General features: G+C 65.2%; 54 protein-coding genes and 1 tRNA gene (2 of these 55 cut by a window edge). 30 read left to right on the forward strand and 25 right to left on the reverse strand.

Features of this window, described 5'->3' with window-relative positions:
• The 4 genes from CIT37_RS05950 to CIT37_RS05965 all read right to left on the reverse strand — a co-directional run.
• Positions 1–2,372, reverse strand: the 5' portion of a protein-coding gene (locus tag CIT37_RS05950) for a T6SS phospholipase effector Tle1-like catalytic domain-containing protein (RefSeq protein ID WP_095425132.1). It extends 391 nt beyond the left edge of the window; only the first 2,372 of its 2,763 coding nucleotides appear in the window; the start codon lies at positions 2,370–2,372; its stop codon lies off the left edge, out of view.
• Between the two features lie 255 nt (positions 2,373–2,627).
• Positions 2,628–2,855: a hypothetical protein gene (locus tag CIT37_RS05955; RefSeq protein ID WP_038948568.1), complete on the reverse strand. Its 228-nt coding sequence runs from the start codon at positions 2,853–2,855 to the stop codon at positions 2,628–2,630.
• Between the two features lie 929 nt (positions 2,856–3,784).
• A complete protein-coding gene (locus CIT37_RS05960) occupies positions 3,785–4,087 on the reverse strand; it encodes a hypothetical protein (RefSeq protein WP_095425133.1) in 303 nt (100 codons plus the stop codon).
• 196 nt (positions 4,088–4,283) lie between these two features.
• Positions 4,284–4,368 (reverse strand) — tRNA-Leu (locus CIT37_RS05965).
• A gap of 157 nt (positions 4,369–4,525) precedes the next feature.
• Between CIT37_RS05965 and CIT37_RS05970 the strand changes: the two genes are divergently transcribed.
• Positions 4,526–5,065, forward strand: a complete 540-nt coding sequence (locus tag CIT37_RS05970) for a disulfide bond formation protein B (RefSeq protein ID WP_095425134.1) — start codon at positions 4,526–4,528, stop codon at positions 5,063–5,065.
• Between the two features lie 142 nt (positions 5,066–5,207).
• Here the strand turns inward: CIT37_RS05970 and CIT37_RS05975 are convergent, their stop codons facing one another.
• Positions 5,208–6,293, reverse strand: coding sequence for an AbrB family protein (locus CIT37_RS05975; RefSeq protein ID WP_038971901.1), 1,086 nt, complete (start codon positions 6,291–6,293; stop codon positions 5,208–5,210).
• A 102-nt stretch (positions 6,294–6,395) separates the two neighbouring features.
• Positions 6,396–6,680: a PsiF family protein gene (locus tag CIT37_RS05980; RefSeq protein WP_038948552.1), complete on the reverse strand. Its 285-nt coding sequence runs from the start codon at positions 6,678–6,680 to the stop codon at positions 6,396–6,398.
• Between the two features lie 205 nt (positions 6,681–6,885).
• Here CIT37_RS05980 and CIT37_RS05985 point away from each other — a divergent pair, with 205 nt between their 5' ends.
• Positions 6,886–7,386, forward strand: coding sequence for a hypothetical protein (locus CIT37_RS05985; RefSeq protein WP_028139892.1), 501 nt, complete (start codon positions 6,886–6,888; stop codon positions 7,384–7,386).
• 108 nt (positions 7,387–7,494) lie between these two features.
• Here the strand turns inward: CIT37_RS05985 and CIT37_RS05990 are convergent, their stop codons facing one another.
• On the reverse strand, positions 7,495–8,043 hold the full coding sequence (locus tag CIT37_RS05990) for a TetR/AcrR family transcriptional regulator (protein ID WP_038971902.1): 549 nt from the start codon (positions 8,041–8,043) through the stop codon (positions 7,495–7,497).
• A gap of 104 nt (positions 8,044–8,147) precedes the next feature.
• Here CIT37_RS05990 and CIT37_RS05995 point away from each other — a divergent pair, with 104 nt between their 5' ends.
• From CIT37_RS05995 to CIT37_RS06015, 5 genes are all read left to right on the forward strand, one after another.
• Positions 8,148–8,576 (forward strand): acyl-CoA thioesterase, encoded by a 429-nt coding sequence (locus tag CIT37_RS05995; RefSeq protein ID WP_038948549.1) that lies wholly within the window; start codon positions 8,148–8,150, stop codon positions 8,574–8,576.
• 3 nt (positions 8,577–8,579) lie between these two features.
• Complete coding sequence (locus CIT37_RS06000) at positions 8,580–9,056, forward strand: PaaI family thioesterase (protein ID WP_028139895.1); 477 nt, start codon at positions 8,580–8,582, stop codon at positions 9,054–9,056.
• Between the two features lie 44 nt (positions 9,057–9,100).
• On the forward strand, positions 9,101–9,484 hold the full coding sequence (locus tag CIT37_RS06005) for a CidA/LrgA family protein (protein WP_028139896.1): 384 nt from the start codon (positions 9,101–9,103) through the stop codon (positions 9,482–9,484).
• On the forward strand, positions 9,481–10,203 hold the full coding sequence (locus CIT37_RS06010; RefSeq protein WP_095425135.1) for an LrgB family protein: 723 nt from the start codon (positions 9,481–9,483) through the stop codon (positions 10,201–10,203). The genes CIT37_RS06005 and CIT37_RS06010 overlap by 4 nt, the downstream gene beginning before the upstream one ends.
• 87 nt (positions 10,204–10,290) lie before the next feature.
• Entirely contained in the window at positions 10,291–10,947 is a 657-nt protein-coding gene (locus CIT37_RS06015; protein WP_038948547.1) for a DsbA family protein, read from the forward strand.
• A gap of 81 nt (positions 10,948–11,028) precedes the next feature.
• On the opposite strand, the gene CIT37_RS06020 is transcribed toward CIT37_RS06015, so the two are convergent.
• From CIT37_RS06020 to CIT37_RS06030, 3 genes are all read right to left on the reverse strand, one after another.
• Positions 11,029–11,235, reverse strand: coding sequence for a hypothetical protein (locus CIT37_RS06020; protein WP_008142940.1), 207 nt, complete (start codon positions 11,233–11,235; stop codon positions 11,029–11,031).
• Positions 11,236–11,317: 82 nt separating this feature from the next.
• Complete coding sequence (locus CIT37_RS06025) at positions 11,318–12,388, reverse strand: alpha/beta hydrolase family protein (RefSeq protein ID WP_095425136.1); 1,071 nt, start codon at positions 12,386–12,388, stop codon at positions 11,318–11,320.
• 22 nt (positions 12,389–12,410) lie between these two features.
• Positions 12,411–13,382, reverse strand: coding sequence for a S1C family serine protease (locus CIT37_RS06030; RefSeq protein ID WP_038948544.1), 972 nt, complete (start codon positions 13,380–13,382; stop codon positions 12,411–12,413).
• 238 nt (positions 13,383–13,620) lie between these two features.
• Between CIT37_RS06030 and CIT37_RS06035 the strand changes: the two genes are divergently transcribed.
• The 8 genes from CIT37_RS06035 (at position 13,621) to CIT37_RS06070 (ending at position 22,080) form a co-directional block, all read left to right on the forward strand.
• Entirely contained in the window at positions 13,621–14,235 is a 615-nt protein-coding gene (locus CIT37_RS06035) for a hypothetical protein (RefSeq protein ID WP_095425137.1), read from the forward strand.
• Positions 14,232–14,621 carry a hypothetical protein gene (locus CIT37_RS06040; RefSeq protein WP_095425138.1) on the forward strand — a complete coding sequence of 130 codons (390 nt, stop codon included), beginning with the start codon at positions 14,232–14,234 and terminating at the stop codon, positions 14,619–14,621. Before CIT37_RS06035 ends, CIT37_RS06040 begins: the two co-directional genes overlap by 4 nt.
• Before the next feature lie 156 nt (positions 14,622–14,777).
• Positions 14,778–16,196, forward strand: coding sequence for a M20 family metallopeptidase (locus CIT37_RS06045; RefSeq protein WP_095425139.1), 1,419 nt, complete (start codon positions 14,778–14,780; stop codon positions 16,194–16,196).
• A 261-nt stretch (positions 16,197–16,457) separates the two neighbouring features.
• Entirely contained in the window at positions 16,458–18,248 is a 1,791-nt protein-coding gene (locus tag CIT37_RS06050; protein ID WP_028139903.1) for a peptide ABC transporter substrate-binding protein, read from the forward strand.
• A gap of 29 nt (positions 18,249–18,277) precedes the next feature.
• Positions 18,278–19,237, forward strand: a complete 960-nt coding sequence (locus CIT37_RS06055) for an ABC transporter permease (RefSeq protein ID WP_095425140.1) — start codon at positions 18,278–18,280, stop codon at positions 19,235–19,237.
• Positions 19,203–20,120 carry an ABC transporter permease gene (locus CIT37_RS06060; protein ID WP_028139904.1) on the forward strand — a complete coding sequence of 306 codons (918 nt, stop codon included), beginning with the start codon at positions 19,203–19,205 and terminating at the stop codon, positions 20,118–20,120. Before CIT37_RS06055 ends, CIT37_RS06060 begins: the two co-directional genes overlap by 35 nt.
• The gene (locus CIT37_RS06065; protein WP_028139905.1) at positions 20,120–21,115 is read left to right on the forward strand and encodes an ABC transporter ATP-binding protein; all 996 of its coding nucleotides are present in this window, start codon (positions 20,120–20,122) and stop codon (positions 21,113–21,115) included. Before CIT37_RS06060 ends, CIT37_RS06065 begins: the two co-directional genes overlap by 1 nt.
• Entirely contained in the window at positions 21,112–22,080 is a 969-nt protein-coding gene (locus CIT37_RS06070) for an ABC transporter ATP-binding protein (RefSeq protein WP_018316287.1), read from the forward strand. Before CIT37_RS06065 ends, CIT37_RS06070 begins: the two co-directional genes overlap by 4 nt.
• Before the next feature lie 146 nt (positions 22,081–22,226).
• On the opposite strand, the gene CIT37_RS06075 is transcribed toward CIT37_RS06070, so the two are convergent.
• Together CIT37_RS06075 and CIT37_RS06080 are read right to left on the reverse strand one after the other, a co-directional pair.
• Complete coding sequence (locus tag CIT37_RS06075; RefSeq protein WP_095425141.1) at positions 22,227–22,874, reverse strand: HAD family hydrolase; 648 nt, start codon at positions 22,872–22,874, stop codon at positions 22,227–22,229.
• A 56-nt stretch (positions 22,875–22,930) separates the two neighbouring features.
• A complete protein-coding gene (locus CIT37_RS06080; protein WP_095425142.1) occupies positions 22,931–23,974 on the reverse strand; it encodes a helix-turn-helix domain-containing protein in 1,044 nt (347 codons plus the stop codon).
• 363 nt (positions 23,975–24,337) lie between these two features.
• On the opposite strand from CIT37_RS06080, the gene CIT37_RS06085 reads away from it, so the two are divergent.
• Positions 24,338–27,526, forward strand: a complete 3,189-nt coding sequence (locus CIT37_RS06085; RefSeq protein WP_161966336.1) for an autotransporter domain-containing protein — start codon at positions 24,338–24,340, stop codon at positions 27,524–27,526.
• A gap of 13 nt (positions 27,527–27,539) precedes the next feature.
• Here CIT37_RS06085 and CIT37_RS06090 read toward each other — a convergent pair whose 3' ends face one another.
• Together CIT37_RS06090 and CIT37_RS06095 are read right to left on the reverse strand one after the other, a co-directional pair.
• Positions 27,540–29,444: a sensor domain-containing diguanylate cyclase gene (locus CIT37_RS06090; protein ID WP_028139908.1), complete on the reverse strand. Its 1,905-nt coding sequence runs from the start codon at positions 29,442–29,444 to the stop codon at positions 27,540–27,542.
• 166 nt (positions 29,445–29,610) lie between these two features.
• A complete protein-coding gene (locus CIT37_RS06095) occupies positions 29,611–29,832 on the reverse strand; it encodes a dodecin (protein WP_018316283.1) in 222 nt (73 codons plus the stop codon).
• A 238-nt stretch (positions 29,833–30,070) separates the two neighbouring features.
• Between CIT37_RS06095 and CIT37_RS06100 the strand changes: the two genes are divergently transcribed.
• Together CIT37_RS06100 and CIT37_RS06105 are read left to right on the forward strand one after the other, a co-directional pair.
• On the forward strand, positions 30,071–31,072 hold the full coding sequence (locus CIT37_RS06100) for a glycoside hydrolase family 16 protein (RefSeq protein ID WP_095425144.1): 1,002 nt from the start codon (positions 30,071–30,073) through the stop codon (positions 31,070–31,072).
• Positions 31,073–31,074: 2 nt separating this feature from the next.
• On the forward strand, positions 31,075–32,544 hold the full coding sequence (locus CIT37_RS06105; RefSeq protein WP_095425145.1) for a GH1 family beta-glucosidase: 1,470 nt from the start codon (positions 31,075–31,077) through the stop codon (positions 32,542–32,544).
• 9 nt (positions 32,545–32,553) lie between these two features.
• Here CIT37_RS06105 and CIT37_RS06110 read toward each other — a convergent pair whose 3' ends face one another.
• The 6 genes from CIT37_RS06110 to CIT37_RS06135 all read right to left on the reverse strand — a co-directional run bounded on the left by CIT37_RS06110 (position 32,554) and on the right by CIT37_RS06135 (position 40,033).
• A complete protein-coding gene (locus CIT37_RS06110; RefSeq protein ID WP_018316280.1) occupies positions 32,554–33,111 on the reverse strand; it encodes an HNH endonuclease in 558 nt (185 codons plus the stop codon).
• Between the two features lie 213 nt (positions 33,112–33,324).
• The gene (locus CIT37_RS06115) at positions 33,325–34,302 is read right to left on the reverse strand and encodes a peptidyl-alpha-hydroxyglycine alpha-amidating lyase family protein (RefSeq protein WP_095425146.1); all 978 of its coding nucleotides are present in this window, start codon (positions 34,300–34,302) and stop codon (positions 33,325–33,327) included.
• A gap of 57 nt (positions 34,303–34,359) precedes the next feature.
• On the reverse strand, positions 34,360–36,123 hold the full coding sequence (locus CIT37_RS06120) for a flavin-containing monooxygenase (protein WP_099421838.1): 1,764 nt from the start codon (positions 36,121–36,123) through the stop codon (positions 34,360–34,362).
• A gap of 164 nt (positions 36,124–36,287) precedes the next feature.
• Complete coding sequence (locus tag CIT37_RS06125) at positions 36,288–37,814, reverse strand: acyl-CoA synthetase (RefSeq protein WP_095425147.1); 1,527 nt, start codon at positions 37,812–37,814, stop codon at positions 36,288–36,290.
• A 24-nt stretch (positions 37,815–37,838) separates the two neighbouring features.
• Positions 37,839–39,023 carry an ABC transporter substrate-binding protein gene (locus CIT37_RS06130; protein WP_095425148.1) on the reverse strand — a complete coding sequence of 395 codons (1,185 nt, stop codon included), beginning with the start codon at positions 39,021–39,023 and terminating at the stop codon, positions 37,839–37,841.
• A gap of 35 nt (positions 39,024–39,058) precedes the next feature.
• Positions 39,059–40,033, reverse strand: coding sequence for an NAD(P)H-dependent flavin oxidoreductase (locus CIT37_RS06135; RefSeq protein WP_028139915.1), 975 nt, complete (start codon positions 40,031–40,033; stop codon positions 39,059–39,061).
• Between the two features lie 181 nt (positions 40,034–40,214).
• Between CIT37_RS06135 and CIT37_RS06140 the strand changes: the two genes are divergently transcribed.
• Positions 40,215–41,102 (forward strand): LysR family transcriptional regulator, encoded by an 888-nt coding sequence (locus tag CIT37_RS06140; RefSeq protein ID WP_028139916.1) that lies wholly within the window; start codon positions 40,215–40,217, stop codon positions 41,100–41,102.
• A 72-nt stretch (positions 41,103–41,174) separates the two neighbouring features.
• On the opposite strand, the gene CIT37_RS06145 is transcribed toward CIT37_RS06140, so the two are convergent.
• Positions 41,175–41,828 carry a DNA-3-methyladenine glycosylase family protein gene (locus CIT37_RS06145; RefSeq protein ID WP_095425149.1) on the reverse strand — a complete coding sequence of 218 codons (654 nt, stop codon included), beginning with the start codon at positions 41,826–41,828 and terminating at the stop codon, positions 41,175–41,177.
• Positions 41,829–42,014: 186 nt separating this feature from the next.
• Here CIT37_RS06145 and gluQRS point away from each other — a divergent pair, with 186 nt between their 5' ends.
• Positions 42,015–42,887 (forward strand): tRNA glutamyl-Q(34) synthetase GluQRS, encoded by an 873-nt coding sequence (gene gluQRS / locus CIT37_RS06150; protein WP_095425201.1) that lies wholly within the window; start codon positions 42,015–42,017, stop codon positions 42,885–42,887.
• Between the two features lie 104 nt (positions 42,888–42,991).
• On the forward strand, positions 42,992–44,272 hold the full coding sequence (locus tag CIT37_RS06155; RefSeq protein ID WP_095425150.1) for an ATP-binding protein: 1,281 nt from the start codon (positions 42,992–42,994) through the stop codon (positions 44,270–44,272).
• Here the strand turns inward: CIT37_RS06155 and CIT37_RS06160 are convergent.
• The gene (locus CIT37_RS06160) at positions 44,199–45,092 is read right to left on the reverse strand and encodes a YihY/virulence factor BrkB family protein (protein WP_028139920.1); all 894 of its coding nucleotides are present in this window, start codon (positions 45,090–45,092) and stop codon (positions 44,199–44,201) included. The two genes, CIT37_RS06155 and CIT37_RS06160, sit on opposite strands and share 74 nt — an antisense overlap.
• A gap of 316 nt (positions 45,093–45,408) precedes the next feature.
• Here CIT37_RS06160 and CIT37_RS06165 point away from each other — a divergent pair, with 316 nt between their 5' ends.
• The 6 genes from CIT37_RS06165 (at position 45,409) to CIT37_RS06190 (ending at position 49,592) form a co-directional block, all read left to right on the forward strand.
• A complete protein-coding gene (locus CIT37_RS06165) occupies positions 45,409–45,603 on the forward strand; it encodes a twin transmembrane helix small protein (RefSeq protein WP_028139921.1) in 195 nt (64 codons plus the stop codon).
• 86 nt (positions 45,604–45,689) lie between these two features.
• A complete protein-coding gene (locus tag CIT37_RS06170) occupies positions 45,690–46,262 on the forward strand; it encodes a cob(I)yrinic acid a,c-diamide adenosyltransferase (protein ID WP_028139922.1) in 573 nt (190 codons plus the stop codon).
• Positions 46,263–46,388: 126 nt separating this feature from the next.
• Positions 46,389–47,138, forward strand: coding sequence for an electron transfer flavoprotein subunit beta/FixA family protein (locus CIT37_RS06175; protein WP_095425151.1), 750 nt, complete (start codon positions 46,389–46,391; stop codon positions 47,136–47,138).
• Complete coding sequence (locus CIT37_RS06180) at positions 47,138–48,082, forward strand: electron transfer flavoprotein subunit alpha/FixB family protein (protein ID WP_028139923.1); 945 nt, start codon at positions 47,138–47,140, stop codon at positions 48,080–48,082. The genes CIT37_RS06175 and CIT37_RS06180 overlap by 1 nt, the downstream gene beginning before the upstream one ends.
• A gap of 209 nt (positions 48,083–48,291) precedes the next feature.
• Complete coding sequence (locus tag CIT37_RS06185) at positions 48,292–49,173, forward strand: 3-hydroxybutyryl-CoA dehydrogenase (protein ID WP_028139924.1); 882 nt, start codon at positions 48,292–48,294, stop codon at positions 49,171–49,173.
• A 224-nt stretch (positions 49,174–49,397) separates the two neighbouring features.
• Positions 49,398–49,592, forward strand: coding sequence for a hypothetical protein (locus tag CIT37_RS06190; RefSeq protein ID WP_091960250.1), 195 nt, complete (start codon positions 49,398–49,400; stop codon positions 49,590–49,592).
• A gap of 6 nt (positions 49,593–49,598) precedes the next feature.
• Here the strand turns inward: CIT37_RS06190 and tlpA are convergent, their stop codons facing one another.
• Positions 49,599–50,264, reverse strand: a complete 666-nt coding sequence (gene tlpA / locus CIT37_RS06195) for a thiol:disulfide interchange protein TlpA (RefSeq protein WP_095425202.1) — start codon at positions 50,262–50,264, stop codon at positions 49,599–49,601.
• A 101-nt stretch (positions 50,265–50,365) separates the two neighbouring features.
• On the opposite strand from tlpA, the gene argH reads away from it, so the two are divergent.
• The 3 genes from argH (at position 50,366) to lysA (ending at position 53,437) form a co-directional block, all read left to right on the forward strand.
• Complete coding sequence (gene argH, locus CIT37_RS06200; RefSeq protein ID WP_028139927.1) at positions 50,366–51,763, forward strand: argininosuccinate lyase; 1,398 nt, start codon at positions 50,366–50,368, stop codon at positions 51,761–51,763.
• Between the two features lie 94 nt (positions 51,764–51,857).
• A complete protein-coding gene (lptM, locus tag CIT37_RS06205; protein WP_038948523.1) occupies positions 51,858–52,148 on the forward strand; it encodes an LPS translocon maturation chaperone LptM in 291 nt (96 codons plus the stop codon).
• 23 nt (positions 52,149–52,171) lie between these two features.
• The gene (gene lysA, locus CIT37_RS06210; protein WP_028139929.1) at positions 52,172–53,437 is read left to right on the forward strand and encodes a diaminopimelate decarboxylase; all 1,266 of its coding nucleotides are present in this window, start codon (positions 52,172–52,174) and stop codon (positions 53,435–53,437) included.
• Between the two features lie 177 nt (positions 53,438–53,614).
• On the opposite strand, the gene CIT37_RS06215 is transcribed toward lysA, so the two are convergent.
• Entirely contained in the window at positions 53,615–54,523 is a 909-nt protein-coding gene (locus tag CIT37_RS06215; protein ID WP_028139930.1) for an NAD(P)-dependent oxidoreductase, read from the reverse strand.
• Positions 54,524–54,756: 233 nt separating this feature from the next.
• Positions 54,757–55,130, reverse strand: the 3' portion of a protein-coding gene (locus CIT37_RS06220; RefSeq protein WP_018316258.1) for a carboxymuconolactone decarboxylase family protein. It continues 10 nt past the right edge of the window; the window shows 374 of its 384 coding nt (coding positions 11–384); its start codon lies off the right edge, out of view; the stop codon is at positions 54,757–54,759.

Consider the following 55,130-nt stretch of genomic DNA (forward strand, 5'->3'; position numbering starts at 1 on the left):
ATGTCTTCCTCCGCGGGCAGGGTGGGCTTCATGCGGCGGGGAAATTCGTCGGCCGGCATCACATTGACCGCCTTGAGCGGCAGGTCGTTGATGCCTTTGCTGCCGACGCGCACCACGGGCTGGAACCAGTCCGCCGCGAACAGACGACGCTCCGGCAGCGCCACGTAGTGGTGCGGCTCGTAGGTCGCAAATCCGTTCGCTCCGCTCATGATGGTGCGGTCGAACCATGGTTCTTTGATCTCGAGAAAGACGCGGTATTTGCGGCCCTTCTCGACGGCGAGCCCGCTCCACCAGCAAAAGTCCCTGGTGTCGAACAGCGCGCGCGCGTCGACCGGCTCGTCCGTCACCGGCGTGCCGGTCTGGAACGCGGCAGAGCCCTTGACCGTAGGCGGCGAGCAGACCGAGCCGAGGGCGAGACGACCGGTGAACAGGCTGCTCGACACGATCAGCGCGGCCGAGCCGAAGATCGCGATCAGGAAGACCGCCGGCACCAGTCCCCTGGTGATGACGCGTTGCGCCGGGCTGGCATTCAGGCGCATCCAGTGTCCGAACCGCATCAACGGCCCCGGCTTGTCGATGTGCTTCATGCTCGCCCTGCGGCGCGACGTGTTCCAGGCAAGACGCGCCCGCTCCTCGATGTCGTCACGCAACGTTCCGTTCTTGTGCCAGATCCACCAGGTGACGATCACCACGATCGACGTCAGGAAGGGATAGTAGGTCGCGATGTTGAGCCAGGGGGCCGCATAGGACGGCAGCACGTCTCGCAGCAGATTGGTCAGCGGCGCCACCACTGCGCCCATCACCCAGTCGATATTGGTGATGAAGGACAGTGCGCCGGTGCCCTCCAGGGCGCGGTCTTCGGACCACTGCACCAGCGCGTGCGCGATCCACGGCCAGGCGGCGATGACGCCGGCCATGAACAAAAGCGAGAAATAGGCGACGCGCCGCCACCACACGGTGTCGCGCGTGAGGCTCGACATGGTGGCGTCGGGCGTGCTCATCGCGGTAAAGGCTTTCGCCTCCTGCTCGCGTCGAGGGCCCGTCGCCTTTGCCAGATAGGCCGCTTTCAGAGCCTCGCGCGCATGCTGCTCGTCGATATCCTTGGTCTCTCCCTCGGATCGCAGCGGCAACCTCGTTCCGTCCGGCAGCAGCACCAGGCAGTTCGCCGGAAGCATGATGGGCGCGTAATCGTCGCAGCCGAGCAGCATGCGCTCGATGACGGCGAAGTGCACCACCGGCAGCCCGCCATTCACGTCGCCGCCGAGGATCGGACGCGGCCCGTAGCGGTACAGCACTGCTGCGCCGCTGCGGGAATCATGCCGCGGTCCGAGCGCCGATTGATATTCCCTGAAATGCTCGATCTCGCCGTCCTGGAAGCGCAACCGGTCGCCGAGCTGCTCGACCATCCAGACCAGCGGCACGAAGGACAGCGTGGATTCCGGATAGCCGCCGCCGATATCGGAATGGACGCCCGTGAACCACACTTCCTTGACGATCTGCCCCTGCGCCAGATGGCTCTGGTCGATCCGCAGGGGATGGAAGGTGGTGCGTTCGTCGTCGAGCGCGAGCGCGTGACAGGCGTGCCTGACCTTGTGCGACAGCCGGTGATTGCGGAACGAGATCGGCCAGATCGCCCAGTCGACGGCGAGGCGGAGCTCCTCGACCGGAACGCCGAAGGCCTCGACGGTGTCGAACAGGCCGAGGAATGCGATCTCGACCTCGCTGCGCCCGTTCATCTTGCCCCGCACCTCGGCGTAGCTGCGGTGCCGGCAAAGCCAGTGATAGACGAACAGCAGGAAGTCGCGGATCCAGCGCGTCACCCAGATCGTCGGCAGGCTCTTGGTCCAGGGCACGGTCTCGCGCCGGTACTCGCGCCAGGCGGCTTTGACGTTGCGCCCCATCTCCGCATGCGACACCGGCGTGTCGTCGATCTCCGCCGGCACCAGGCCCTGGCTCGAGATCAGCGCCGCCAGCGTGCGCGCGGTGAAGGCGCCGCGGCTGAAGCCGAAGATGTAGATGTCGTCGCCGGGTCGCCAGTTCCAGCACAGGAAGCGATAGAGTTTGCGGACGTTGCCGGGGACGCCGATGCCGGTGGCGCCGTCGAGCGCGGCAAGCGGTGCCCAGCCGGCGGTGCCGACACCCTTGATGTAATGCGCGATCTGATCGGGCTGGGTATGGTCCAGGGCTTCATAGAGACGCCAGACGCTGGATTCCTGCGTGGTGAACGCATTGCCGGTGCCGTCGGCGAACAGCACCAGCTTGCGTCTTGGCAGGGCCGCGCTCGCGCTCCCGCCGGCATTCCCATCCCTGTCGCTGGGCGCGCGTTCCGGCCTCGGAGAATCGGCGTTCCCCCCGACATCATGATGCGTCATGGGCCCCTCCGGCAATTCGACAAGGAAAGCGTCAGGCCAAACCGGGCATCATTTCCCGGAAGCAATCAGTGGTTGAAATCTCTGACTCATGAAAATACAGGTGCATTCTGCGCACAGTCCCGTTGAGGTAGCAAGCGGGATCATGCCGCGTCGCCGTGTCGGGTCGTCGCTGGATGGCAGCGGCGATCCGGCGGGGCTGTTTCCAGCGGTCGCTGTCTCCGTGGCGACAGACTGTTGCTGGATTTGCTGATGCCGTTACGAGAGATCCACCCGCGGCGGCGGGTAGCGCCGCGCCAACAGCGATAGCGACAGATCCCGCTCGTCCGCCGGCAGCTCCAGATAGGCCAGCACCAGCGGCCGCTTCCAGTCGCCGACGCCGAAATCCATCGCCATCCATTTTTGCGGCTCGGGGCCTTCGAGGCCCCGGACCCAGACGAAATAGCGGGGGAGGTCGTCGGCGTCCGTCCTGCGTGTCCTGGCCATCAAACTGTCCGCTGCATCGGATCGGTTGCCACAGGATATAGGGATTGGTGCGGCGAAGTGGAACGGCCTCCAGACGCATAATCTCTCCTCCTCGTCATTGCGAGGAGCTCTTGCGACGAAGCAATCCAGACTGTTTCCGCGGATGCAGTCCTGGATTGCTTCGCTTCCGCCTTCGCTCTTCGAGCTTCGGCGGACGAGGCGCTCGCAATGACGGGAGAAAGCGTGCCTCCCTCTCTCTCGTGCCCCGGACGCAGCGCAGCGCTACTTCAGCGGTGCGCTGCAGAGCCAGGGCCCATGTCGCGGCGTTGGAATGTGTCACCTCTGGGTCCCGGACCGCGATCCAAAAATTCTGCTTGACCGAAATTCGGAAATATCGTATGTGTTCCTCATCCCGGCCCAAGGATAAGGGGCGTTTCGCGATCGTCACGATGCGCGGGCCGGGTGGCGGTGGACGTGGAGCGCATCGGCGCGCCAGAAATCGCAGGGCGGGTTTGGCCCGTGAGCGGTTGAGCAGCGCGCACACGACCGGTGCGGTCCGCGTACGGCAAAAGCGTGTCGTCCTGACGCCCGGGGTCTGTGCGTCAAGGCTTGCGGTGATGTGGCTGCCCGACCGGGCGTGCGCATCAGCCATCCGCAAGGCGACGGGGGCAATAGTGCATCGCTCCCCGGGGAGAGCGCGCCATAAGCCGTCAAACCACTGCGCAGGGAAAGGCCGGGATGTCCTGGGCTGCCCTGTATGCCGCTGTGCATTTGTCTTCGCAATTTGCGCGCAGCGGACCGCGGGTGCCAGCCGGCGCCCGGCCTTCCCTGCGCCCTTTCCTCAGGAAGGGGCGTCGAGAGAAGCACAGGACTCGGGCGTCATGCGTCGCGAGGGCGAAGCGGCGTGTCCTGCTATTTGAAAATTGAGGTGGGTCCGCTCGTCCTGCCGATCACCGCCACAACTCGCAGGTCGCCACGCGGTTGATGTCGGCGAGCCGGCGGGCGGCATTTCCGTGCAGATCGAGGCTTTCGACCAGCGTCAGCAGGCGCCGATAGGCGACCTCGGCAGTGTCGACCGGCAGCGGGGCCTCGTCAAAGGCCTCGACATAGCTGCCGACGACACCGCTGAGCAGGCGGCACAGGCCGCGCTGGGCGGGATCGTGCTGGCCGAGCGTTTCGAGCTTCTGCTGAAAGGTCTGGAAGGTCCGCAAACCGTGGTGTTGCTGCGAAAGCCACGCGTGCAGGTCGTTCATATGAGCTCCTTCGAGTGACGGAAGAAGCTACCGGTTTATACAGTGGAGATGCGGGGATGGCTAGGGTGGGGGGAGCGGAGCTTGGACTCGTTGACCCAGTCCGCCTTCGCCAGGCTTCGGCGGGACAGCCTTCACTGCTTCGCTTCGATGGTTCGGAGGTCGGCTCGCCCAGCCGTAGCTGCGAAGCAGCGAAGGCTGGTGCCCCTGGCCGGAATCGAACCAGCACTCCTTGCGGAACTCGATTTTGAGTCGAGCGCGTCTACCAGTTCCGCCACAGGGGCCCTCGGTCGGCCCTTGAAGGGAGCGTCGCGAAGCCGGCGGACTATAGCCATGGACAAAGCGGGGTCAACCCGCGCCAAAGTGATGTCAGCCGTTCTCGACAGCCGCATGGACCGGGGCTAGAGGCTTAAGGGCGCGACCTATCGGAAAGAGGCTGCCGTGACGACCCAGAGTGCCGCCATACCTGCGTTCAAGCCGGCTGCCAGCGGCTCTGCGCTGACGGCTTCGCTGCTCATCACGCTGATTGCCGCGGCGACCATCGCGGGTGCCTGGTTCTTCCAGCTCGTGCTGGAGATCCTGCCCTGTCCGCTCTGCCTGGAGCAGCGCTACGCCTATTACCTCGCGATTCCGCTCGGTGCCCTCACGGCGCTGGCCGCGCGGAGCGGCGCGCCGCGACCGCTGCTGCTGGCGGGGCTCGCGATCCTCGCGCTGGCGACGCTCGCCAATGCCGGTCTCGGCACCTACCATTCCGGCGTCGAATGGGGTTTTTGGAAAGGGCCGACCGATTGCTCCGGTCCCGTCGTCAATCTCGGCAATGCCGGCGATCTCTTTTCAAAGCTCGACACCGTGAAGGTGGTGCGCTGCGACGAGGTGCAGTGGCGCTTCCTCGGCCTCTCGCTCGCCGGCTACAACGTGCTGATCTCGCTCGTGATGGCCGCGATTGCCGCATGGGGATTTGCGCGGACGGCGAAAGGCTAGGCAAGCTGCCGTAGGGTGGGCAAAGGCGCGCACTTCGCGCGCCGTGCCCACGCCTTTCAATAACGGGCAAATGGTGGGCACGGCGCTCACGCGCCTTTGCCCACCCTACGAGAGCGGAGCCCGTTACGCGCACCGCGCTCCGTCAATCATCCACATCGTCCTGCGTGCGCCCGAACAGATGCACGATGCCCGGCGTTGCGATCGTCACGAACACGAAACGCGACAGGTGGTGGGCCCCGACGAAGATCGGGTCGATGTGCAAGGTCAGCGCCAGCGCCAGCATGGCGTCCATCGCGCCCGGCGCGAAGGCGACCACGACATCGGAGAACTTGACCTGCGTGGTCAGCGCGACGATGCCGACGAAAACGGCGGAGACAGCGATCGCGACCGTGAACGAGCCCAGTGCCGCGTTGATGTGACCGGCGAGCGTCTTGATGCGCATCCGCGCGAAACGGCTGCCGATCAGCGCGCCGATGCCAACCAGCGCCACACCGCGCACCCAGTCCGGCAGGCCGCCCTCGACCCAGCCGGCGCCATGCAGCACGCTGGAGGCGATCATGGCGCCGAACATCCAGCTCGCCGGAAACCTGATCAGGCGCAGGACCAGCGCCATGGCCAGCGAGGCCGCGACCAGCTCCACGAGATCGAGCGGCGAGGCGATCGTCGTCGCCAGCGACGGCGCGGCGGAGGGGGCGACGCCCGCAAATGCAAGCACCATCGGCAAGGCCGCGGTGAGGATGATGACGCGCATGGTCTGCACCACCGCGATGCCCGGCAGGTCGGCGCCGCGCTCGACCGCCAGGATCGTGATCTGCGACAGCGCGCCGGGGCTGCCGGCCAGGAAGGCCGAGGTGCGGTCCCAGCCATGGATGCGCTGGAGGTAATAGCTCGAGCCGAACGTCGAGCAGAACGTCGCCAGTGCAAGCAGCCCGATGGTGAGGGGGTATGCGCCGACCTGCTGAAGCAGATGGCGCGAGACCACCGAGCCCAGCGAAATCCCGAGCAGCACCAGCACGGTCTGGGTCAGGAGCGGCGGCAGCGCGAGCTGGCGCCCGGCGATCGCGGCAATCCCGACCGCGATCATCGAGCCGGAGATCAGCCCGCCGGGAAGGCCGGCGAGGAGAAACACAAGGCCGCCGGCGGTGCCGATGACGAGCGTCTCCGCCGTGCTCAAGATCTTGGCACGGCTCGGCCATTCAAACGACAGGGAGGCGGCGATTTGCTTCACGCCACCTTATCGCAAATCAGCGAGAGGCGCACAATTGCAGGCTCGTCATGCCGCAATGCGCGCGCCTCTCGCGAGAAGCTCGCGGAAGATCGTGTCGGAGGCCTACTTCTTGTCGGCAGCCGGCGCGGCGGTGCCCGCCTTGGCGGTCTTGATGCATTCGGAGCGGAATTTCTTGCGCTCCTTGCCGTGCAGGCCCTTGGCGTCGGCCTGCTTGGAGCATTCGAGCGACTCGGCCGAGCGCTCCTTCGGGGCTTTCTTGTCGGCCGCGGCGGCGGCATCGATCTTGGTATCGGTCTTGGCCGCCGGCGCGGCGGTCTGCGCGAAGGCGGTGCCGCCGGCGAGCAGGGAGGCGAGGGCGACAGCGGCGAGGCGAGAGGCGAGGGTCATGGTGTTGCACTCTTCTGGCGAGAATTGCGAAGGGTTGCGAACGTCGGCTCGCATTGCTGAACGCGACATGAATAATCTGAACGGCGCCGCTACTATATTTTGGCGGCCGGAAGCCATCGCTTCCTTGTCGCGAATGGCCGGCACGCTAGGATAGCAAGTCTTGTTTCACTTCCCCTCGGGGGAAGACCAAGGAGGAGACCTGAGGATGACCATTCAATCAAAAATGCTGTGCGCGATTGCGTTGTCGGGATTTGCTGCGTTGGCGGTATCGGCGCCAGCGCAGGCGCTGACGTCGCAGGAGTGCAGCGCCAAATACCAGGCGGCCAAGAAGGACGGCTCGCTCGGCACCATGAAGTGGAATGACTTCCGCAAGGCCCAGTGCGGCGCGGATGCAACGCCGGCTGCTGCAGCACCGGCTGCTCCCGCACCGACCGCGGCTGCGCCCGCCGCTCCCGCCGAGCCGAAGCAGGCCAAGAAGGAGGCGGCCCCCGCCGCCGCGCCGACCCTGCCGGCGGGACCCGCGATCTATCCGAACGCGATCGATCCGAAATATGCCAAGGAGACCCCGGGCAAGGGGCGCCTGCACACCTGCGTCGACCAGTACAACGCCAACAAGACCACCAACGGGAACGGCGGCATGAAGTGGATCCAGAAGGGCGGCGGCTACTACAGCGAATGCAACAAGAAGCTGAAGGGCGCCGCCTGAGCTTCGAGCTGATGCGAAAGGCCGGAGCAACGCTCCGGCCTTTCTGCTTAAATTTTAGTTTGAGCATGATCTTTCGGAAAACCGCTGCACACTTTTCCGGATCATGCTCTAGTTGAGCAGCTTCTCGGCCGATTTCGCCACCAGTTGCGACCGCTTGCGCGGGCCGCGCTCGACGAACAACAGGCTCTGGCCGAAGATGAAGCAGTAGAACAGGAAGGCCTGCGCCTCGGCCTCCTCGGGCGCAAGCCCGGTCGCGCGATAGAGCTCGGCCACGTGCTTGAGCCGCGCTGCGTCCACGCTCGCCACGGCGGCCGCCGCGCTCTCGTCGGAGCGGGCCCATTGCCGGATCGCGAGCTCGATCGCCATGGCTTCCGGATTGAGCCGCTCGGAGTAGAGCTGGATCACCGCCTTCAGCCGTTCGCGGGGGTGTTGGCCATCGAGGCGCGTCTGCTGCGCGATCGACGCGGCCCGCCCCTCGCGCCAGCGCTGCAGCATGGCTTCGAGCAGCGCGGCGCGGTCGGCGAAGCGGCGATAGAAGCCGCCCTTGGTGACGCCGAGATTCTTGGCGAGCACCTCGACCCTGACACCCTCGACCCCCGAGCGGGCGAGCTCGGCAAACCCCGCCTCGACCCAGACATCGCCCTTGCCGTCGCTCATGAAAGAAGCCTCTCGAACTCTTGATACGGTGCCGTATTGCTAACGCGTCTCGTGCCTGATACGCTACCGTATCAAGATCAATAAACAACGAGGGCGGAATGGCGATGGAGCAGGAGGCGACCTATCGCGGCACGGTCTATCCGTGGCAATGCGACCATGTCGGCCATATGAACATCATGTGGTATGTCGGCAAATTCGACGAAGCCAACTGGAATCTGTTCGCCCGCCTCGGCTTGACGCCGAGCTATTTGCGCTCCTCCGGCCGCGGCATGGCCGCCGTGCAGCAGAACATCGCCTACAGGCGCGAGCTGCTCGCCGGCGACATCGTCGAGGTCCGCAGCCATCTGCTCGAGGTCCGCGACAAGTCGATCCGCTTCCGGCACGACATGACGAATGCCGAGACCGGCGAGATCGCCGCAACTTGCGAGATTACCGGCGTGCACATGGATCGGAGCCAGCGCAAATCGGCGCCGTTCGCGGATGCCATCCGGGAGATCGCTCTGCGCCGTCTCGCCGATCCGGCCGAGGCCTGAACCATGGCCGCGTTCGAGCCGAAGAACCCGGGCTATCGCGCGGCGGCGATCGCAATGTTCGACGGCCAGCCGGCGATGCACACGCTCGGCATCGTGATCGTCCGCCTTGCACCGGGCGAGGCCGAGCTGGCGATGCTGCATTCGCCTGATCTCACGCAGCAGAACGGTTTTGTCCATGCCGGCATCATCACGGCAGGGCTCGACAACGCCTGCGGCGTGGCCGCCTTTACCCTGATGCCAAGGGAGGCTGACATCCTCACCGTCGAGTTCAAGACGACCCTGCTGGCACCCGCTCGCGGCGAACGGTTCGTGTTCAGGGCGGAGGTGGTCAAGCCCGGCCGCACGCTCACGTTCTGCGAGGCCAGGGCGTTTGCCGAGCACGAGGGCAACACCACGCTGATCGCCACGATGACCGGGACGTTGATGGCGATGCTGCCGCGCATTGCTGCTTCGCACGAGCCGCGCACGTCTCATGCATAGCTGCGATTGACAAGCCTGTCGGCGCATCTCTTGATGCGACGGTCATGCTTGCGAGTCTCGGCCTCATCCTGCTGTGCCAATTGATCGGCGAAGCCGTCGTGCGCGGCCTCGGGCTACCCTTGCCGGGACCTGTGCTCGGCCTGCTGCTGCTCCTGATCCTGCTGCTCGCCCGCGATCGCTTCGCAGCGCTTGCATACGGGCCGCTGCGCAACGACGGCGTGGAAACGGCAAGCAAGGGCCTGCTGGCACATCTGTCGCTGTTGTTCGTGCCGGCCGGCGTCGGCGTCGTGCAGAAGCTCGACCTGCTCGCCTCCCATGGCATCGCCATCGTCCTCGTGCTTGCGCTCTCCGTGGTCGTCACGCTGCTCGCGACGGTGCTGACCTTCCGCCTCGTCAGCCGCCTGTTGAAGCAGCAGGACGCGCGATGAGCGACAATCCGTTCTCGCTCTGGGTCTATCTCTCGCAGTCGCCGCTGCTGTGGCTGACCGTGACGCTGCTGGTCTATGCCGCGACGGATGCGGTGTCGCTGGCGACGCGGCGCCATCCGCTCGCCAATCCCGTGCTGCACGCGATGTGGATCATCGGCGCGTTCCTGCTCGCAACCGGCACGTCCTATACGAGCTATTTCGCCGGCGCGCAGTTCGTGCACTTCCTGCTGGGGCCCGCCATCGTCGCGCTCGCGGTGCCGCTCTATGAGAACCGCAGGCGCGTCGTGTCATCCATCGTGCCGATGCTGGTGGCGCTGCTCGCGGGATCGGTCACGGCGGTGGTGTCGGTGGTGCTGCTGGCCGAGCTTGCCGGCCTGCCGCGCGACGTGGTGCTGTCGCTGGCGCCGAAATCGGTCACCGCCGGGGTCGCCATGGGTATCGCCGAATCCCTGCACGCCGATCCCTCGCTGGCGGCGGTGGCGGTGATCCTCACCGGCATCATGGGCGCGATCATCGTGACGCCGCTGATGAACCGCACCGGCGTCACCGATTACCGGGCGCGCGGCTTCGCCGCCGGCCTTGCCGCGCATGGCATCGGCACCGCGCGCGCGTTCCAGGTCGACGAGATTGCCGGCGTCTTCTCCGGCATCGCCATGAGTCTCAACGCCTTGGTGACCTCGTTCCTGGTCCCCCTGGCGGTCACGCTGCTGGTGCGATGACATCGTCGCCGCGACACTCTATATGATCGGTAACAATTCCCGGTCCCGAACCGTATTCAGGGAGATGGGACCGAAACGGGACGAGATATGGCTGGATCTGGGACTAAGGGCCTTGTGCCGACGCGGCGCGCGGCGCTGACGCTGATCGGGGCGGGCGCCCTCGCACTGACGGGCGCCTCGGCGCGTGCGGCGACCGACGACAACGAGGTGCTGACCGAAGCCAAGGTGCTGCGCGATCCCGACACGCCCGTCGCCGGCAATCCCAACGGCAACGTCACCATCGTCGAATGGTCTGACTACAATTGCCCCTATTGCCGCAAGCTCGAGCCCGAGCTGCGCCAGGTCGTCCAGGACGACGGCAAGGTGCGGCTGGTGATGAAGGATTGGCCGATCCTCGGGCCGGTCTCGGTGACGGCGGCGCGGACCGCTCTCGCGGCAAAATTCCAGGACAAATACCATCAGGCCCATGACGCCTTGATGGGCGTCAGCTCGCGCCTGACCGAGCCGCGCATCAACGAGCTGCTGGCGGCCGCCGGCGTCGACATGGACCGCCTGAAGCGCGATCTCGCCGGCCATGGCAGCGACATCGACGCGCTGCTCAAGCGCAACAACGAGCAGGCCGAAGCCTTCGGTTTCAGTGGCACCCCGTCCTTCATCGTCGGCAAGTACCGCGTCCCCGGCGTGCTTAGCATGACCGAGTTCGAGCAGGTCATCGCCGATGCCCGCAAGGCCAAGATGAACTGAGGCGCGCAGCGTCGGTCGCGGCCAACACAAAGGCGCCGCCGCGGAGTTCGCGACGGCGCCTCGTGCATGATACGGCGTCGGTTACTTCGACGAGATCCGGACCCAGTCCTTGTGCGCGCGGTCGCGCAGCGCGTCCCAGTCGGCCTTCGCGACATCCCAGTTCACGATGGTGCGATTGCTCGTCGCGACCTCGCCATTGGCGACGGATGAGGTCTGCATGGAGTCGTAGACGTAGACGCCGCCGGCAAGCAGAAGGGCGCCCAAAATCATTCCAAAAAACGTCCTCATAGCGAACCTCCGGTGACGCGCCGATAACGTCGGCACGGCGCGATGGTTCCGCGGCCATGCGGCGCATCTAAGGACAGGTTGTTCATTTTCCATTCAGCCACTGCACCAGCTCCGCGTTGATCTCGCGCGGATAGGTGTGGCTGAGGTCGTCGATCTCGCGATAGGTGACATCAGCGCCAGCCGCGGCGAGCGCTGCCTGGGTCTGGCGCGCGGTCTGCACCGGAAACATCCAGTCGAGCTTGCCGTGGGTGATGAAGATGGGCAGACCTTGCAAGCGCGCGGCGTCCGCCATCTCCGCCATCAGCGGATGGAAGGTTGCGGAGACCGGCGCCAGATGGGTGAAGGGCGAGGCGCCCTCGAGGCCGCTGACGTAGCTGAAGGTGCCGCCGTCGCTCATGCCGGTCAGCAGCATGCGCGAGGTGTTGATGCTCCAGCGGCTGCGCACGGTTTCGAGGATACGCATGAGATTGGGCGTATCGGCATCGTCGCCCATCAGCGCCCAGGTCGGACCGGTCGCGGTGGGCGCCACCAGGATCGCGCCAAGGCTGCGGGCGTCGCGCAGCCAGCTCCACAGGAAACCGCGTCCGTTGCCGCTGCCGCCATGCAGCGCCATCACCAGCGGCATGGCGCGTTCGGGCGTATAGTACTCAGGCACATAGACCGAGAAGCCGCCGCGGCTGCCGGGTTCGTTGTGATCGTGGAAGATGCCAGTATTTTCGCTCGCGCCGACTTCGAGCCGCGACAACAGATCCGCATTTTCGCGATTGGCGGTGTTGAGGAAGAAGCTGCTTACGGGAGGAAACTGCATCGCCAGGGGATAAAGCGCCTCCTGCGCGCGCGGCACGTGGCGCAGCGCGCGGAAGACAGCGACGAGATCGCCATTGCCGCGCTCCACCTCGCGGATCCCGGCAAAGGCGGCGAGCGTCTCGCCGCAGGCGCGATCGAGCCGCTCGCGGAGGCCCGCGAACTGCTCTGGCCACTCTCCATTAGCCGCGTGTGCCGCTTGCAGCGCCTCATCCGGTGCGCCGATCGCGTTCATCACGGTAGCGAACGCCGGCGGATGCAGATGGCGTTGGAAGAAGCCGAGCGCTTCCAGCGCATTGAGCAGCGGCGGCAGCACGGCCACGATGTCGTCGATCACGGCCTCGCTCATCGCGGCTTCCTTCAGCGTGGGATCAATGCAGCTTCGGCGCCTTCAAGAGCTTGAAGCGATCGGTGGAGGTCACCGTGACGTCGAAGGTGACGCCTTGGTGGTGCACGGTCAGCGGCACGTCGACGCCGGCGGCGCCGAGTGCCCACATCTTCTTGTAGAAGGCGGTCTGGCTCGTGACCTTGTCCCCGTTCACGGCGAGGATGATATCGTCGGTCTTGAGCTCGGCGCGCGCGGCAGGACCGTTGGGGGAGATCCCGATCACGACCACGCGGTTGTCGATCTCGGTCGAGTAGAGCCCGAGCCAGGGCCGCGCCGGCTTGTTGACCCGACCGAACTTGCGCAGATCGTCCAGGATCGGCTTCAAGAGGTCGATCGGCACGACCATGTTGACGTGCTCGGCCTTGCCGTCGCGCTCGCGTTCCAGCTGAAGCGAGCCGATGCCGATCAGCTCGCCGCGCTCGTTGAGCAGCGCCGTGCCGCCCCAGTTCGGATGCGCAGGATAGGTGAAGACGGCTTCGTCCAGCAGATATTCCCAATAGCCGGCGAATTCCTGCTTGGCCACGATCTGGCTCGCGACCGAGCGCGTGCGACCGCCGGCGCCCCCGACCACGACGCGGTCGCCGATCCGGGTTTCCGCCGAGCTGCCGAGCGGCAACGGTTCGACGTCGAGCTCACCGAGGGCTTGCACCAGGCCGAAGCCGGTTTCGGAATCGAAACCGAGCGCGTGGCCTTCGACCACCCGCCCATCGCTGAGGTGCAGCCACACCGATTCCGCTTCGGTGATGAGATAGCCGATGGTGAGCACCAGTCCGTGATCGATCACGACGCCGTTGCCGGCGCGTTCGGTGCCCAGCGTCTCGGCGCTGAAGGCGTCCGGCGGGACGATAGCGTGCAGGCCGACGACGGACGCGAGCGCGCGGTCGAGATCGAAACCGTAGTCGCTCGCACGCGGCTGATTGGCCGGCGGCACTCTCCATTCGGTCAAAGCGGGCATGGAGTTCTCCTGGTCTTTCCTTGGCGCTTTGACACACCTCTCGCGCACGAGAAGCGCCGCGCTAAATCAAAGACAATCTATGCCGCAAACGCCCGCCTTTAAAGACCGCCATGCCTCAGTCGGTCGGGAAATGCAGAAATTCTGGACCGATCGTGCCCTGTAGGTCCTGGTGTCCGTGCGAAAAGACGTTGTCGACCCAGAGTGGCAAGCGTATCGTTCGCCGTCTGTGGAACAAGCCATGAGCGATGACAAGAATTTCGATCGGCTAACTTTGGAAAATGCACTGGCCGAGCTGGGCCGCAGGGCCTTCGCCGCAGGCCGCACCGTCGAAATCGTCGTCTACGGCGGATCGGCCCTCCTGCTGACCTTGAATCGTCAGATCAACACCGGAGACGTCGATGCGGTGTTTGAAGGAAACAAGGATTTCATCAAGCGACTTGCGACCGAGATGGCGGAGGAGTTCGGCTGGGACGAAAACTGGTTGAACGACGGTGTGAAGGGGTGGTTGAGCAAGAGAGACGCGGATCCTGACGTGAAGGCTCTATTCAAGACCTACCCCACCGAGGATCAGCCGGGCCTGCGCGTCTATACCGCCAGACCGGAATACTTGTTTGCCATGAAGTGCCGCGCGATGCGTGTCGGCGGTGTCGAAACGAACTCGGACATTGACGACATTAAGCTCCTCGCCCACGCGATAGGTATCAAGACTAGCCAGGATGCACTCACGTTGGTCGAAAAATTCTATCCGCAGAATGCGCTTCAGCCCAAGACCCGATTGGGTCTCGAGGAGATTTTCTCAAATCTCGAGACTGGGCCCGAAGGTGATCGCATGCCTCCGTCGAGCCAACCATGAACCTGTTCGGCAAGAAGCCCGCAACGCTGAGTGACGTCGTTCGCCGCGTACAGGCTGGCGAGCAGAAGTTCGATCCGTCGCTCCGCGAATTTCTCGATTGGTTCTACATGAACCCGAACGCACGACAGCAGGCCATCGAAGAACGACCCGCTTCCATCGACGCTGTGCACGACGCCTATACGGCGGCCGTGGCGGAGCACCTTGCGCGCGTTTACGGATTACAGATACCGGAATGGACCGAGGTTCACGGTAATGGGCTTCGCGAGCCCTTCTTCGCGGGCGGTCTACAATCTCTGAAGGGGGTGCTGGTTGCCGAGAGTCCGACGGCCTTCCGGCGACGCCTCCTGTTCGTAAGCAAAGATGCGCTCTCGAGGCCGAGAAGGTAGCGCCGAAGGGGCGGCCGCCTTGGGCCGCACTGTCTTGGGCCGCACTGTGAGACCCTGCCGGGCCGCATGGCTGGTGTCCCTGCCGCTGCTAGGCGGCCCCTGCCTAAGCTGCTAACCATTGCCGCTTCGTTTGACCAAGGGATCACGGATCGAAGCATGGACAACCGCAGCGACATCTGGCGTGGCATCGACACGATCAAGGCGCGTTTCATCGACCTCAGCGACAAGGTCTGGGGCATGCCCGAGGTGTGCTACACCGAGGCGCGGTCCGCCGCCGAGCATCTCGCCGAGCTGCGTCATCAGGGCTTCCGCATCACCGAGAACGTCGCCGGCATTCCGACCGCGGTGATGGGCGAGTGGGGCGAGGGCGGTCCGATCATCGCCTTCATGGGCGAATATGACGCGCTGCCCGGTCTCAGCCAGGAAGCGGGTGTCGCCGAGCATCGTCCGATCGAAGCCGGCGGGCACGGCCATGGCTGTGGTCACAATCTGCTCGGTTCCGCCGCGCTGCTCGCCGCGACCGCGGTGAAGGACTGGCTTGCCGAAAACAAGATGCCCGGCCGCGTGCGCTATTATGGCTGCCCGGCCGAAGAAGGCGGCGCGGCAAAGGCCTTCATGGTGCGCTCCGGCGCGTTCGAGGACGCCGACATCGCCATCACCTGGCATCCGCACAGCTTCTGGGAGGTCGCGGTGACGCCGTCGCTCGCCAACACGCGCGCGGACTTCATCTTCACCGGCCGCACTTCGCATGCCGCGGCCTCGCCGCATCTCGGCCGTTCCGCGCTCGATGCGGTGGAATTGATGAATGTCGGCGTGAACTACATGCGTGAGCACATGCCGAGCGATGCGCGGGTGCATTACGCGCTGCTCGACACCGGCGGCATTGCGCCCAACGTGGTCCAGGCCCATGCGCGGGTGCGCTATTCGATCCGCGCCCGTGACCTTCCCGGCATGAATGAGCTGGTCGGACGTGTGAGCAAGATCGCCGAGGGCGCGGCGCTGATGACCGAGACCAAGGTCGAGATGAAGATCATCTCCGCGGTCTCCAACATCCTGCCGAACACCCCGCTGGACCAGGCGCTGCACCGGGTCATGGAAGAGCTCGGACCGCCGCATTTCGACGATGCGGACAAGGGTTTTGCCAGCCAGATCCGCGCGACGTTGAGCGACAAGGATATCGCGTCGGTCTATTACGCGATCGGCATGGAGCAGACCGATCGGCCGCTGGCCGACTTCCTGGTGCCGCTCGATGCCAAGCGCAATCCGCTGGTCGGCTCGACCGACGTCGGCGACGTCAGCTGGGTGGTGCCGACCGTGCAGGTTCACGCCCCCACGGTTGCAATCGGCACGCCGTTCCACACCTGGCAGGTGGTGGCGCAAGGCAAGAGCCCGCATGCCCACAAGGCCATGGTGCAAGCCGCCAAGGCGATGGCCGGTCTCGGCATCAAGGCGCTGACAGATCCGGAACTGATCAAGGCGGCCAAGGCCGACCTGAAGAAGCGGACGGCCAAGACGCCGTATGTCTGCCCGCTGCCGGATCACGTCGAGCCACCGCTCGACATGTCCGTCGCATAGAATTTCGCCTCCACACTTCGTCTGATGCTGCGAACAAATTTTCCGCAGTGCAGCGTGCAATCCAGCATGTTTTGATGCTGGATTGCCGAACGGATGGGCTGCAGAACGCAGTTTTGCCCAACAGACAGCCAGAAGACCGTTTGCATACACACGGTCCCAGTTGACGCGCCCCCCATTCGGTGTGCCATCTACTGCCAGCCAATTGGGCGGCCAGCTTTCACGGCCGTCCTCATCACTATGGGAACCAGACGGGGGACAACCATGCTGGATAAAGAACTGCGTTCGATGATCGGCGAGGTGAAGGATGGGCGGATGGATCGCCGCGCTTTCATCACGCGCATGGCCGCGGTCGGTCTCACCGCCCCGCTGGCCAACCAGATCCTCGCGCTCGGCGGCGTCGCCATGGCCGAGGGTGCCTCGACCTACAAGCCGACCAAGCGTGGCGGCGGTGGTGCGCTGAAGCTGCTGTGGTGGCAGGGCCCGACCTTGCTCAATCCGCATTTCGCCACCGGCACCAAGGATCAGGACGGCTCGCGCCTGTTCTACGAACCGCTCGCCTGCTGGGATCCGGACGGCAACATGAAGCTGGTGCTGGCGACCGAAATTCCCTCGATCCAGAACGGCCTGCTCGCCGCCGACGGCAAGTCGGTGACGTGGAAGCTGAAGCCCGGCGTGAAGTGGCATGACGGCAAGCCGTTCACGGCCGACGACATTGTCTTCACTTGGCAGTATATCAAGGATCCCGCGACGGCGGCCGTGACCATCGCAAGCTATCGCGACATCACTGTCGAGAAGATCGACGATCTCACGGTCAAGATCACTTTCCCGAAGCCGACACCGTTCTGGGCGGACGCCTTTGTCGGAGCCCCGAACACCATTCTCCCCAAGCACCTGTTTGCCGACTACACGGGCAGCAAGTCACGGGAAGCGCCGACCAACCTCTCTCCAGTCGGGACCGGTCCCTACAAATTCGTCGAGTTCAAGCCGGGCGATCTCATCCGCGGCGTGATCAATCCCGACTATCACATGGCCAACCGGCCCTACTTCGATACGATCGAGATGAAGGGCGGCGGTGACGCCGTCTCGGCCGCGCGTGCGGTGATCCAGACCGGCGAATATGATTTCGGCTGGAACATCCAGGTCGAGGATGACGTGCTGCTGCGTCTGGAGAAAGGCGGCAAGGGCAAGACAGTGTATGCCGTGGGCGGCGACACCGAATTCATCGCGCTCAATTTCACCGACCCGAACGTCGAGGTCGACGGCGAGCGTTCGTCGATGAAGACCAAGCATCCGCTGTTCTCGGACCCTGTCGTGCGCAAGGCGCTGTCCCTGCTGGTCGACCGCGAGTCCGTCAAGAAGGCGATCTACGGCCGCGCCGGCCGCACCACCTCCAACTTCCTCAACGGCCCGGAGAAGTTTGTTTCCAAGAACACATCCTGGGAATTCAACATCGAGAAGGCCGCCAAGATGCTCGACGACGCCGGCTGGAAGCCCGGTGCCGACGGCATCCGCGAGAAGGACGGCAAGAAGCTGAAGATCCTGTACCAGACCTCGATCAATGGTCCGCGCCAGAAGACCCAGGCCATCGTCAAGCAGGCCTGTCAGAAGGCCGGCATCGAGGTCGAACTGAAGTCGGTGGTGGCATCGGTGTTCTTCTCCTCCGACGTCGCCAACCCCGACACCTATCCGAAGTTCTACGCCGACATCGAGATGTTCCAGATCCCGCTCAGCCAGCCGGATCCGTCGCAGCACATGCGCCGCTACCTCTCCACCAGCGCCGCGACCAAGGAGAACAAGTGGCAGGGCACGAACTTCCCGCGCTGGGTCAACAAGGACTATGACGCCGCGATCAACGCGGCCGACATGGAAATGGACCCGGTCAAGCGCGCGGCGCTCTACATCAAGGCCAACGATCTGATGTGGGAAGACACGGTGTTCATTCCGGTGCAGCATCGTCTGAAGGTCGAGGCGGCGGCCAACAATCTGCGCCCGGTCGTTTCCGGCTGGGCCAACGAAACCGACAATCTGTTCGACTGGTACCGCGAGGAATGATCCCCCAACTCTAGACGGGGCCTTCCCTCATGAGCCAATACGTCCTGCGTCGCCTGCTGATCGCGATTCCGAGCCTGCTCGGAATCTCGGTCGTGCTGTTTGTCGTGCTCGCGCTTGCGCCCGGCGATCCGTTCTCCGAACTGGCGACCAATCCGAACGTGCCGCCGGAAGTGCAGGCGGCGCTCCGGGCCAAGTTCGGCCTCGACGACCCGATCCACCTTCGCTACCTGCACTGGCTCAACGCCATGCTGCACGGCGACTGGGGCTTCTCCTTCGTCAGCCGGATGAACGTCGACACGCTCATCCTCCAGCGCCTGCCGGCCACGCTCTACGTGATCGGCTCGGCGCAGATCCTGGCGCTGCTGATCGCGATTCCCGTCGGCGTCTATGCGGCGACGAAGCCCTATTCGCTGTTCGACCAGATCGCCAACACGCTCGCCTTCGTCGGCTTCTCGCTGCCGACGTTCTTCACAGGCATCCTGTTCATCCTGATCTTCTCGGTCACGCTGGACTGGCTGCCGTTCGTCTACACCACCGACATCAAGGGCACCGGCATCCACTGGGTGCTGGAGATGATCCGACAGGCGATCATGCCGGTGGCGGTGCTCGGCCTGTTCCAGGCGGCGTCGATGACGCGTTTCGTGCGCTCGGCGATGCTGGATGTGATCCGGCTCGACTACGTCACGACCGCCCGCGCCAAGGGGCTCGGGCAGGCCAAGGTCATCATCAAGCATGTCATGCGCAACGCCATGATTCCGGTCGTGACCTTGATCGCGCTGCAGATGCCCGCGGTGTTCGGCGGAGCCATCGTCACCGAGCAGATCTTCCGCATTCCCGGCATCGGCTCGCTGCTGATCTCCTCCATCCTTTCCAACGACACGCCGGTGGTGATGGCCGTCACCTTCGTCTTTGCGTGTCTCGTCGTGCTGTTCAATCTCATCGCGGACGTGCTTTATGGCTGGCTTGACCCTCGCATCTCCCTCCGCTGAGCGGCGCGTCTACTCGCCCTGGCGCGAGACGTGGCGGCGCTACAGCCGCCACAAGCTTGCCGTGGTCAGCGCGTTCCTGCTGCTCGTTCTGATCCTGGCAGTGGTGCTCGGCCCCTTCGTCTGGCGGGTCAAGATCGACGACATCGACATCGTCGCGGGCATGCAGGGGCCCTCGCCGGCCCATCCCTTCGGCACCGACGATCTCGGGCAGGACATCCTCGCCCGCATGATCTATGGCGGGCGCATCTCGCTCGCGGTCGGCCTCGCCGCGATGCTGGTCTCGGTCTTCGTCGGTGTGCTGATCGGCGCGCTCGCCGGCATGTCGCGCGGTGCGCTCGGTCACGGGCTGATGTGGCTGACCGATCTGTTCCTGTCGCTGCCGCAATTGCCGCTGCTGCTGCTGCTGATCTACCTCTTCCGAGACGGTCTGAAGGCCGCGTTCGGTCCGGAGGGCGGCATCTTCATCCTGATCGTGCTCGTGATCGGGGGGCTGCGCTGGATGCCGGTGGCGCGGCTCGTGCGCGCCCAGTTCCTGTCGATCCGCGAGAAGGAATTCGTCGAGGCCGCGCGGGCGCTCGGGGCCAGCCCGGTGCGGCAGGTGGTGAAGCACATCCTGCCCAATGCGCTCGGTCCGGTGATCATCGCCGGCACCATCGACGTCGCCGCCGCCATCATCGCGGAATCGACGCTGTCCTTCCTCGGCCTCGGCTTCCCACCCGACACGCCGACCTGGGGCCGGCTGCTGTATGACGCCAAGGACTTTCTCGACATCGGCCCGCACTGGGCGCTGTTTCCGGGCGGCGCGATCTTCATCGCGGTGGTCGCCATCAACTTCATCGGCGACGGTCTGCGCGACGCGCTCGATGCGCGACGGGTGATCTGATGGCGCCGCTGCTCGAAATCAAAGGGCTGAAAACCCACTTCTCCACGGACGACGGCATCCTCCAGGCCGTCGACGGCGTCGACATCTCCATCAACCGGGGCGAGACGCTCTGCGTCGTCGGCGAATCCGGCTGCGGCAAGACCGTCACCGCGATGTCGATCCTGAAGCTGATCGCGATGCCGCCGGGCCGCATCGCGGCGGGTCAGATCATCTTCGAGGGTCGCGATCTCGTGCCGCTGACCAGCAACGAGCTCGACGAGATCAGGGCCAAGGAGATCGGCTTCATCTTCCAGGAGCCGATGACCTCGCTCAACCCGGTGCTCACCGTCGGCGAGCAGATCGCCGAAAGCCTGCGCCGCCACGAGGCCGTGACCAGGAAGCAGGCGCTCGATCGCACCATCGAGATGCTGAAGCTGGTGCAGATCCCCAACGCCGAAGGTCGCGTGCACAATTATCCGCACCAGTTCTCCGGCGGCATGCGCCAGCGCGTGATGATCGCGATGGCGCTCGCCTGCAAGCCGAAGCTGATCATCGCCGACGAGCCGACTACCGCGCTCGACGTCACCATCCAGGCCCAGATCCTGGATCTGCTCCAGGACATGAAGGAGCGCTTCGGCATGGCGGTGATGCTGATCACCCATGCCATGGGCGTCGTCGCCGAAACCGCGCAGCGCGTCGTCGTGATGTATGCCGGCAAGGTGGTCGAGGAAGCGCTCGTCGACGATCTGTTCGGCAATCCCGGTCACCCCTATACGCAAGGGCTGATCCGCTCGATCCCGCGCATCGATCTCGACAGCGAGCACAAGACGCGGCTCGAGGCGATCGGCGGTTCGGTGCCGATCCTGATCAATCCGCCGGTCGGCTGCCGCTTTGCGCCGCGCTGCAAGTTCGCCATGAACGTCTGCACCGAGAAGGAGCCGTTGCTGCGCGAGATCGCACCCGGCCATCGCATGGCCTGTCATCTCGGCGATACAAATCTGGGAGGCGCGGCATGAGCGAACCCTTGCTGCAAGTCTCCAACCTGAAGAAGCACTTCCCCGTGCTCGGCGGCCTACTGTCGCGCCAGGTCGGCACCGTCTATGCGGTCGATGGCGTGTCGTTCTCGGTCAATCGCGGCGAGACGCTTGGTCTCGTCGGCGAATCCGGCTGCGGCAAGTCGACGACGGGGCGCTGCGTGCTGCGCCTGATAGAGCCGACCGACGGCGAGGTCACTTTCGACGGCCAGGACGTGCGCAGCCTCGGCGGCAACGATCTGCGCGCGATGCGGCGCAACATGCAGCTGGTGTTCCAGGATCCGTTCGCCTCGCTCAATCCGCGCATGACGGTCGGCGCGATCCTCGGCGAAGCCTTCACCATCCATAATCTGGCGACCTCCGCCAAGGAGCGCGAGGAGCGCGTGGCGGGCCTGCTGGTCAAGGTCGGGCTCAAGGCCGAGCATATGCGGCGCTATCCGCACGAGTTCTCCGGCGGCCAGCGCCAGCGCATCGTGATCGCGCGCGCGCTGGCGGTCGAGCCAAAGCTGATCGTCTGCGACGAGCCGGTCTCGGCACTCGACGTGTCGATCCAGGCCCAGGTCATCAATCTGCTGGAAGACCTCCAGGCCGAGCTGAACCTCACTTATCTCTTCGTCGCGCACGACCTCTCGGTGGTCGAGCACATTTCCGACCGCGTCGCGGTGATGTATCTCGGCCGCATCGTCGAGCTGGCGAAAGCGAGCGATCTCTACCGCAACCCGCAGCATCCCTACACCAGGGCGCTGCTGTCGGCGGTGCCGGTGCCCGATCCAAAACTCAAGCGTGAGCGCATCCGCCTCAAGGGCGACGTGCCGAGCCCGATGAAGCCGCCGTCGGGTTGCCACTTCCACACCCGCTGTCCGATCGCCCAGCCGCGCTGCGCGGAAAGCGCGCCCGTGCTGAAGGAAGGGGCGGGCGGGCATTTCGTGGCGTGTCATCTGGCCTGAGGCTCCGAAAGCGAGTTCAGAATCCGTAGGGTGGGCAAAGCGACTTGTCCGCCGTAGCTCGAAGAGCGAAGGCGGAAGCGTGCCCACGATTCTGAAGACGTGGGCACGGCGCTGTCGCGCCTTTGCCCACCCTACGCACTTCCATCTTAGTCGAGAGGCACGCCATATTCCGACAGGGCCTGCCTGAAGGTCGCCACGGACGTGTGCTGATGCGCGAACAGGCCCGCCTCTCGCGCGCCGGCGACGTTGGCTGCGAGATCGTCGACGAACAGGACGGTTTGCGGCCTCACGCCGAGCTCGGAGAGGCAGAGGCGATAGCAGTGCGGGTCCGGCTTGGCCGTCTTGAATTGCGCCGAGGTGTAGATCCGGGAGCCGAACAGCGGTCGCAATTCCGGCAGCAGCGTGTCGATGTGGTCGGCGACCAGCGTGGTATTGTTGGTCAGGACGGCGATATCGACGGTGTTTCGCAAGCTGCTGGCAATGTCCAGCATCGCGCGATCCGCCTGCATTGAACGGCGCCGGGCCTCCACCCACTCGTCGAGTGAGAGCGGATAGCCGATGCGTTCGCCAAAACCTCGCAGATAGTCGGCAGCCTCGAGCGCGCCGGAATCGCCGAGCAGCTCGAATCCGCTGTCCCAGATCGCGTTGTGGACGGCTTCGCTGCTGGTCCCCGCAAGCTGCGCCAGATAGGCGACGCGGGTCGCCCTGTCGTAGTCGCAGAGGACATTGTCCATGTCGAAGAGGACGAGCTTGATGGCATCAGTCACGGCGACGCTCGCGCATTGGCCGAACATCCGGCCCTGGCGTGAGTCATATCCCGCCGGAACGCGGGCGACAAATCGGGTGCTGGCTAGGGCTGCGATGCGCGTCGCCGCGCCAGTTGATGCAGCACTGTGTCGACGGCAGGCACCGCTCCGGTCTCGCGCAGCCAGGCATCGGCCAATTCCCTCAATTCGCCCGGCGTCAGGCCGAACTTGCGGCGGAATGCGCGAATGAAGGTGGAATCGCTGCTGAAGCGCATGTCGACGGCGAGCTCGATCAGCCGGCCGTCCTGCGCGGATGGCGATATCAAGCGCCGAAACGCGAGATTGAGCCGCTGCTCCCGCACATAATGCGCAAGCCCGCCCTCGGCCTCGAACAGCCGGTAGAGTGTCGCGCGCGAGATCTGGAAGTGGCGGCAGAGCTCTTCGCTGGTGAGCGCATCGGTTTCGAGATTGTTCGCGATGCGACGCTTGATCATCGTGAGATAAAGATGTCGCTCGGCGCGCTCGAGGCCCGCGACGATCTCGGCCGTCCCGCCCGCGGCGGCCGCCACGAGATCGGCGATCGCCTCGACCGTGGCCTCGGCATTGCCAGTCGCCATCTCTGCTTCGGGCTGTGACGACAGGGCAAGCGCGCCATAGTGGCTGGCGAGCAGGCGTGCATGGGGGTGGTCCGACGGCAGCAAGGTTGCCGTCGCCGCATCCGGATGGGCGAGCCGCGGCGCCAGCATCGCGCGTTGCAGCACGATCGTCATCAGATGGGTGCGGCCGCCCGCGGCGCGCAACGCGGTCCGGTTCGGTTGCGCCATGTCGATGAGAACGATGTCGCCGGGCCGCAGCGTAACCTCGCGGCGGCCTGAGCTGAACTGCATCTCGCCCTCGACGCAGAGGGTGATCTGAAAATGATCCATGATGCCACGGGCGACGTGCGCGGGCGTGCGGTCATAGTCCTGGTCGGTGGCACGCGTGTCGATCAGCAAAGCGTTGCGGGTCATCCTCGTCACCGTGGTGACATGGAAATCGTCCTCCGCGGTGCGCGGAATGACCTCACAAATGTCGACCGTCATGGCCCGCAAGTGCGCGAGCGCCTCCGGACCGCGCCCGGGATTGTCCGCCGCCGTGCTTTCGTTCAAGGCAGTCCCGTCCACGTCCCCTCGCGATGCGGAAAGACCGCATGCAACTAAGCAAGCCAATGTCGGGTCTGGATGTAGCCATTCGGAAATCGGGGCGCAAGCGAGGCCGAGGTAGAATGTGCGTTCGTGTATTTGCAACCATCGAGAGATTCAGTCGGATTTTGTCGCGCTGAGACGCCGGGCACATCGTCCGTCCTGCCGTCCTGTTAGAGATTCTCCAGTCTCTGGAATGCGAGCGCGCCATGCGGGGCCGCGCCGTCGAAATGGGGTTGCCGCGTGGGGTCAATGGGAATTGGGGGTGCTGGCCGTCGGCAACGACGTCCGCGCAGCTGCCGTCGTCGCCGGACAATGAAAAGCTGCGGGATGCTCGTCATCCTGGTCCTGCCGTATCTCGCCTCGACCTCCGCCAGCAGGGCGCAGATCGACAATTACGGCATCTGGACCGCACTCAACAGCACGCCGGGGCAGGTGATCGAGTTCGGCACGCTGAGCAACGCTCCGATCGGCTCCCCGATCGGAACGAGCACATATCCTCACAGCGCGGTGTTTTCGGCCGATGGCCGCTTCGCCTATGTCGTAGCCATGTCCGGCGCGGTGGAGGTCATCGACGTCGTCGGCCGGACGGTTGTCGCGACCATACCCGTCGCCGGACAGACGGCGGGATTGGCGCTCAGCCCGGATGGCTCGAGCCTCTACGTGACCTCCTCCTCGGCCCATTCGGTCACGGTGATTTCCACCGCGACCAATGTCGTGGTCGGCTCCCCCATCGCGGTGGGGGCAGCCCCTTACGGCGTCGTCGTTTCGCCGGACGGGACCCGGGCCTATGTCGCCAACCAGGGCTCCGCGAACATTTCGATCATCGACGCCGCGTCGAAAACCGTCATCGGCACGGTCGCGGCGGGAAGCTCCCCCTCCGGCATCACAACGTCTCCGGACGGAAGCCGGATCTACGTGACCAATCAAAGCGATGGCAGCGTCACGGTGATCGATGCAGCGTCGCAATCGGTGGTGACGACGGTTTCGGTCTCCGGACTGCCCCTGAGCGTCGCGGCCAGCCCGGACGGGTCGCGGATCTATGTGACGACGCAGTCCAACCAACTCGTGGTGATCAATGCCCTGACGAACACCATCACGGCAAGCGTGACCCTGTCCGGCGGCCCGTCCAGCAACGGCATCGGAGTGACCGTGACGCCCGACGGCAGCCGGGCCTACATCACGACTGGCTTCGGGTTTTACGTGGTGGATACGGCCACCAACACGATCCTGTCCTTCGTCACCATGCCGATCGTTGACAACGGCAATGCCGGGACCGCCTTCATCGGGCCGAACGTCATCGTTGCGGCGGGCGGGGCGGTCGCGGCGGGCAGCGATGCCGCGCTCACGGCGCTGGGCTTCGGGCAATATGTCAATTTCAACGGCGGCGCGCTGCGATTTTCCAGTGCTTTCAGCACCGCGCGGACGATCTCGCTGCTGGCCGGCGGCGGCACGATCGACACCAACGGCTTCAATGCGACGTTGTCAGGGCAGATCATCAACACGGGATCCCTGACCAAGACGGGGCTGGGCACGCTGACGCTGACCGGCGCCAACACCTACAGCGGCGGGACCTTCGTCAATGGCGGCACGCTGGCCTTGAGCGGCGCCGGCACGCTGGGCGACGTCGGCGGGACGACCACGGTCAACAGCGGTGCCACGCTCGATCTGGGCGGCACGACGCAGACCCAGGGCGCGGTCGGCCTTAACGGCGGCACGATCCGCAACGGCAATCTGAACGCGCCCATTACCTCCATCGGAGGTGTCCTCAATGGCATCGGCGGGACCGGGAGCCTGACGACGACGGCCGGCTTCACCATGTTGCTCGGCAACAACGGCTACACCGGAGCCACGGCCGTGAATGGCGGTGTGCTCGACGTCGAAGGAACGATCACCGGCACCTCTTCGGTCACCGTGAATGCCGGTGGCGTGCTGATGGGATCGGGCACGATCGATCCGCTGTTGGTGGCGATTGCCGGCGGCGGCACGTTCGCGCCCGGCAACGGCATGCCCGGCAGCCTCACGAGCATCGTCGGCGATCTCGCCCTGCAATCGGGCGCGATCTATCAGGTCCAGGTCAATCCGTCGACGGCGTCCCATGCGAACGTCACGGGCAGCGCGACGCTGGGCGGCGCTAGTGTGAGCGCGGTGTTTGCGGCCGGCAGCTATATCGAGAAGAAATACACCATCCTCAGCGCGGGCGGCGGCCTCTCCGGCAGCTTTGCCTCGACCGTTGCCAGCAGCAATCTCCCGGCGAACTTCAAGACCGATCTCAGCTACGACGCAAACAATGCCTATCTCAACCTGTCGCTCGCCTTCGTGCCGCCGCCGAATTCCGGCCTGAACGGCAATCAGCAGGCGGTGGCGAACGCATTGGTCAATTCCTTCGACGTCAACGGCGGCATTCCGCTGATCTATGGCCGCATGACGGCGGCCGGCTTGACGCAAGCCTCGGGCGAACAAGGCACGGCAGCGCAGCAGACCACGTTCAACGCCATGAGCCAGTTCATGGGCCTGCTCACCGATCCCTTCGCGCAGCGCGAGGGCGGGCCGGATCCCGCGAACGGTGCGGCTGGACTTGCCGAAGACGTTCAGGCCAGCGCCTATGCCGCACGCAAGCGGGCCGACGCGTTCGCCATGTTCGCCAAGGCGCCAGCGCAGGGATTTGCGCGGCGCTGGAGCGTGTGGGCCGCCGGCTTCGGCGGATCGCAATCGACCGACGGCAATGCTGCGGACGGCTCGAATGACACCACGAGCCGCATCGCCGGCACGGCGGTCGGCGCGGACTATTGGCTCGCGCCGAACACGAAGCTCGGCTTCGCGCTTGCCGGCGGTGGCACCAGCTTCGGCGTGAACGGTCTCGGCTCCGGTCGCTCCGACCTGCTCCAGGCCGGCACCTATCTTTACCACGCCAACGGCGCGGCCTACGTCTCCGCCGCGCTGGCCTATGGCTGGCAGAACATCACGACCGATCGCACCGTGACGGTCGCCGGCGCAGACCGCCTGCGCGCCGCATTCGACGCCAATGCGTATTCCGGTCGTGTCGAAGGCGGCTACCGCCTGGTCGGGTCATGGATCGGCGGGATCGGCCTCACGCCTTATGGGGCGATGCAGTTCACGACGCTCGACCTGCCAGCCTATGCCGAACACGTCGTCTCCGGCTCATCGGCATTCGCCTTGAACTACGCCGCGAAGAGCGTGACCGACAGCCGCAGCGAGCTCGGCCTGCGTACCGACAAGTCGTTCGCCACGCCGGCCGGCGTGTTGGCACTGCGCGGCCGTGTCGCCTGGGCGCATGATTTCAATCCCGATCGTGCGGCCGCCGCAACCTTTCAGGCGTTGCCGGTCGCAAGCTTCGTCGTCAACGGCGCAGCGCAGGCCCGCGACGCCGCGCTCACGACGGCTTCGGTCGAGATGAAATGGCTGAACGGCTGGTCGGCGGCGGCCACGTTCGAAGGCGAGTTCTCCAGCGTCACCCGCAGCTACGCCGGCAAGGGCAGCGTTCGCTACGGCTGGTGAGCGTTGGATCCCGTCACGCGGTCTTCGCGGGCCAGGGCACGACCTGTCCGGACATCACCAGCCGATCGCGGCCGCTGTCCTTCGCGGCATAGAGCGCGCGGTCGGCCGCAGCGACCAGCGTGCTGAAGTCCGTGGAGGTCAGGGACGGAAGTCCGGTTGCCGCGCCGACGCTTACCGTGACCAACCGGGAGGGCGGATTCTGCGCATGCAGCATGGCAAGATCGTGCAGCGCCTGGCGAACCGCTTCCGCGACCTCCACGCAGCCATCCGGACCTGTGTTCGGCAACAACACGGCGAATTCCTCGCCGCCGTAGCGCGCCGCGAGGTCGGCGGGACGCCTGGCCTGGGTGGACAGGATCCGGCCCAGCGCGCGCAGGCACCCGTCGCCCGCAAGATGTCCGTAATGGTCGTTGAACTTCTTGAAATGATCGACGTCGATCAGCAGGAGCGAAAGCTGCGTGCCGTCGCGCCGGGCGCGCGCCCATTCGTCGGCAAGGCGTTCGTCGAATGCGCGCCGGTTGGCAAGGCCGGTGAGGCCGTCGGTCCTCGCAAGCGAAGCGAGCTTGTCCTGGAGATCCTTCTGCTCGGTCATGTCGCGCACGACCGCGACGACGCCGTCGATCGCGCCGCTGTCCGATGCCACCGTCACGTGCAGCGCCGCCTCCGCCCAGATCTCCCCTTTTTCGCGATGACGCTGGCGATAGACGAACCGCGCTTCCTCGGCCTCGCCGTTCTTCAGTGCCGTGATGGCCTGAGCGACCCGTTCCATGTCGTCGGCGTGAATGCCGGCCAGGGCCGACGTGTTCAGCAGTTCCTCGGCGGTCCAGCCGGTGATGCGCACGCATGACGGAGAGACATAGAGCAGCCGGTTATCCAGCCCGATCCGGGTTACCATGTCGCTGGATTGCTCGGCCAGCAGGCGGAAATTTGCCTCCTTGGCGACCAGGGCCTGCGCCATGCGCTGTCGCTGCCAGAGCTGACGGACCAGGTAGGAGCCGATCACCGCGATCAGCAGGACGAGGCCGACGACGAAAGTTATGCGTGTGGCGGCGGCGCGTCGCCAGGGAGCCAGCACGTCATCTTGGGACTTACTCGCCAGCACCATCAGGGGATAGCGGCTGCTGCGCTGGTAGTAGCTCAGGCGCTGCACGCCATCGAGCGGCGACTTGAAATAATAGACCGCTTCGGCGGGGCGGCTTTTCCAGCCTTTGAACAAGGGCGCATTGGACAGGTCGCGTCCGATGAAGGCGTCGCTCTCATCTCGGCTGCGTGCCAGCATGATGCCGCCATTGTTGAGCAGCGATGCCGAGCCGTTCGGCCCTAGGTCGAACCGCTCGTAGAATTTGACGAAATAGCTGACGTCGATCGTGAGCAGGGCAACGCCGGCGAAGCCGCCGTCGGGATCATTGATCCGCCGGGACGCCGTGATGATCCACTGGCCCCCGGAGCGGCTCTTGATGGGCGGTCCGATCAGCGTGCCCGTCTCCGTGGAGTCGCGGTGGCGCTGGAAATATTCCCGGTCGCTGTTGTTGAGCTTGGAAAAGTCGAGGCGCTCGGTCGTGGCAAGCCACCGGCCCGTCGCGTCATAGACGAAGATGCCGCGGATGCGGTCCGATGATTTGCGCGTCGGCAGATAGGCCTGGAGCTTCGTGATCGTGTCGGGGCCAGTCCCGTCGAGTTCGAGCCGGTGGACCAGTCCTACCAGGAGCGTATCGACCAGCTCGAACGTATCATCCGCGTGCTGGATCAGTGAATGTGCGAGGTTGGTGACGTCGATCTCGGCGTTCCTGAGGTCGACATTGCGAGCTTCCCATTCGCGCCAGGCGCTGAGGCCCAGGATCGTCACGCAGATCAGCCCAACGAAGCCCGCCGCCCAGAGCGGAAGGCGCGTCTTGCCGAATTCGCGGCTCGTGACCATCAGGCTTGCTCCAAATCGGGGCAAACCTCTCACTTTCGTCTTAACGGCCTCTTGCAAAATCTGCAATGATTGTGCGGGGTCCGTAATCAACCGGAAGGATTGCCGACATCGTTGGGGCAGATCGGCGGAGCCACGCTACCGCAGTGCGACAATTCCGCCTGCCGCCTCATCCCTCCAGGGTGAAGCCGACGCGCAGCGTCACCTGATAGTGCCGCACGGCGCCGTTCTCGATGTGGCCGCGCGTCTGCACCACCTCGAACCATTTCATCTCGCGGATGGTCTTGGACGCGCGGCTGATCGCGTTCTTGATCGCGTCCTCGATCGAGGTTTCGGACGATCCGACGAGGTCCAGGATCTTGTAGACATGATCACTCTCGGTTGCGGCCATGGGTCTTCCCTTGTTTCATCTTGCAGCGGACAAACGCGCTCGATGGAACGTGCATGCGAGCGCATGGCGTTGACTCTGAACGGGCGTGGGCGCCTCGGGTTCCCAGTGCCCGCTGGCCCCGGAGCGGAGGCGAGAGGAATGGTTTTCAAATCGCCCGCCGGCGTCGGATGCCGCGGTTGCCCGCGCGAAGACGGATGAGCTAACCTCTGCGCATGTCGTGGCATCTTCGAGTGCGGTGATGATCGGCCGTTGGACGAGGGGCACTCTGGTTGCGATCGGCCTCGGCGTGCTGCCTGCGCCTTGTATTGCGCAGGACGAACTCGATCGCGCGCCGGCGAGCATGGCTCTGCAGGTGACGACCGATCCCTCCACCATCGTGTGTCGCCGGCTGGACACGGTCAATTTAGCCTCGCTGGTGTTCCTGCCGCTGCGCCGGACCTTCAGCGAGGATTTTGACCAGCATCCGCTGTCGAACGGTCGCTGGGTCCCGCATTATGCCGGCGGCGCGGCCTGGCCAGAGGCACGCTATTGGGGCGGCGACGGCTCCGACTTCAAGCGCAAGACCAGCGCCAATGGCGAGCAGCAGATCTACGTCGATCCGCGCTATGCCGGCCGCGCGGCCGCGCCGCTCGGGCTCGATCCGTTCAAGGTGAAGGACGGCGTACTGTCGATCATCGCCAGCCGAACGCCGCCGGAATTGAAACCGCTGCTGTTCAACAACGAGTACATCTCAGGCATCCTGACGACCCAGGGCACGTTCGCCCAGAAGCACGGCTATTTCGAAATTCGTGCCAAGGTGCCGGTCGGCCACGCAGTGTGGCCGGCGTTCTGGATGCTGGCGGACGACGGGGGCTGGCCGCCGGAGGTCGACGTGCTGGAAGGCCGCGGCGAGCGGCCGGGCGATCTCGTGATGACGACGCATTGGCGGATCCCCTCGACCCAGAAGATCCAGTCCTGCGGCTTCGATTTCGCGGTCGGCGACGCCTCGAGCGTGTTCCACAATTATGGTGTGCTGTGGCAGGAGGATCGGCTGGTCTATTTCATCGACCGCACGCCGGTCTCCGACATCAAGGTGCCGATCGGCTTCGACGATCCCATGTACATGATCGTCAATCTGGCGATCGGGTCGAAGTTTTTTCCGGGCGTCAGTCAGGTCGATGCCGAATCGCCAGCGAGCGTCGCATTCGAGATCGACCGGATTTCCGTCTATCAGATCGATCTGGAGCTGGCACGGAGATAGCGATGTCAGCCGATGTCTCGCGGCGCCGTTTTGCCAAGCTCACGGGCCTCGCCGCGCTGGGCGTAGCAGCAGGTGCCGGGGCCGCGGAGAATGAAAAGTCCGCTTCGACCGACCGCCACCTGCCGGCGCCGCTCCCGAAGGATTTTCTGTGGGGCACGGCGACCTCGTCCTACCAGATCGAAGGCGCGGTCGATGAGGACGGTCGCGGCAAGTCGATCTGGGATATTTTCAGCCACACGCCCGGCAAGATCGAGGACGGCTCGACCGGCGACCGCGCCAACGAGCACTATCACCGCTACAAGGAGGACGTCGCGCTGATCAAGGCGCTCGGCGTCAAGGCCTACCGTTTCTCGATCGCATGGCCGCGCGTGTTTCCGGAAGGTTTTGGCCAGCCCAATCCTGAGGGCCTCGACTTCTACGACCGCCTCGTCGACGAACTGCTCGCGAACGGCATCGAGCCTTACGCGACGCTCTACCATTGGGACTTGCCGCAGGCACTCCAGGACCGCGTCGGGGGCTGGTCGTCGAGCGATACGTCGAAGGCTTTTGCCGATTACGCTGCGCATGTCGCCGCTCGCCTGACCGATCGCGTGAAGAACGTCTTCACCGTGAACGAGGTCGGGCGTTTCGTGAATTTCGGCTATGGCTGGGGCATCGATGCGCCCGGTCTCAAGCTGCCGACCGCGCAGCTCAACCAGGCGCGCCATCACGTCGCGCTGGCGCACGGGCTTGCGGTGCAGGCAATCCGCGCCGCCGGCCGCGCCGGCACCCGTGTCGGCCCGGCCGAGAACATCGCCGCCTGTGTGCCGGCGATTCCGACGCCGGAAAACATCCGCGCCGCCGAGATCGCGACGCGCGAGCTCAATGCCGGCTTCCTCGGCGTGGTGCTGGAGGGCAGATATACCGACGGTTTCCTCGCCTATGCCGGCGCGGACGCGCCGAAATTCACCGCCGAGGAATTGAAGATCATCGGCGCGCCGAACGATTTCGTCGGCCTCAACATCTACGCGCCGCAATATTACGTCACGGCTTCCGACCGCGCGCCCCGCTTCCACGTGCTGCCGTTCCCCACCTCGTTCCCGCACATGAATTCGGAATGGCTGCGGGTCGGCCCCGAAGTGATCTACTGGGCGCCGCGCCTTGCGGCAAAGATCTGGAACATCGAGAATATCTACATCAGCGAGAACGGCACCTCGTCCGAGGACAAGATCTCTGCCGACGGCCAGGTCTACGACCTCGACCGCATCATGTTCCTGCGCAATTACCTGTCCCAGATGCAGCGCGCGACCGCCGAGGGCGTGCCGATCCGCGGCTACTTCCTCTGGAGCCTGATGGACAATTTCGAGTGGATCTTCGGCTACGGCAAGCGCTTCGGCCTGTACCGGGTCGATTTCGAGACCCAGGCAAGGGTGCCGAAGCTGAGCGCGGCGTTCTATCGCGACGTGGTGGCACGGAACGCGATCGGGGGGTGAGACCACACCCTACGGATCCAGCTCCGTATCCCAGTACAGATAGTCCAGCCAACTATCATGCAGATAGTTCGGCGGGAACAGGCGGCCGTTGCGGTGGAGCTGGTGCACGGTCGGGGCGAAGGCATGCTGGCGCGGAAACATTTTTGCCTGCACCGGCGTGAGATTGCCCTTGCGCAGGTTACACGGCGAGCATGCCGCGACCACGTTCTCCCAGGTGGTCTGGCCGCCTTTGCTGCGCGGGATGATGTGATCGAAGGTCAGGTCCTCGGGCGAGCCGCAATATTGGCAGGCGAAACGGTCGCGCAGGAAGACGTTGAACCGGGTGAAGGCCGGATGGGTGGTCGGCTTGACGAAGGATTTGAGCGAGACGACGCTCGGCAGCTGCATTTGCAGCGTGGGGCTATGAACCGCCTGATCGTAATGTGCGACGATGTTGACGCGATCGAGGAACACTGCCTTGATCGCGTCCTGCCACGACCAAAGAGACAGCGGGTAGTAACTCAGCGGCCGGAAGTCCGCATTCAGCACCAACACCGGCCAACTGCCTTGCGAGACATGTGCGTTCAAGTAACGCTCCCGGCCTCCAATATACGCTGCGAAGCAGCATGTACTGACATACTACATGCAGCGTGACGGGATTGTGAAGCCCGCTGAGCGACTTATTCAGGTGCAAGCAATGCGGCGCCGGGGTGGCGAAAGCGCTCAAAAAGCCGCGATTTGGGGAGGTACGCGGCTGGCGCGGAACTGCCGTGACCAGCGCGTCGTGGCCTGCCGCGGCAGCTACTCCCGTACCCGCTCCAGCTTCTGCAAGCATCGCGTCGCGCGCACTGCAGCGGGCATCTCCTCGTCGGGAAAGCTGGTGTCCCAGTTGGTGACGCCGACCTCGCCGACATAGATGTCGCCCCTGGAATCCAGCGCGATGCCGTGGGGCGCCAGGAACTTTCCGCTCGCAACACCCGGCCCTTCCTCGCCGCCGAGGCGCGCGATGCGCCTGCCCCTGGCGTCCACGATCGACAGTCGCGGCCCGAGATTGGGCACCTTGCGGTTGATGGCAAGGCCCGGGCCGAGCTCGCCGATCACGAAGGTCGGGCTCTTGGCCCCGCCGCAACAGCACAGCGCGCAGGGCCGATGCAAATTGTTCCATTGCGTCTCGTATTTGCCCTCGCCATTGAACACCTGGACGCGGTGGTTCTCGCGGTCGGCGACATAGACCCAACCATCTGCATCGGTGGCAATATTGTGCACGATGTTGAACTGGCCGGGATCGGTGCCGGGCTCGCCCCAGCTCTTGAGCAGCTTGCCGTCCGGCGTGAATTTGTGCACGCGCGCATTGCCATAGCCGTCGGAGACGTAGATCTCGCCCTTCGGCGACAGCGCGGTGTGGGTGCAGCGGTGGAAGGGCTCGCCGCTCATGAACGGCGCCGGCTTCTCGGGGATGCCGATCGTCAGCAGCACCTTGCCGTCCGTGGTGCATTTGCGCACGGTGTGGTCGCCGTCATCGGTGCAGTAGAGATTGTCGTCGGCGTCGATGTGAAGGCCGTGCGCGCGCGAGAACAGCCCTTCGCCCCAGCTGCGCAGGAAATTGCCCTCGCGGTCGAGCACCACCATCGGGTGGGCACCGCGGTTGAAGACGTAGACACGATCCCTGCCGTCGACCGCGACGGAGGCGACGTCGGTGAGCTGCCAGCCGTCGGGCAGTTTCGCGAAATTGTCGACGACGCGGTAGCGGTGCTCGCCGCTGCCGAGAATGGCTGGCATGGGTGGTCTCTCCTCTTGTCATTCCGGGCTCGCGCTACGCGCGCCCCGGAATGACGGCTATAATCGCCCCAAAATCCCTTGCTCGATCGCCTTGATCTGCAGCGCGAGATATTTCGAGTTGATCCGGCACTGCGCGAGGCTGCCGGCGATGAACCAGAGCCCGGGCTGCCTGGTGCGCGCATACATGTTGCGCAGCTCAAGACCATCGCCAAAGCCCCAGATCGGCCCGACGCGGTCGGCGATGGCCTCGCCAAACAGCTTTCGCACCAGATATTCCTGCGGCTTGTAGCCGGTGGAGAGCACGATGAGATCGGCGGGAAGCAGCGTGCCGTCCTTCATCCGCGCCCCCTCGGGTACAAAGCCCTCGATGTCGGCAAACTGCCTGAGCTTGATCGCGCCCTCGACGATCAGGTTGGAGCAGCCGACGTTGAAATAATAGCCGCCCCCGCGGGTGAGGTATTTGAACTGCCAGCCGGTGCCGGCCTCGCCGAAGTCGAGCTTGAAGCCGACGCGCGAGAGGCCGTCGAGCAGCTCCTTGTCGAGCTGCTTCGACTGCTCCGTCAGCATCACATGCGTCTTCTTCGCCAGCGGCGTCGGCATCGAGGCCGCGATCAGGTCGTTGTCCTCGAGCGTGCCTTCGTTGTAGGTGGCATAAGCGAGCTGCGCCGACGGTTCGATATTGGTGACCAGCGTGGCTGCGCGCTGCACCAGCGTCACCTCGGCGCCGCTGGAATACAGATCCTGCGCGATGTCGTGGCCGCTGTTGCCGGTGCCGATGACGATCGCGCGCTTGCCTGTCCAGGTCTCGCCGTCCTCATAGCGGCTGGAATGCAGCAGCGTTCCCTTGAAATTGTCGAGCGTCGGAATGGCCGGAACATTGGCGATGCCGCTGACGCCGGTCGCCATGATCACGTGGCGCGGATGCATGGTGCGCCTGCTGCCGTCGGCCCGGCGCAGCGTGACGGTCCAGTGGCCCTCGACCTCATCATAGGCGCCGCTTTCGAACTCGGTGCCGGCCCAGAAGTTCAGCTCCATCGCATCGACGTAAGCCTCGAACCAGTTGGCGAGCTTGTCCTTGGGGATATAGACCGGCCAGTTCGGCGGAAACGGCATGTAGGGGAGGTGATTGACCTGCACCTGGTTGTGCAGGGTGAGCGCATGATAGCGCTTGCGCCAATTGTCGCCGATCCGCATCTCGCGATCGACGATCAGCGCGTCGACCTTCAACTGCTTCAGCCGGGCTGCTATCGCGAGCCCGGCCTGGCCGCCGCCGACCACCAGCGCGGCAGGGTCGCGATCGGCATAGTCGCGCGAGGCGTTGCGCAAATCCAGCCAGTTCGGCCCGCGGAAATCGCGGGAATAGGCCTGGCCGCGCGGCCGCGACGTGCCGAGTTGCTCCTCGAATCCCTTGAGCTCGTCGAGCGCGGTGAGCAGCGTCCAGGCCTTCAGGCGGTCGCCGTCGGTCTTGTCGGGAATGAGCCGCAGGATGCCGCTGCCACGGCCGGTCGCGGTTTCGAACGTGAAGATCGCTTCGATGGTGTTGCTACCGGCACGCGTCACCCAGCGCGGCGGCGCGCGGTTCGGCGCGATCTTGAAGTTGGTCGGTGCCGCCTTGGGCGCGAGCGCGGCCAGCGCTTGCGCAATCGTCTCGCGGCCGGCGATCGTTTGCAGGTTCCAGCTCAGCGCCAGCACGTCGCGCCAGAAGCTGTCGGCGAGGAAGAGGCGGTCCAGCGTGGCGGGATCGGGCCTGCCCAGCGCGCGCTCGAATTCATCGAGCCAGGCCTGGGCGCACGCGGATAGATCCTTGGTCTTGTCGAGCATGCGCGACCTCTTGGCCGTCTTTCGCGGCGTTTCCTCTGAGATCGGACGCTATACGGTTTCCTCGCCCGCCAAAAGCTGCGGACCCGAGCGAGGCAGGCATGCAGCCCTGCTCGGGCGGAATATGGCCTGGCATTCCGCTCGCACGGACGCCGGCCGGAGAAGGTTTAAGCGCCGCCCGGACCGCGGCCGGTCCAATAGGGATCGCGCAGCTTGCGTTTGAAGATCTTTCCGGTCGCCTCCCGGGGCAGCGCATCCAGGAACCGGATCTCCTTCGGCACCTTGAAGTTCGCCAGCCGCTCGCGCAGAAAAGCCTGCACTGCGGCGGCGGAGAGCTGGTCGCCGGTGTCGGGCTCGATGCAGGCACATAGCCGCTCGCCATATTCCGGGTCGGGAATGCCGAACACGGCGCAATCGCGCACTCCGGGCATGCCGATCAGCGCGTTCTCGATCTCGGCGGGATAGATGTTGACGCCGCCTGATATCACCATGTCGCGCTTGCGGTCGCACAGAAACAGATAGCCGTCCTCGTCGAGATAGCCGACGTCGCCGACGCTGACGAGGCCGTCGCGCCCCGCCTCGGCGCGCGCCTGCGCCTTGCCGTGGTAATCGAAATCGGGCACCGCCGTCTGGCGCATGTAGATTTCGCCGACCTCGTTGGCGTTGCACGCGCTGCCGTCGTCGCGGAAGATCCTGACGATGCCGCCTTCGATGGCGCGGCCGACGGTGCCGGGCTTCTTCAGCGCCTCCTCGGCAGAGTGCCACACCGGGATCCCGGTCTCGGTCGAGCCGAAATACTCGTTGATGACCGGCCCCCACCAATCGATCATCGCCTTCTTCACCTCGGGCGGGCAGGGCGCAGCCCCGTGCACGACGAAGCGCAGCGACGACAGGTCGTAGCGCCGCCTGACCGTCTCGGGGAGCCGCAACAGCCGCACGAACATCGTCGGAACCATGTGGATGTGCGTCACGCGGTGACGCTCGATCAGTGCCAGCAGCTCCTCCGCATCGAACCGCGGCTGGAGGACGATGGTGCAGCCGTTGCGGAACGCCATCATGCCGTAGGAATGCGGCGCCGAGTGATACATCGGCCCGTTGATCAGCACGATTTGGTTGTCCCGCGGCTTGATGCCATAGGCGATCGCGCCGACACGTTCGGAAGCGGCCGCCTGCTCGGGCTGCATCGGCATGCGCCGCACGCCCTTCGGCATCCCGGTCGTGCCCGAGGTGTAGATCATTGCCGCGGCCCGGCGCGGCGGTTCCTGGGTTTCGGTATGGCCGTCGCGCCAGCGCTCCCAATCGGTCAGTCCGGGCGGGACCGCGGTCAGCTCCGGGGCAATGGCGAAGGTCGCCGCCAGCTCGGGCGGCGTCGCGACGACGAGAAGGCGGACATCCGGCGCCACGCCGTCACGAATCTGCGGCAGCAGGTCGGCGTGGCAGACCAGGATCTTCGCGCCGCTGTCGGTCAGGATGTAGCGGACCTCCTCGGCCTTGAGATGCCAGTTGATCGGCACCACCGGGCTGCCGAGGGCGGCGGAGGCCGCAACCACCTCGAACAGGGCGAAGTCGTTGCGCAGCATCATCGCAACCGGCACGGCCTCGGCAAGGCCCAGGGCGCGGAATCCGCTTGCCGCCCGCCTGATGCGTGACTGGATCTCGTCATAGCTGATCCGGCGCTCGCCGCTGATGATCATGGCGTGTCCTTGTCCCGCGCGAGTCTAGCGATCGTCCAGCACGTCGCCGAAGCCGACCCAGCTCTTGCCATTGAAGCGGCGGAGCTGAAGCTGCTGGAACGGCAGATAATCGTCGGCGCCGGTCGTAACCGAGATTCCCGGCAGCAGCAGCGGCAGCTTCACCTCCTTCAGCGAGGCCGCCTGGCGCATGATGTTGTCGCGGCTGACGTCTTCCTTGCACGCCCTCAGCACCGTCATCAGCAGCGTCGCATAGTGGTAGCCGGCCGCGTAGTTGGAGTTGGAAAGGTCGGCGTTCGGCAGGTATTGCTTCATGAAGGCAAAATACTCCTTCACGCCGGGATCGTCGGCCCATTGCGGGTCCATCGTGTCCTTCTGGTTGCTCGACGAGATCAGGCCGACCGCGTTGTCGAGCCCGGCCGGCTCCAGGAACGAAATCGACGAAGCCGAGGTCGGCACGAAGAACAGTTCGGGCTTCCAGCCGATCTCGGCCACGCCCTTGACCATCTGCGAGGTGAATTTTCCGAGCACGACGCCGAACAGCACGTTGGCGCCCGAGGCCTTCAGGGTCGAGAGCTGAGAGCTGATCGTCGGCGCGCTGGTCTCATAGGTCTGTTCGGCGATGATCATGCCGGCCGCCTTGGCTCCGAGCGCGCGCTTGAAGCCTGCGACATAGTCGCGACCGAAATCGTCGTTCTGTGCCAGGATCGCGATCCTGGCGTCGGGCTTGGTCTGCAAGATGTATTTGGCATAGACCACGCCCTCGGATTCGTAGGCCGCCATCCCCGGCATCGTCCACGGATTCTTCTGCGGCTCGGCCCATTTGGTGGCGCCCGAGAGCACGAACAGCTGCGGCACCTTCTTGGCGTTGAGATAGCGCTGCACCGCGCTGTTGGTAGCGGTGCCGAGCGAGCCGAACATCATCAGCACCTCGTCCTGCTCGACCAGCTTGCGGGTCTGCTCGACCGTCTTCGGCGGCGAATAGGCGTCGTCCAGCGTGATGAACTTGACCTTGCGGCCGTTGATGCCGCCATCGGCATTGATCTTGTCGAAGAACGCTTCCTGCGTCCGCCCGATCGCGCCGAAGCCGGAGGCCGGGCCGCTATAGGGCAGGGTCTGCCCGATGCGGATCTCGGCGCTGCCGTCGGCGCGGGCGCTGCCGGCGCCGAGCGTCAGCAACGACATGCCGATCAATGCGGCTGCGAGCTTCATGGTGTCCTCCCGTTTTTTTCTTGTAGTCCGAGACGTCAGGCGCTGGCGCGGAGCAGGAAATCCTGCCGGGCCTGATCGAACTCCGCCTTCATCCGGTCGACCAAGTCGGCGACGGCAGGCGCATCGGTGATCTGGCCGATGCCCTGGCCCGAACCCCAGATGTCGCGCCACGCCTTTGATTTCGTGTTGCCGCCTGAGCCGAAATTCATCTTCGTCTTGTCGGCCATCGGCAGATTGTCCGGATCTAACCCCGCGGCGGCGATGGAGGGGCCGAGATAGTTGCCGTGCACGCCGGTAAAGAGGTTGGTGTAGACGATGTCGTGCGCGGCATGCTGCGTCAGCGCGGACTTGTAGGCTTCGTCGGCGTTGGCTTCCCTGGTCGCGATGAAACGCGTGCCCATATAAGCGAGGTCGGCGCCAAGCGTCAGCGCCGAGGCGATGCCGAAGCCGTCGCTGATCGCGCCCGACAGCAGGATCGTGCCCTTGAACCATTGCTTGACCTCGCGCACCAGCGCGAAGGGCGAGAGCGTTCCGGCATGCCCGCCGGCGCCCGCGCAGACCAGGATCAGGCCGTCGACGCCGTGCTCGGCCGCTTTCCGCGCATGCTTGACGTTGATGACGTCGTGGAACACCAGCCCGCCATAGGAATGCGCGGCCTCGACGATCTCCGCCGGCGGCCGCAGCGAGGTGATGATGATGGGGACGCGATGTTTCACGCAGGTCTCCATGTCCTTCATCAGGCGGTCGTTGGAGGCGTGGCAGATCTGGTTGACCGCGTAGGGCGCGACCTTTTTGCCCGGATTGAGCGATTTGTATTGCCCGAGCTCGTCCTCGATGCGGCTCAACCACGCGTCCAGCTTCTCGACCGGACGGGCGTTGAGCGCCGGAAACGAGCCGACGACGCCCGCCTTGCACTGGGCGATCACCAGCTCCGGTCCGGAGACGATGAAGAGCGGCGAGCCCACCACCGGCAGCGCGAGCGAATCCTTCAAGAGAGCGGGCAGCGCCATCATGTCCTCCCTGAAAACGCGGCCCCGCCGGCGGGCGGATGACGAGGCGTTTCCGTGTTAATTGTCGCGCGGGCGATTGCCGCCCGTGTCGCGGATTTGAACCCACTATAAGGTTGGACGGCGCCCTCCGGTCGTTCAATAATGAACGGATAGCCTTTCAGATATGAACGGGGGGAGCCGATTGGACTGGGATCTCTGCAAGACCTTCGTCGCGGTCGCCGATACCGGAAGCTTCACCGCGGCCGCCCGCCGGCTGCACACCAGCCATCCGACCGTCAGTCGCAAGATCGCGGCGCTGGAAGCCCAGCTCGGCACCAGGTTGCTGGCGCGCGCCGCCGACGGCCTGGCACTGACCGCGGATGGACGGACATTGCGCGAGCACGCCGAGGCCATGGCGGCGGCGGCGCTGCGGGCCGAGACCGCGGTCGCGGCCGGGGGACATAAGGCGCGCGGCATCGTCAAGCTTTCGATCGGCGCGACGCTGGCCTCGCATTGGCTGATGCCGCGCCTGCCCGCCTTCCTGCGTGCGCATGACCATGTCCAGCTCGAGATCATCACCCACCCGTTTCCGGCGAGCGTGCGTCGGCGTGAGGCGGACGTGGTGCTGCGGCCTTTCGACAGCGGCGAGGAAAACCTGGTCGGTCGCAAGATCGGCCGCCTTGGGACCGGATTCTACGCCTCGCGCGATTATGCCGCGGGGCGGTCCTTGCCTGAACGGCGCGGCGAGTGGAAGGAGCATAGCGTCGTCGGCTTCGCCGACCAGGCGTCGAATGCACAGCTTGCGCGCTGGAGCGACGTCGTCACCCGGCAGGCCAGGGTGGTGATGCGCTGCTCTTCCCAGGGGGACATGCTGGCGGCGGTCCGCGCCGGGATTGGCATCTCGGCGCTCTCCTGCTTCGTCGCAGAAAGCTATCCCGACCTCGTACGCGTCGCCCCGCAAAAGCTCGCCAGCGTGGCGGACCTGTGGCTGCTGGCCCATCCCGACCTCGTCGAGCTTCCGGCGGTGCGTGCTGTCGTGGATTTCGTCGCCGAATGCGCCCGGGCCGACCGCGCGAGGCTGCGGGGCTAAAGCATGATCCGGGAAAGTGCGCAGCGGTTTTCCGAAAAGCGCGATGACGTTTCATCCTAATCGCGTCGCGCTTTAGCCCGAGCCGGCGAGCACGCCCTCGCGCTTCTTCACCGCGCGATAATAGCTCCACCACAGATGCGCCGCCGCGCCGCGCAGCGGACGCCAGGGCTCGGCGAGCGGCGCCATCTGCTTCTCCGTCGGCCGCGCCTGAAGGCCGAGGCCGATCTTGATGGCCTCCTGCACGGCGAGATCGCCGGCAGGCCAGGCATCGCCATGGCCGAGGCAGAACAGGAGGTAGACGTCCGCGGTCCAGGGGCCGATGCCGGGCAGCGCGATCAACGTGTGATGCGCGGCGTCGGCATCCTCCTCGGCGAGCACGTCGAGGTTCAGCCGCTGCGCGCCGATCTCGCGGGCGAGATGCTTCAGCGTCTTGATCTTGGCGGCGGACAGGCCGAGCCGCCCGAGCCGGTCAGTGCGGGCCCGGCGCACCGCGTCGTGGTCGAACGGATCGAAGGCGGCCGACAACCGTCCCCAGATTGCCGCCGCGCTCGCGGTCGAGAGTTGCTGGCCGCAGACGATGTGGGCAAGGCCCGCAAAACCCGGCTCGCGCCGCCGCAACGCCGGCATGCCCGCGATCTCGAACACGGGTTTGAGGCGCGGGTCGCGCTTGATCAGCGCGTGGACGGCCTCTTCGAGATCGGACTGGGATTCGAGATGGATGGTCATTGCAGTTTGGCAAACTCTTTCGGACGTCATGTGGCCGGGCTTGACCCGCTTATCTATTATCCTACTCCGTCATTCCGGGGCGATGCGAAGTCGAACCCGGAATCTCGAGATTCCGGGTTCGGTCCTGCGGACCGCCCCGGAATGACAGCCGAGGCGGTCAAGCCCGGCCATGACGAGTTCTTTCTCATGACACCACCCGTTTTCCGATTCGCTCCGAGCCCGAACGGCTACCTGCATCTTGGCCACGCCTATTCGGCGCTGCTGAATTTCGACCGCGCGCGCGAGTCGGGCGGCCGGTTGTTGCTGCGGATCGAGGACATCGACACGACGCGCTGCCGGCCGGAATTCGAGGCGGCGATCTACGAGGATCTGGCCTGGCTCGGGATCGACTGGGAGACGCCGGTGCGGCGACAGTCGGAGCATCTCGCCGATTATCGCGCCGCGCTGGACAAGCTGTCGGCGCTTGGGCTCGTCTATCCCGCCTTCGAAAGCCGCGCCGAGATCGCAAAGCTCGTTTCCGCGCGCGAGGCGGACGGCCCGTGGCCGCGTGATCCCGACGGCGCGCCGCTTTATCCCGGCGAGTCCAAATCGCTGCCTGCCGACGCGCGGGCGCGCCTGATCGACAGCGGCGCGCCTTACGCGTTGCGGCTCGACATGACGGCGGCCTGCCGGTGCGTCGCCGGCCTGACCTGGAATGAGCTGGGCGAGGGGCCCGATGGCGAGCACGGCACCGTCCCGGCGCGGCCCGAGGCCTGGGGTGACGTCATCCTGGCGCGCAAGGAGACACCGACCAGCTACCACCTGTCCGTCGTCGTCGACGATGCGCTTCAGGGCGTCAGCGAGATCGTGCGGGGCCAGGACTTGTTTCACGCCACCGCCGTCCACCGCCTGCTCCAGGTCCTGCTCGGCCTGCCCGAACCCGCCTACCGTCATCACCGGCTGATTTGCGACAGCGAGGGGCGGAAGCTGTCGAAATCGAGCCACTCGACCGGTCTGCGCGCCTTGCGCGCGGCCGGCATCACGCCTGCCGGCATCCGTCGGCTGGTGGGATTAGGTTAAGTTTCTCTGGGGGTTAGCGAAACGCCGCCGTGACTCCGGGGGTTCCGCCGTGCCATGCTTGGCCGACAGCCCGGGGTTCGAAGGGGACACTTCGAAGGGGATTTATGGCGGCGAAAAAGCGCCCAGTGCGCACCACGCGGACGTCCAGGCGACCGCCTCGGAAGCGGTCCGGGACGACCGGCGGGTTGCGCAAGCGCAGCACCAAGGCGGTCGCGCCGGATGTCGTCCAGGCGGCGCTCGCCGCCTTTGCCCATGAGGTCCGCACCCCCCTGACCGGCATTCTGGCGATCAGCGACCTGCTGGCGACCTCCGATCTCGGCGAGCGGGAACGGCGCTGGGCCGACACCATCAAGGCCGGTGCCGAGCATCTGGCGAGCCTGGCCACGCTGTTCGTGGATGCCGCCAGAACCGGCAAGGGGGCCAGCAAGGCCGGAAGTACGCTGCGGCAGGACCTGTTCGATCTCCGCACGCTCGCCCGCAGCGCCGGCGATTCACTGGCCGGGCGTGCCGCGGCCAAGGGTCTCCAGGCCCAGGTCGAGATCTCCGACAAGCTCCCCGGCCTCGTGGTCGGCGATCCCGTCCGCCTGCGCGCCGCGCTCGAGAACCTGATCGACAATGCCGTGAAGTTCACCGACCAGGGCGGCGTGGCGCTCGAGGTCGCGCCCTGGCGTCCTGCCAAAGGCAAGGCAAAGGGCAAGTCAAAAGAGAAGGGCAGGGTCGGCGTCGCCTTCGCGGTGTCCGACAGCGGCATCGGTCTGACCATGGCCGAGATCAAGCGGCTGTTCCGCCCGTTCACCCAGGCCAATGTCACCATTGCCTCGCGCTTCGGCGGCGCCGGCTTAGGGCTGTCCTCGGTCAAGCAATTGGCACGCGCGATGGGCGGCGACATCACCGTCGCACCGCGCCGCGGCGGCGGCGCCACCTTTACGCTGACGGTGTCGCTCGATGCGGCGGGCCCCAGCAAATCCCGCAAGGCGAAGGGCGAGACCGAGGCGGATGCGGTCGCGGCGCTGCGCGTCCTCAGCGTCGAGGACAATCCGTTCGGCCGCGTCGTGCTCAACACGATTCTGACCGAGCTCGGCCATCATGCCGAGTTCATCGGGCGCGGCGAGGATGCAGTCGGCCGGCTGGCGCAAGGGGCGTTCGATGCGGTGCTGATGGATATGGTGCTGCCCGGCATCGACGGCGTCGAGGCCATCAGGCGGATCCGCACCATGCAGGCGCCGCTGGCTCGGATCCCGATCATCGGGGTGTCCGGTCGCGGCGAGGACGAGGCGGCCTCGCGCGAGGCCGGCGCCGACGCCTTCCTGGTCAAGCCTGTGTCTCCGCGGGCTTTAGCGACTGCGCTGCTTGAAGCGACACGCCGTGAGGAAGCCGTGACTTGATGATCGCGGCATTGAGCTCGCCGCCGTAAACGAAGATCGCGGCGATGAAGTACAGGAACACCAGCGCGATGATCACCGAGGCGAGCCCCGCATACATCGTCACGTAATTGTTGGCGAAGCGCGCCAGATATTGTCCGAACACGATGCCGGAGATCAGCGACGCCACGATGGTGAAGACGATGCCGGGCAGGATCTGGAGGAAGCCGCGCCGTCCCGCCGGCAGCCAGACGTGCAGGATGATCAGCGCCACCACCAGCGCACCGATCGTGATGCCGTAGCGCAGCCAGGTGAGGATGCTTTCGTTGGACTCGACGAACAGCGGGATGTGGCGCCGCGCCGCCTCGATCAAGAGCGGACCGAGCACGATCAGGAACGCCATGGCGAGCGCGGTGAAGGCCGCAATCAGCGTGTAGACAATCGATTCCAGACGCAGCCAGTACCAGCGCCGCATCTCCACCACCGCATAGGCGCGATTGAGTGCGACCCGGAGGGCCTCGACGCCGTTGGAGGCGAAATAGACCGACAGCGCCGCGCCGATCGTCAGAATGCCGGTGCGGGTCGTGGTCAGCACGTCATGCACCTCGCCCGAGATCGAATCGGCGACCTGCTTCGGCCAGATCTGCAGCATTAGGCTGGCGGCCTGGTCGGCGAGTTCCTTGGAGCCGAAGAAGCCCGCGAGTGAGGTCAGCACGATCAGGAACGGGAACAACGCCATCAGCGTCGACAGGGCGATGTGGCTCGCGATCGCCCAGCCGTCGTCGGCCAGGAACGTGTAGAACGCATCCTCCAAGACGCAGTAAATGTAGCGGATGGCTTTCACGTGGCACCTACACCGCTGCTCGCTCTCCCTGCACGTAGGGAGAGATCAGGAGAATAGGCAATGGGCGCAAATCGGAAATCATCGCGCTACCATCTGATATTCTTGCCCCAAAAGCCAGTTCGCGAAGCGCCTCGCTGTCATTCCGGGGCGCGCGCAGCGCGAGCTATGATGCGCAATTGCGCATCTGAGAATCCATTTCGCCGCAGTAGGGGTGGCCCGACGGATTCCCGGCTCGACGCTTCGCATCGCCCGGAAGGACGCCGGAGGCTGCCGCGGCACCATGGCGGACCGGCGCGCACGGTGTTATCACCCCCCAATGGCATCTCTCCTGACGACTTTCATCCTGCCGGCGGCAGCCGGCGCCGTGGCGTTGGTGCTGCTGCTCGGGCTCATCAACATGATGCGCGGCGGCTCGCCCAATACCTCGCAGAAGCTGATGCGCTGGCGCGTGCTGCTTCAGTTCGTGGCGATCGTCATCGCAATGCTCGCGGTCTGGGCGATGGGGCGGTAAGGCATGATCCGGACCCGAAGGGCCGCGTTAGCGCAAAGTGTGAAGCGGTTTTCCGACGAGATCATGCCCAAAATTAAGAGGCCTCTATGGTCGTACTGAATCGCATCTACACGAAGACCGGTGACGACGGCACGACGGCCCTCGGCTCGGGCGAGCGCCGCCCAAAATACGATCTGCGTATCGAGGCCTATGGCACGGTCGACGAAACCAATGCTGCGATCGGCGTGGTGCGGCTCCATACCCAGGATGCGCCCGAGCTCCACGCGATGCTGGGCCGCATCCAGAACGATCTGTTCGATCTCGGCGCCGACCTTGCGGTTCCGGAACGTGACGGCAAAGCCGAGCGCCTGCGGGTGGTGGCGAGCCAGGTCGAACGGCTCGAGCGCGACATCGATGCGCTCAACGACAAGCTCGCGCCGCTGACCTCCTTCGTGCTTCCCGGCGGCACGCCGGCTGCTGCTCATCTCCATGTGGCGCGCACGATATGCCGCAGGGCGGAACGGGTGATCGTGGAACTGGCGGCCCGACCCGGGGAGCAGGTCAGTGCAGCTGGCATCCAATATATGAACCGCCTGTCGGACTTCCTGTTCGTGGCCAGCCGAGCCGCCAACGGGAATGGCGCCGGCGACGTGCTCTGGGTTCCGGGCCAGAACCGCTGACCCATCGAGCTCTCGCATTTCAGAGGGCTAAAATTAGGCCCGTTCGCGCGTTGACCGGGGCAGATCGGGCCTTTAGGTTCCGCGCCAGTTGATAACCCCCCTCCTAAATTGAGTGAAAGAGGATCGATGAAGGTCTTAGTGCCGGTAAAGCGGGTGGTCGATTACAACGTCAAGGTCCGCGTCAAGGGCGATGGATCGGGCGTTGAACTCGCCAACGTCAAGATGTCGATGAACCCGTTCGACGAAATCGCGGTCGAAGAAGCGCTGCGCCTGAAGGAAGCCGGCAAGGCGACCGAAGTCGTGGTGGTTTCGATTGGACCTGCGCAGGCGTCGGAGACGATCCGCACGGGTCTTGCCATGGGCGCCGATCGCGGCATCCTGGTGATGGCCGAGGGCACCGTCGAGCCGCTCGCGGTCGCCAAGATCCTGAAGAAGGTTGCCGAAGAAGAGCAGCCGGGCCTGATCATTCTCGGCAAGCAGGCGATCGACGACGACAGCAACCAGACCGGCCAGATGCTGGCTGCGCTGCTCGGCTGGTCGCAGGCGACCTTCGCCTCGAAGCTCGAGGTCGAAGGTTCTGACTTCAAGGTCACCCGCGAAGTCGACGGCGGACTCCAGACCGTGAAGCTGAAGGGACCGACGATCGTCACCACCGATCTGCGTCTCAACGAGCCGCGCTATGCCTCGCTGCCGAACATCATGAAGGCCAAGAAGAAGCCGATCGCGGACAAGACCGTGGCCGATTACGGCGTCGACGTCGCTCCGCGTCTCGAGGTCGTCAAGACGACGGAGCCGGCCGGCCGCAAGGCGGGCGTCAAGGTCAAGGACGTCGCCGAGCTGGTGTCGAAACTCAAGAACGAAGCCGGGGTGCTCTGATGACGACGCTGCTGATTGCCGAACACGACAATGCGTCGCTCAAGGATGCGACCAACAAGGCCCTGACCGCGGCTGCCGCGCTCGGCGCGGACGTCGAGGTCCTCGTTGCCGGCCAGAACGCCAAGGCCGCGGCGGATGCCGCTGCCAAGCTTGCCGGTGTCAAGAAGGTGCTGCTCGCCGATGGCGAGCTCTATGCGCACGATCTCGCCGAGCCGCTGGCCGCGCTGATCGTTTCGCTGGCCTCCGGCTATGATGCGATCGTCGCGCCCGCGACCTCGCGCTTCAAGAACGTGATGCCGCGCGTCGCCGCCCTGCTCGACGTCATGCAGGTCTCGGAAATCATCAAGGTGGTCGCCCCCGACACCTATGAGCGCCCGATCTATGCCGGCAACGCCATCCAGACCGTGAAGTCCAAGGACGCCAAGAAGGTCATCACGGTGCGGACCTCGACCTTCGCCGCAGCCGGCGAGGGTGGCAGCGCACCGGTCGAGACCGTCGCGGCGGCGGCCGATCCGGCCCTGTCGTCCTTCGTCGGCGAGGAGGTCGCCAAGAGCGATCGTCCCGAACTGACCTCGGCCAAGATCATCGTCTCCGGTGGCCGCGCCATGCAGAGCCGCGAGAATTTTGCCAAGTACATCGAGCCGCTCGCCGACAAGCTTGGGGCCGGTGTCGGTGCCTCGCGTGCGGCGGTGGACGCCGGCTATGCGCCGAACGACTGGCAGGTCGGCCAGACCGGCAAGGTCGTGGCGCCCGAGCTCTATGTCGCCGTCGGCATTTCCGGCGCGATCCAGCATCTGGCCGGCATGAAGGACTCCAAGGTGATCGTCGCGATCAACAAGGACGAGGACGCGCCGATCTTCCAGGTTGCCGATTACGGCCTGGTCGCCGATCTCTACCAGGCGGTTCCGGAATTGACGGCCGAACTTGGCAAGCTTGGCAAGTAAAAGACGCCAAAAACACCGGCCGGAGGCATAAACTCCGGCCGGTGTTTCATTTCTGAAGCGTTTTCTTTGGCGTGGGGCACGCCGGGGAAGCGATCCAATCTAGGTTTCGAGCCCGGGTTCTGATTAAATCAAGCTTCTGATCAAATCAGACCTCCCGGCTCGGGGGATAGCAGGCGCGCTCGTCGCGCGCCGTTCCGGTGGATGACATTATGGCGGCAGTGATCAAGAAGGTCGGCGTGATCGGCGCGGGTCAGATGGGCAACGGCATCGCGCATGTCGCGGCGCTGGCCGGCTTCGACGTGGTGCTCAACGACGTTTCGCCTGATCGCCTCAAGTCGGGCATGGCCACCATCAACGGCAATCTGGCGCGCCAGGTCTCCAAGAAGGCCGTCTCCGAGGACGACAAGGCCAAGGCGATGGCGCGCATCACGTCCGCCGAGAAGCTGGACGACCTCGCCGACTGCGACCTCGTGATCGAGACCGCGGTCGAGAAGGAAGAGGTCAAGCGCAAGATCTTCCACGAGCTCTGCGCGGTCCTGAAGCCCGAGGCAATCGTCGCCTCCGATACCTCCTCGATCTCGATCACCCGGCTTGCCGCCGCCACCGACCGGCCCGAGCGCTTCATCGGCATTCACTTCATGAATCCGGTGCCGCTGATGGAGCTGGTGGAGCTGATCCGCGGCATCGCCACCGACGACCAGACCTTCGAGGCGTCCAAGGAATTCGTTGCCAAGCTCGGCAAGCAGGTCGCGGTCTCCGAGGATTTCCCGGCCTTCATCGTCAACCGCATCCTGCTGCCGATGATCAACGAGGCGATCTACACGCTGTATGAAGGCGTCGGCAACGTGGAGGCGATCGACGCGGCCATGAAGCTCGGCGCCCACCATCCGATGGGCCCGCTGGAGCTGGCTGATTTCATCGGCCTCGATACCTGCCTCTCCATCATGCAGGTGCTGCATGAGGGGCTGGCCGATTCCAAGTACCGCCCGTGCCCGCTGCTGGTGAAATATGTCGAGGCCGGCTGGCTCGGCCGCAAGACCCAGCGCGGCTTCTACGATTACCGCGGCGCCAAGCCGGTTCCGACGCGGTAGGGCGGTTTCGTGCCCCGGACGCTGCGCAGCGCGTCAGCGATGCGCTGCAGAGCCGGGGCCCAGAAGCCTCGTGCACGCTGAAGCATGGTCCCGGCTCTGCGGTGCGTCACTTCGTGCCGCGCCGCGTCCGGGACACAGACAAGAGGCCACACCACGGTCCTGTGACAATTCATGTCCCATTAACCCCTCGCGCCTAGGCTGCAGCCGGTAAGAGGGTTCGCGTAATGGACATGATGGCAATGGTCAGCACCATGCTGGCCGCTCAGCAAGGCGCGCTGCAGTCGAATATCTCGGCGACGCTGACCAAGCAGAACATGGACATGGAGAAATCCACCGTCCTGACGCTGATGGGTGCCGGGCAGCCTTCGCTGGCCAATGTCGGTGCCGGCGTCGGCGGCAATCTCAACGTCACCGCCTAAAAATCCCTAGAGCGACGCGGCGGCCTTGCCCGTCGCCGCCCGGATCAGCTTGAGCGCGTCCTCGCTCGCCCATTCCGCCGGTCCCGCGATCGTCGCAATCTCGCAGCCTTGCGGATCGACCAGCACCGAGGTGGGCATGCCAAGCGCCCGGCCTATCGCCTTAAGATCCTGAAAAACCTTGGCTTTCTGGTCGCTGAAATAGCCGATCCTGGTCAGATTGGCCTCTTTCAGGAACGTCTTCGGCTTCTCGGGGTCGCGGGTGTCGATATTGATCGCCACCACCTCGAAATTCGGGCCCGACAGCTTGCCCTGGAGCTCGTCCAGCGCCGGCATTTCCTTCCGGCATGGCACGCACCAGGTGGCCCAGAGGTTCACCAGCAGCGTCTTGCCGCGGAAATCGGACAGCTTCTTCGGCTTGCCGTCGGCGTCCTCGAAGGCGAGGTCGGGCAGCTTCAGGGGGGCGCTCGCCATGGTCAGCGCCGCCAGCTCGCCGTGGGCGAGGGGGGCGATTTTCTGCGCCGTCGCAACCGCCGGCTTGCAGGCCGGATCGCCGCCAGGCGACCGGCCCAGGCCCAGTCCGTACAGCGCGGCGAAGCCGGCCAGCCCTCCGACCGCCACGGTGGCGATGACGAGGGGGACCCGGCGCGTGGCGGAGGGCGTCTTGTCGAGCATATCGTTTGTCATCCGGTCGCAGATATGGCTATCAGGGGCCTCTTAATACGGCTGGCGGCGGCCAGCAAACGTGCGGCAAATCAAGGCGTGAGCAGGGGATCATGAGCAACAAGATGTGGGGCGGCCGGTTCTCGGAACGTCCCGACGAGATCATGGAAGAGATCAACGTCTCCATCGACGTCGATCGTCACCTCTTCGCCCAGGACATTGCCGCGTCCAAGGCCCACGCTGCGATGCTTGCCAGCCAGGGCATCATCACGGGCTCTGATGCGAAAAATATCGGCAAGGGTCTAGACACGATTTTGTCAGAGATCGGCAAGGGCGGCTTCGAGTTCAAGCGCGCGCTCGAGGACATCCATATGAATGTCGAGAGCCGCTTGTCCGAGCTGATCGGCCCCGCCGCCGGCCGCCTGCACACCGCGCGCTCGCGCAACGACCAGGTCGCGACCGATTTCCGTCTCTATGTCCGCGATGTTCTCGACGAGACCGACGCGGCGCTCGCCGCGTTCCAGGCCGCGCTGGTCAATCGCGCGCTGGAGCATGCCGCCACCGTGATGCCCGGCTTCACCCATCTGCAGACCGCGCAGCCCGTGACCTTCGGCCATCATCTGCTCGCCTATGTCGAGATGGCCGCGCGCGATCGCGGCCGTTTCCAGGATGCGCGCAAGCGGCTCAATGAATCCCCGCTCGGCGCCGCCGCGCTGGCCGGCACCTCGTTCCCGATCGACCGCCACGCCACCGCGAAGGCGCTTGGCTTCGACCGTCCGATGGCGAACTCGCTCGATGCCGTCTCCGACCGCGACTTCGTGCTGGAGACATTGTCGGCCGCCTCGATCTGTGCCGTCCACATGTCGCGCTTTGCCGAGGAGATCGTGATCTGGACCTCGCCGCTGGTCGGCATGATCCGGCTCAGCGACAAGTTCACCACTGGGTCCTCGATCATGCCGCAGAAGCGCAATCCGGATGCCGCCGAGCTGGTGCGCGCCAAGACCGGCCGCGTCATCGGCGCGCTCAACGGTCTCCTGATCGTGATGAAGGGCCTGCCGCTCGCCTATCAAAAGGACATGCAGGAGGACAAGCAGGGCGCCATGGAGGGCTTTGCCGCGCTGTCGCTGGCGATCCGCGCCATGACCGGCATGGTCCGCGACCTCGTGCCTGACGAAGCCAAGATGAAGCTTGCTGCGGGCGAGGGCTATGCCACCGCGACCGACCTTGCCGACTGGCTGGTGCGGACGCTGAAAATGCCGTTCCGTGAAGCCCATCACGTCACCGGCCGCATCGTCGCCAAGGCCGCCGAGGGCGGCGTCGCGCTGCACGAGCTGCCGCTCAAGGAGATGCAGGCGATCGAGCCGAAAATCACCAAGGACGTGCTCGGCGTGCTCTCGGTCGAATCGTCGGTGAAGAGCCGCACCAGCTTCGGCGGCACCGCGCCGAAGAACGTGGCGTCGCAGGCCAAGGCCTGGGCGAAGCGGCTGGAAAAAGAGCGAAAATTGGGCTGAGGGGCAAAATTTCGCTTATGTTTCATGGTCATCCGGCTCTCGCCAGAGCGCGCCAATCTCTGTATGGTGCGCCCCGCGTAGTGGGGATTTCGTCGTGACGTCAAAGTTTCGCCCGGCCGGCTCGGGGTGGGCCATCATTGTCTTGAGCCTGACGGCGCTTGCGCTTGCCGGCTGCGGCCGCAAGGGCCCGCTGGATTTGCCGCCGACCGCCAACGCGCCCACGGCCAACGGTGCTGCGCCAACCGACACCGAGACCGAGGCCCAGAGGACGCCGAGCGTGTTCAATCCCACCTACGGTGCGGATGCCGCGCCCGCGGCGGCCAAGGGCAGGAAGAAACCGTTCATTCTCGATCCGCTCCTGGACGAACCTCCCGGCAAGAAATAAGCCGGGACAACCGAGCCTGCGTCATGAACCATTTCGACTATCGCAACGGCGTGCTGCACGCCGAGGCGGTGAACCTGTCCGAGCTGGCCGCAACCGTCGGCACGCCGTTCTATTGCTATTCGACCGCGACGCTGGAGCGGCACTATCGCGTCTTCACCGAGGCCTTCGCCGGCGAGAAGGTGCTGGTCTGCTACGCCATGAAGGCGAACTCGAACCAGTCGGTGCTGCGCACGCTGGCCAAGCTGGGCGCCGGCGCCGACGTTGTCTCCGGTGGTGAATTGAAGCGCGCGCTGGCCGCCGGCATTCCGCCGAATAAGATCCTGTTCTCCGGTGTCGGCAAGACCGAACAAGAGCTGCGCGCCGCGCTCGCCGCCGACATCCTCTGTCTCAACGTCGAATCCGAGCCCGAGCTCGAGCTGCTGTCGCGCCTGGCGACCGAGACGGGCAAGACCGCGCGCATCTCGCTCCGCGTCAATCCCGATGTCGACGCCGGCACCCACGCCAAGATTTCCACCGGCAAGTCCGAGAACAAGTTCGGCATCCCGATCGTGCATGCGCGAGAGGTCTATGCCCGCGCCGCCAAGCTCCCGGGCATCGAGGTAACAGGCACCGACGTGCACATCGGCAGCCAGATCACCGACCTCTCCGGCATGGAGACCGCCTTCCGCATCCTCTCCGAATTCGTGCAGACGCTGCGCGCCGACGGCCACAACATCTCCCATGTCGATTTCGGCGGCGGCCTCGGCATTCCCTATTACATGGACCGCGAGGCGCCGCCGGCGCCGGCGGCCTATGCCGCCATGGTCAAGCGCGTCAGCCACAATCTCGGCTGCACGCTGATGTTCGAGCCGGGCCGCATGATCGTCGGCAATGCCGGCATCCTGGTCGCCAAGGTGATCTATGTGAAGCACGGCGACGGCAAGAATTTCGTCATCATCGACGCCGCCATGAACGACCTCATTCGCCCGACGCTGTACGAGGCACATCACGACATCCTGCCGGTGAAGCAGCCCGCCAAGGGCGCGGCCACCATCATGGCCGATGTCGTCGGCCCGGTCTGCGAGACCGGCGACTATCTCGCACTCGACCGCACGCTGCCGACGCCCGCGCCCGGCGATCTCATCGCCATCATGACCGCGGGCGCCTATGGCGCGGTGCAGGCCGGCACCTACAACACGCGGCCGCTGGTGCCGGAGGTGCTGGTGAAGGACGATCAGTACGCCGTGGTCCGTCCGCGCATCGAGGTCGAGCAGCTGATCGCGATGGACACGCCGGCGCCGTGGCTGTGAGACGACGCCGGCTCAACAGCCGCGGTGTCGTCGCCGCGTAGGCGGGGAGTCATAACCACAGGAAGTGGTTATGACTCGAAGCTGGTGACTCCGAGCCTTCGCCAAACACCCTCCTGTGGCTATGGGTCCCGGATCTGCGCTTCGCTTGTCCGGGACGACGAGCGGAGATTGGGATCGCTACTTCCCCGTCACCCCACCCTTCGCTCCACCCACCACAACGCCCGCCTTCTTCTCGATCGGCTTGATCGCCGCGGTGAAATCGGACTCGGCGCCTTCCGCGCTGATCACGGTCTCCCACAACCGCCCGACCGCGTCGGCGACCTCCATCGACAGGCCGAGCTGCTTCATCTCCTCGAGCGCCAGCCGCACGTCCTTCACCATCAACCCCGTGGCGAAGCCGAAGTCGAAGCTGCGCGGCAGCACGGCGCGCGGAAACTTGTCTCGGCTCGCGGTGTTCATGCCGGAGCCGGCATTGATGACGTCGATCATGACGGCGGGATCAAGCCCGGCCTTCACGCCCATCACGACCGCTTCCGAGGTCGCCGCGATCGCGGTGGCCGACAGGAAATTGTTGGCGAGCTTCATGGTCTGCGCCGCGCCGGGCTTCTCGCCGATGAAGAACACTTTCCCGATCACGTCGAGGGCGGGCCTGAGCAGCTCGAACTCCGCCTTCGGCCCTGACACCATCACCGCCAGCGTGCCCTTCTCGGCACCGCCGACGCCGCCGGAGACGGGGCAGTCGATCTGCACGATGTTGCGCTTGGCGAGGAGGCCGTGAATTTTCACGGCCATCGCGGATCCGACGGTGGAGAGATCAATGAAGCGCTTTGCGCGGCTGCCCTCGATGACGCCGTTCGCTCCCGTTGCAACCTCGAGCGAAGCCTGCAGCGAGGGCAGGCTCGCCATCACGGTCTCGACCTGGTCGGCGACGTCCTTCGGCGATGTCGCTGGCTTAGCGCCGAGCGCTTCGAGCTTGCCCGTCACCTCCTTGCGCGTGTCGAACACGACGAGCCCGTGTCCCGCCTCGATCAGCCGCCGCGCCATCGGGAAACCCATGTTTCCGAGCCCGATGAATCCGATGTCCATAGTGTTTCCTTGTGGTTGTTATTCGTTGGTGGTTGAACGTGAAGCGGCCATCATTCTCCGCTCGTCGTCCCGGGGCATCGCGAAGCGATGAGCCCGGGACCCATAACCACAGGGAGGTGTCGTTGCGCGGAAGCGGTCACTCCGAGTCCCGCTAACCACAGCTGCCTGTGGTTATGGGTCCCGGGTTCGCGCTACGCGCGCCCCGGGACGACAGCGGAGATTTTGACGACATCTCACGCCTTGCCGTCGATCTCCGCGAACACCTCGCGCGCGATGCGGAAGCTGTCGACGGCGGCGGGCATGCCGCCATAGATCGCGACCTGCATCAGGATCTCGCGGATCTCCTCGCGGCTGACGCCATTGGTCAGCGCGCCCTTCAGATGCGCGCGAAACTCGTGCTGGCGGTTGAGGATCGCGATCATGGCGATGTTGAGCATGCTGCGGGTCTTGCGCGGCAGCTCCTCGCGGCCCCACACCGTGCCCCAGCAATATTCGTTCAGCATCTCCTGGAACGGGCGGTTGAAATCGTCGACGTTCTTCAGTGCGTTGTTGACATAGGCCTCGCCCAGCACCGCTTTGCGGACTTCCAGGCCCTTGTCGTGCATCT

It is taken from the genome of Bradyrhizobium ottawaense, from assembly GCF_002278135.3.
Classification (GTDB): domain Bacteria; phylum Pseudomonadota; class Alphaproteobacteria; order Rhizobiales; family Xanthobacteraceae; genus Bradyrhizobium; species Bradyrhizobium ottawaense.

What these genes read in the sequence shown, in the direction of transcription:
- CIT37_RS05955 (WP_038948568.1), bottom strand. Translation starts at nt 2,855, where the DNA reads ATGGCCAGGACACGCAGGACGGACGCCGACGACCTCCCCCGCTATTTC.
- CIT37_RS05960 (WP_095425133.1), bottom strand. Translation starts at nt 4,087, where the DNA reads ATGAACGACCTGCACGCGTGGCTTTCGCAGCAACACCACGGTTTGCGG.
- CIT37_RS05980 (WP_038948552.1), bottom strand. Translation starts at nt 6,680, where the DNA reads ATGACCCTCGCCTCTCGCCTCGCCGCTGTCGCCCTCGCCTCCCTGCTC.
- CIT37_RS05985 (WP_028139892.1), top strand. Translation starts at nt 6,886, where the DNA reads ATGACCATTCAATCAAAAATGCTGTGCGCGATTGCGTTGTCGGGATTT.
- CIT37_RS05990 (WP_038971902.1), bottom strand. Translation starts at nt 8,043, where the DNA reads ATGAGCGACGGCAAGGGCGATGTCTGGGTCGAGGCGGGGTTTGCCGAG.
- CIT37_RS05995 (WP_038948549.1), top strand. Translation starts at nt 8,148, where the DNA reads ATGGAGCAGGAGGCGACCTATCGCGGCACGGTCTATCCGTGGCAATGC.
- CIT37_RS06000 (WP_028139895.1), top strand. Translation starts at nt 8,580, where the DNA reads ATGGCCGCGTTCGAGCCGAAGAACCCGGGCTATCGCGCGGCGGCGATC.
- CIT37_RS06005 (WP_028139896.1), top strand. Translation starts at nt 9,101, where the DNA reads ATGCTTGCGAGTCTCGGCCTCATCCTGCTGTGCCAATTGATCGGCGAA.
- CIT37_RS06010 (WP_095425135.1), top strand. Translation starts at nt 9,481, where the DNA reads ATGAGCGACAATCCGTTCTCGCTCTGGGTCTATCTCTCGCAGTCGCCG.
- CIT37_RS06015 (WP_038948547.1), top strand. Translation starts at nt 10,291, where the DNA reads ATGGCTGGATCTGGGACTAAGGGCCTTGTGCCGACGCGGCGCGCGGCG.
- CIT37_RS06020 (WP_008142940.1), bottom strand. Translation starts at nt 11,235, where the DNA reads ATGAGGACGTTTTTTGGAATGATTTTGGGCGCCCTTCTGCTTGCCGGC.
- CIT37_RS06025 (WP_095425136.1), bottom strand. Translation starts at nt 12,388, where the DNA reads ATGAGCGAGGCCGTGATCGACGACATCGTGGCCGTGCTGCCGCCGCTG.
- CIT37_RS06030 (WP_038948544.1), bottom strand. Translation starts at nt 13,382, where the DNA reads ATGCCCGCTTTGACCGAATGGAGAGTGCCGCCGGCCAATCAGCCGCGT.
- CIT37_RS06035 (WP_095425137.1), top strand. Translation starts at nt 13,621, where the DNA reads ATGAGCGATGACAAGAATTTCGATCGGCTAACTTTGGAAAATGCACTG.
- CIT37_RS06040 (WP_095425138.1), top strand. Translation starts at nt 14,232, where the DNA reads ATGAACCTGTTCGGCAAGAAGCCCGCAACGCTGAGTGACGTCGTTCGC.
- CIT37_RS06045 (WP_095425139.1), top strand. Translation starts at nt 14,778, where the DNA reads ATGGACAACCGCAGCGACATCTGGCGTGGCATCGACACGATCAAGGCG.
- CIT37_RS06050 (WP_028139903.1), top strand. Translation starts at nt 16,458, where the DNA reads ATGCTGGATAAAGAACTGCGTTCGATGATCGGCGAGGTGAAGGATGGG.
- CIT37_RS06055 (WP_095425140.1), top strand. Translation starts at nt 18,278, where the DNA reads ATGAGCCAATACGTCCTGCGTCGCCTGCTGATCGCGATTCCGAGCCTG.
- CIT37_RS06060 (WP_028139904.1), top strand. Translation starts at nt 19,203, where the DNA reads ATGGCTGGCTTGACCCTCGCATCTCCCTCCGCTGAGCGGCGCGTCTAC.
- CIT37_RS06065 (WP_028139905.1), top strand. Translation starts at nt 20,120, where the DNA reads ATGGCGCCGCTGCTCGAAATCAAAGGGCTGAAAACCCACTTCTCCACG.
- CIT37_RS06070 (WP_018316287.1), top strand. Translation starts at nt 21,112, where the DNA reads ATGAGCGAACCCTTGCTGCAAGTCTCCAACCTGAAGAAGCACTTCCCC.
- CIT37_RS06075 (WP_095425141.1), bottom strand. Translation starts at nt 22,874, where the DNA reads ATGTTCGGCCAATGCGCGAGCGTCGCCGTGACTGATGCCATCAAGCTC.
- CIT37_RS06085 (WP_161966336.1), top strand. Translation starts at nt 24,338, where the DNA reads ATGCTCGTCATCCTGGTCCTGCCGTATCTCGCCTCGACCTCCGCCAGC.
- CIT37_RS06090 (WP_028139908.1), bottom strand. Translation starts at nt 29,444, where the DNA reads ATGGTCACGAGCCGCGAATTCGGCAAGACGCGCCTTCCGCTCTGGGCG.
- CIT37_RS06095 (WP_018316283.1), bottom strand. Translation starts at nt 29,832, where the DNA reads ATGGCCGCAACCGAGAGTGATCATGTCTACAAGATCCTGGACCTCGTC.
- CIT37_RS06100 (WP_095425144.1), top strand. Translation starts at nt 30,071, where the DNA reads ATGATCGGCCGTTGGACGAGGGGCACTCTGGTTGCGATCGGCCTCGGC.
- CIT37_RS06105 (WP_095425145.1), top strand. Translation starts at nt 31,075, where the DNA reads ATGTCAGCCGATGTCTCGCGGCGCCGTTTTGCCAAGCTCACGGGCCTC.
- CIT37_RS06115 (WP_095425146.1), bottom strand. Translation starts at nt 34,302, where the DNA reads ATGCCAGCCATTCTCGGCAGCGGCGAGCACCGCTACCGCGTCGTCGAC.
- CIT37_RS06120 (WP_099421838.1), bottom strand. Translation starts at nt 36,123, where the DNA reads ATGCTCGACAAGACCAAGGATCTATCCGCGTGCGCCCAGGCCTGGCTC.
- CIT37_RS06125 (WP_095425147.1), bottom strand. Translation starts at nt 37,814, where the DNA reads ATGATCATCAGCGGCGAGCGCCGGATCAGCTATGACGAGATCCAGTCA.
- CIT37_RS06130 (WP_095425148.1), bottom strand. Translation starts at nt 39,023, where the DNA reads ATGAAGCTCGCAGCCGCATTGATCGGCATGTCGTTGCTGACGCTCGGC.
- CIT37_RS06135 (WP_028139915.1), bottom strand. Translation starts at nt 40,033, where the DNA reads ATGGCGCTGCCCGCTCTCTTGAAGGATTCGCTCGCGCTGCCGGTGGTG.
- CIT37_RS06145 (WP_095425149.1), bottom strand. Translation starts at nt 41,828, where the DNA reads ATGACCATCCATCTCGAATCCCAGTCCGATCTCGAAGAGGCCGTCCAC.
- gluQRS (WP_095425201.1), top strand. Translation starts at nt 42,015, where the DNA reads ATGACACCACCCGTTTTCCGATTCGCTCCGAGCCCGAACGGCTACCTG.
- CIT37_RS06155 (WP_095425150.1), top strand. Translation starts at nt 42,992, where the DNA reads ATGGCGGCGAAAAAGCGCCCAGTGCGCACCACGCGGACGTCCAGGCGA.
- CIT37_RS06165 (WP_028139921.1), top strand. Translation starts at nt 45,409, where the DNA reads ATGGCATCTCTCCTGACGACTTTCATCCTGCCGGCGGCAGCCGGCGCC.
- CIT37_RS06170 (WP_028139922.1), top strand. Translation starts at nt 45,690, where the DNA reads ATGGTCGTACTGAATCGCATCTACACGAAGACCGGTGACGACGGCACG.
- CIT37_RS06175 (WP_095425151.1), top strand. Translation starts at nt 46,389, where the DNA reads ATGAAGGTCTTAGTGCCGGTAAAGCGGGTGGTCGATTACAACGTCAAG.
- CIT37_RS06180 (WP_028139923.1), top strand. Translation starts at nt 47,138, where the DNA reads ATGACGACGCTGCTGATTGCCGAACACGACAATGCGTCGCTCAAGGAT.
- CIT37_RS06185 (WP_028139924.1), top strand. Translation starts at nt 48,292, where the DNA reads ATGGCGGCAGTGATCAAGAAGGTCGGCGTGATCGGCGCGGGTCAGATG.
- CIT37_RS06190 (WP_091960250.1), top strand. Translation starts at nt 49,398, where the DNA reads ATGGACATGATGGCAATGGTCAGCACCATGCTGGCCGCTCAGCAAGGC.
- tlpA (WP_095425202.1), bottom strand. Translation starts at nt 50,264, where the DNA reads ATGCTCGACAAGACGCCCTCCGCCACGCGCCGGGTCCCCCTCGTCATC.
- argH (WP_028139927.1), top strand. Translation starts at nt 50,366, where the DNA reads ATGAGCAACAAGATGTGGGGCGGCCGGTTCTCGGAACGTCCCGACGAG.
- lysA (WP_028139929.1), top strand. Translation starts at nt 52,172, where the DNA reads ATGAACCATTTCGACTATCGCAACGGCGTGCTGCACGCCGAGGCGGTG.
- CIT37_RS06215 (WP_028139930.1), bottom strand. Translation starts at nt 54,523, where the DNA reads ATGGACATCGGATTCATCGGGCTCGGAAACATGGGTTTCCCGATGGCG.